This is a genomic window from Pseudoalteromonas sp. SG43-7, assembly GCF_014164295.1.
Lineage (GTDB): Bacteria > Pseudomonadota > Gammaproteobacteria > Enterobacterales > Alteromonadaceae > Pseudoalteromonas > Pseudoalteromonas rhizosphaerae.
In genome coordinates this window covers 57672-115342 of record NZ_JACJEY010000012.1, presented here as the reverse complement: position 1 = coordinate 115342, position 57671 = coordinate 57672, and the positions used below count along the sequence as shown (strand labels likewise).

Below are 57671 nucleotides of genomic sequence, written 5' to 3'. Positions count from 1 at the left end.
GACCAGGCGTCTGGCGCTGGTGATAAATCATCAGTATTTGTTTCGCCTGTTACTTTGAATACCGTAACTGAGATTTTTTCAGCAACCGCAGGTTTATTGGTAAACCATTCTGCAGCAGCCCAAGATTCAATAATTTGCTTAGCGTATTCATTACCCGCTTTTGCTTTTTCTTCAACGTCATAAAATGCATCAAACATTAATAACGTATTTGCAAGACCTTTAACAACGATTGGCGCAAGCGCTTCTTCGTCAAGTAGCTCAATCATGGGGGCGATGTTGTAACCGCCAAGCATTGTGCCTAATAGTTCAGCTGCTTTTTCTTTTGAAATTAGTGGTGAAGTTGCCTCACCTTTAGCAACTGCGGCTAAAAAGCCAGCTTTGATGTAAGCTGCGTCATCCACACCTGGCGGCACGCGATTTACTAATAAGTCTAAAATAAACTCTTCTTCACCTGCAGGTGGTGTTTTAACTAGCTCGATAAGATCAGCCGTTTGCTGAGCATCCAATGGCGCTGGTACGATACCTAACGCGGCACGTTCTTCTACGTGTTTACGATAATCTTCTAGCACAATATTGCCCTCTTGGTGACGTGAAAGTATTCAGTAATACACATTCTCGCGAAAAATTACTCAATACTTATAGTATTCTGACGATTAATTATAAAGCTTTTAAATATAGATGAAAATCCGTGCAATCAAGCAAAATTCTATACTCATTATAAATACTGTGAATAACCAATTAGGAAAAAACCATTCACATGAATGTTAATTAACTGCGAATCATTGCTATTTTTTAGGCATAAAAAAACCCAGCATCTTGCTGGGTTTTTAATAAATCAAATGCTATTAACGCTTAACTTTCACGCGCTCAATTGACTTAAGGTGTGCTTCTACACGACGGTTTTCCGCGTGTGCAGCAGGTGTGTTGTCTGTATTTTTAAGACGCTCTTCGCCTAGACCAACAGTAGTAATACGATCTTCAGCAATGCCATCAGCAATTAGCTTAGCAGCAACTGCATCAGCACGCTTTTTCGATAACCACTTGTTATACTCAGCTTTACCAACAGCTGAAGAATGACCTTCAAGTAATACTGTTGTGTCTGTATGCTCTTTTAAGAAGCTAGCAACTTGGTCAATACCGCTGTCATATTTACCAGCAACTTTTGAGGCGTTGTTAGGGAATGTTACTAACAAGCTCTTAGTTACTTCACGGTCTTCATATAAAGTACAACCTGTTCCATCAACAGCATCTGTCATTGGTGTGTTTGCACATTGGTCATCTGCATCAGGGATGTTATCACCATCGCTATCTACCGGGGCAACTGCTACAGGTACTACTGTAGCTGGAGCTGGAGCAGCTTTAACTGGCTCAGCAGCTGAACTTTGCTTGCCAAATAAATAGCTAAGACCAAGTTTAGCACCTACATCTGTGTAACCACGGTCAAGGCCTTGGTAAATAGATGTTTCAGCATTAAATGCAAAATTATCAGTGAAGTAATGTTGGTAACCAGCACCCACATTAGCAAAAGTTAGGTTTTCTGTAATATCGATTTTTTTAAGACCGAAAATACCATAGAAAGGGCCGCCGTTGATGTGATAAAGACCATCAATACCTAAACGGTCGCCGTCCATGCTTGTTGCGTTCATGGCAGGATTTGCATTTGAAATGTCAAAATCCATATCAGCATATTCTAGACGTGCACTCCAGTAATCGTTAAAACGATAACCAATTTCTGCACCCCAACCAGTTGAATCATCAACGTTGGTACCTGCGCTTCCACGGACATTTTCCCATGAAGCATCGTAATAATCGCCAAAAGCACCGATAAAGAAACCTTCTTTTTCAGCAGCGAAACTTGAAGCGCTAGTTGCAGCTAGTGCTAAAGCAATAGTAAGTGATTTTAATTTCATTGTTTCCTTCCCATTTTCACAATTAAAATTGTAGCTAAGAGACCCTAGCTCAATAAGTTTAACCATAGAGTACCGTATCTTTAGTTAATCATTACTTAACGAAAATATTTAAATGCATATTTTGCAATTTAACTATTTATTAAAATAAAGCGCCCTACATTATAGTTCAGATAAAAAACTTTACCTAACTTGCACATCTATCGATTGTCAGCATTGTAGTTGCTATCACTGCAATTTCAGCCACAACGTTTCTAATATCTTTGGCTTTAATAATTTAAATGCTTAAGCTAATGAGTGCATTATATTGGTTAATTTTAAATCAACAAGTAGTTAAGCATATTTATTTCTTATAATTATTAATAAATAACAGCTTTTAACTAAAGATCTGGATGTATAAACCACATTAATTCATTAATCGTCGCTCAATTTACGAACAATACGACTAACAATCAGCGCTCCGTTATTATGTACCACAAAATGTTTGGTAATTAGTATCCCCATCAACAGGCGGGGAGTACCAAAATGCAGGGCTTGCCAACAATTGGTAAGGCGACCTCAAGGCCGTTAAATATTCATCTAACATGCTGCTTTCACCAGTACTTTCATACTGCTGTATTATGCTTTCAACGATATGATTACGCGGGATCAAGCGTGGGTTGGCTTGGCGCATCAGCTGATAGCTGTGCGTATTTGTTCTGGCTAACCACTTAATAGACCAACCAGCCAAGTCACTCGGAATGGCAGTCTGACCTTGCAATGATTCTGTTAAGGAGTCAAAAGTATTGGTGTAATCAAGCTGATGACTTTTCAGTAAAGTTAATAACTCGGATACTAATTCAGCATCGCCATCTTGATGACCATCAAAGCCCAACTTTTTCGCCCACATCTGTGTAAAGGCTTGATGAAACTGCTCAGCAAAACCATTTATTAATGGGCTTAATAGCTCAACAGCCAGCTCTTCGTCATCGCTAATTAAAGGAATTAAACTTTCAGCTAAACGTGCACAATTCCAATTAGCAATATTAGGTTGATTGCCAAAAGCATAGCGACCTTGGCGATCAATAGAACTAAATACAGTATCAAAATCAAACTGATTCATCATTGCACAAGGGCCATAATCGATGGTCTCACCACTGACGAGCGTATTATCAGTATTCATTACTCCATGAATAAAACCAACGCGCATCCAGCTAACAATCAGGCTAACTTGCTTTTCAATTACCGCACTTAAAAATGCCAAATAACGCGCAGAGCCCGTAGACTTTATCTCAGGATAATGACGCTCAATAGCTAAATCAGCTAAGGCTTTTAAACCAGTAACGTCACCTTGCGCAGCTAAATACTGAAACGAACCGACACGTATATGACTACTAGCAACGCGGGTAACAATGGCTCCTTGTTGTGGTGGTTGACGGTAAACTGTTTCACCACTGGCAACAACTGCCAAACAACGTGTCGTCGGTATGCCAAGCCCATGCATTGCCTCACTCATTATATATTCACGTACCGCAGGACCGATTGCACAACGGCCATCACCTCCACGTGAAAATGGCGTAGCACCAGAACCTTTGAGTTGAATGTCCCAAAGCTGTTGCTGCTGATCAGTGACAGCCCCTAATAAATGTGCTCGCCCATCACCTAAACGCGGTGAAAAATGTCCAAATTGATGCCCTGAGTAACCTAATGCCACAGCAGCAACATCGCTGTTATTAAGATTACCAGAAAAAATTACCGCACGTTCTGATGTGACAACCTCAATATTAAGCTGCCTAGCTAACGTATCGTTCCACAGCAGTAAGTTTGGAGCAATAACAGCACTTGGCTGATCAGCCACAGCAAAATCATCAGCAATCTGGGTGTAACGAGCAACTAATTTCATAGTATTCCTTAAGCTTGGGTTGTTTGTATACCAACGCGATTATCGCCCACGCTGTATGCAACTAACAGACTGAGCTCTTGTAGGCTTAATCCGCTTTGTTGCTGCAATTCATTAAAAAAATGTTGAGCGTTGGCAAGTGACTTTTTAGTTTGTAAACCGCCATCAATTATTTTATGAGCACGGAGATAACTTTCTACATCACGCGATAATAAAAAAGTGTCTTTCCCTAAGGTTCGCAATGCATAAGGGCCGGTGTTACCACCTAAACGCGCCCCATGCTTTTTTAAATACCCCCACAAACCAATAATATCGTCGCTCGGCCAATCTGCAATAAACTGACTAAAACTGCCATGTTCACTTGCCACTTCATGGATCATATACGCATTTTCTGGGATCGTTTGCACTTTTTTAAAGTTACGAACGATTCGCTCATCGGTGGCTTTTTGCTCAAGCATATCTGGCGGCATCATTAATAATTTAGCCACACTAAAATCCCAAAATACTTCCCGAAAACCTGGCCATTTATTGTTGATCACTGACCAATAAAAACCACTTTGAAAAATTTTGCGGGTAAACTCTTCAAGCCATGCATCATCAGGTAAAGCAGTTAATTGCTTTGCATTTTGAGGGGCAACAAGTAAGTGCTGTAACATTACTTCGCTACCTTTTCGCTGTGCCGCTCGTTGATATATATCTTGAAATTTTTCCATTACTCACTACCACTACTTGTTATTACGCTTACTGTAACGCTATTTACGTTGTAAAAAAATGTCAGGAGCACATTGCAGCTAAAAATAAACTTAAAAATATCCAGCCTTGACACCTAGACGGCTAAAATGCTTTAATCTTTTGCATTACCCCTATTAAAGGTGTGAGTTTTAAACGATAAAACTTGCACCATGGGCTAGAAGAGGTGCGTTATTCAGGTAACGTATGTGAGGAGCACACACTCCAGTGATCATACGTGAGGGGAATTAACGCCGAGAAGTAACACTTTTTGTGAAGTTTTACTTCGGGCGACTGGGTTGAATCCCAGCGACTGTCACCAATAACAGCTTGGCTGTTAAAATATTTGGTGGAGAGCTTCTGGTCTTAGCGTAATAAGGCCATAGCGCCCTATTATATTAAGCCCATTCGCTCTTCGAATTATTAGTTCGAACGACGTTAATGTGGCTCCAATCATAAAAGCTTATTAACTCCTCGAATCACTTATAAGTTCGTGAGAGATGATCAATAACTTCAATTTAAATGACTACCCTTTGTGGACGGCACTCGTCACGCCATTTACTGACGCTGGTGAAGTCGACTATGCCACTCTTGATCAGTTAGTTGCACAGCAGCAAGTGGCTGACAATGGTATTTTATTACTTGGTAGCACCGGCGAAGGCCTCGCACTAACACTCAAAGAGCAACAAGCGATTGTTGAACACGTGTGCCAATTAACGCCAACAGTACCGCTGATGGTTGCAGTAGGCGGTATAAATCTAAAGCAACAACTTGCCTGGGTTGAATACTGTAATCAGTTACCCATTCATAGCTATTTACTGGGCACTCCCCTATACGCTAAGCCCGGCGTGGTAGGCCAAACACATTGGTTTGAAAGCTTACTTAATACCAGTAAACATCCTTGCATGCTTTATAACGTACCAGGGCGCAGTGCTGTTGATATTCCATCGGCCGTAATTAGCAACTTGAAAGACCATAAAAACTTGTGGGCACTCAAAGAAGCCAGTGGCGACATTGCTAAATTTGAAGGTTTTAGAAAAGTCGCACCTAATTTAGCTATTTTTAGCGGTGACGATGCACTGATGCCTTACTTTGCCCAGGCTGGCGCAAAAGGTTTAGTCTCTGTGGCTGCTAATGCATGGCCTGTGCAAACCCATGAGTTTGTAAAACGAAGTCTCAGCGGTCAACACCCCAATTTATTTGCCGACTGGTCACAAGCCATTCAAAGCTTGTTTGCTGTCGCAAACCCTATCCCCGTCAAAGTATTGATGCATTTACAAGGGCGAATTAACAGCCCGTACTTACGTCCACCTTTGACGCATCTTGAGTTAACGCAAACTGATTGTATTAACAACGCAAACAACACCATTTTATCTTGGCATTAAATACAGGTTTTTATAATGAGCTGGTTAGAACTACTAAATAATTTAGAATCGGGCGCTGTGCGCGCAGCAACACAAGACGACAACGGCCAATGGCATGCTAACGTTCTGGTAAAACAAGGTATTTTAGAAGCGTTTAAAAATGGCACTAATACCGAATTTCCAGGTGGCTTTGTTGATAAACACAATTTAGCACCACAAGGTTTTGCAGCCGATGCTGGAGTGCGTATGGTACCTGGTGGCTCAAGCGTTCGCCGTGGCGCACACGTTGCTAAGGGCACGATTATTATGCCACCAGCATATGTAAACATTGGTGCCTTTATCGACGAAGGCACTATGGTTGATAGCCACGCGTTAGTGGGGTCGTGTGCGCAAGTAGGTAAAAATGTACATTTAAGCGCTGCAGTACAACTAGGCGGTGTACTTGAACCTATTGGTGCAAGCCCGGTGGTGGTAGAAGACGATGCATTCATCGGTGCAGGTTGCGTGATTGTTGAAGGCGTAGTAGTGAAAAAAGGCGCGGTGCTCGCACCAGGTGTACGCTTATCAGCAACTATTCCAGTTTATGACTGTGTTAATGAGCGCCAGCTGGCTAAAGGCGAGCCTATTCCTGAATACGCGATTGTTATTCCAGGTTCTCGCCCAGCTTCTAATACTTGGGCCCGCGAGCAAGGATTAAGTATGTCGTGTGCATTAATTGTAAAATACCGTGATGAACAAAGTGATGCATCATTGCTGCTTGAAGAGGTTTTACGTTAATGAGCTTTTTGAGCACGCCAGTTAAAACCGCCATTGATGAGCTATCAACTACGCTTGATACACCCTTTTTTATTTACGACCTTGATACATTAAACGCACACTTAACGCGGTTAGTGACGCAAACTGAGGTAAAACTGTGGTATGCCGTAAAAGCTAACCCATTATCTAAAGTCATTCAAAGCTTAGATAACGCGGGTTTTAACTTTGATGTGGCAAGTAAGGGCGAACTTGAGCAAGTACTTGCTCAAGGTATTAACAGCGAGCGCGTGCTCAATACAGGGCCTGCCAAAAGCCCAAAACAAATTAAACACTTTATTGCGCGCGGCGTACGTACCTTTGTTGCCGAAAGCCTTAATCAAGTACGCTGGCTTAACGAGCAAGCAAGCTTACAAAACTGTCAGTTACAGGTATTACTGCGAGTGCAATTACGCTGGCCTGAAGGGGAAAAAAACCCACTTGGTGGCGATAGCCTTACTCCATTTGGTTTAGGTTGCGATGAATGGCAAGCGCTAAATACTAGCGACTACCCAGCGCTTAATTTTGACGGTCTGCATATTTTTCAGTGGGGCAACATGCTTAGCAGCGACAAACTCGCTGAACTTTGGTCACAAATGATTACGCCGTTAACAAAGCTTGCCAACGACTTAGGTATTCACTTAAAAGTACTCGACTTAGGCGGTGGTTTAGGTATTCCTTACACTCTTGATGCACCAACCTTAAGTTGGGATGCGCTCATTGATGCATTAGCTAACATTAAACATGCCGCAGGCGTACAAGAACTCTGGATGGAGCTTGGCCGTTATGCTGTGGGCGAATGCGGTCATTACGCAACGCCTGTCGTTGAGCGAAAACTTAACTATGCCCAACAACAAGTGATCTTAAGCGGCGGTATTAATCATTTATTGCGCCCTGCAGTCACCAGCCAAGATTTCCCAGCACGATTATTACGAGACTCAACTGCTGCATACCAAACTATGAGCTTATATGGGCCATTATGTACAGCACTTGATTGCTTAGGTGAACACCAATTACCTAGTGATTTAAATGAGCAAGACTGGTTGGTGTTTAGCCAATGTGGCGCGTACGGCTTTACCGAAAGTATGCCGTATTTTTTATGTCATGAGCTAGCAGCTGAATACACATTACAAAATGGCGAGCTTAACTGTATTCGCACAGCTGAAGATGCCAGCTACTACTTAAGGTAATTGAGATGAGTACGACTAAAGCTATAAGCCAAGAAAACATAGTAGTTGGTGAAGTTGCCAACGGCCTACCGCTCACAATTCCTGTCTATCGTTTAAAAGGCGATGGCACTGGGCCAAGTGTGTATGTACAAGCTAATATGCACGGTGCAGAAGTACAAGGCAATGCAGTTATTTACCAATTACTTGAGCAGCTTAAGCATCTTGAACTCAAAGGCGATATCACCCTGGTGCCTTACGCGAACCCAATTGGTTGCAATCAAAAATCGGGCGAATTCACCCTTGGTCGTTTTGATCCAATCACCGGCACCAACTGGAACCGCATGTATCACTGCAATAGTAAGCTCGCGAGCCAATTTGCTGAGCAATACAGTGATGCCGATGAGCAAACCTTAAAAAGTGCGTTTAAAGCCGCACTGATTGATGAAGTAGAGCAGCAACTAAGCGGTCCAGCTTATCGCCTAACTACAGGCAAACGCATTGCACTTAACTTGCAAAAATTGGCACACCAAGCTGATATCGTGCTCGACTTACACACAGGCCCCATTTCGAGTCAGCATTTATATTGCCCAGATTATGCCAAGGCCAGTGCCAACTACTTTAATATTCCTCATGTATTAATCATTCCTAATGATTTTGCAGGAGCAATGGATGAAGCAAGTTTTTGTCCATGGTGGCAACTAACCGAAGCATTAGCTCAACAAGGGCGTGAGTTTAAAGTGCAGGTTGAAGCTTTTACGGTCGAACTCGGCAGCCAAGAAAAAATCGATTTAACTGCGGCCCTTGATGATGCTAATAGTATTTTAAGTTACCTAAATCATAAGCAGGTATTCGTTGATGCCCCCTATCAGCCAAAAGTAATGAAGCGCTACGGCTGTGATTTAAATGATTATCTTGCTTACTATGCAGCTATGGGCGGCATGGTTGAGTATATAGCACCACTTGGCGGCCATATCAAAGCTGGCGAGCCGATTGCTAGAGTATTGCGAATGGAGCGCTACCTAGCAGATCAACCATTACAAACCCTAACACTTGATTGTGACGCCATCGCGATTTTGCATTTTGCTTCAGCAAGCGTAAACCAAGGCACCGAACTATATAAATTCTTTACTAACGTATTTGAGCTTTAATTTTTATATCAAGCTTAACCCTTCTCATTGCGTGAGAGCACGACTATCCAATTGGAAAAAGTGCATTGAACAAGCGGCTTCGGCCGCTTTTTCTTTGTATTTATGGGCAAAAAGCGCCACAATCAATTAAGTTCAGTAACAATTCACTGATATTCAGTTAAAGTAAATGCTGGATAAATGTATGGGATAGGTATCTTAGTCGTTTTATGATACTGAAATTAGCCTATTCTCATTTACGAAAAACACAATAGCTACTCTCTATTTGATTTTATCAAAGGAATAATAATGACTTGGCACTATGGGATCCTATTTACTGCACTATTATCAAGCTCTGCATTCGCACAATCAGAATCAACAGCAAAAACCAACGAGCAAGATGATGATGTCGAGCTAGTAAAGCAATGTATTTTAAATGAGGCAATTGGCGGGGCTGGCGAGATGACGCTAGCACAACTGCGTGAAAAATGCTCATCACTTGATGAAAGCAAACAACTTACCGCACTCGATAAGCGCCAAGCACGCGAAGAAGTAAGTAAAGAAAACCGTAATGTTATTACCCCACACAAACGTAACTACATTTTACCTGTTTCTTATGTATCCCACCCAAACAATAGCTCGTTTGAAGCGTATGACGAACTAACCGGTGAAAAACAAGATGAACCACTCGATAACTTAGAAGCAAAATATCAGCTTTCAATTAAGGTACCTCTTTTCGATGATTTTTCTGATGAAGACCAGGCTATATTTTTTGCCTTTACATTACAGTCATATTGGCAGCTTTATAACAAAGAAAGCTCCTCACCATTTCGTGAGACCAACTATGAGCCAGAAATTTTTTGGGTTAATTATTTAGATAAGAAGCACGTTCCATGGGGCGACGAAATGGCAGTAGTCCTTGGTATTTCGCATCAATCTAACGGTAATAGTCAGCCTCAGTCGCGCTCATGGAACCGTATTTATGCAAACTTTCTGTGGGAAAACGATGGCTATGTGTTTAGCTTTAAACCTTGGTACCGTATTTCAGAAAGCGAGAAGGAAACGCCATTAGATCCAAGAGGTGATGATAACCCTGATATTTACAAATACATGGGTTACTTTGAATTTAGCGGTGCATATCGACTTAATGATCATGAATTTAGTTTTATGACACGTAACAACTTAAATTCAGACAATCGTGGCGCAATTCAACTTGATTGGTCATTCCCGTTATGGGGCCGAGTTCGCGGTTACGCCCAATACTTCAACGGCTACGGTGAAAGTTTAATTGATTATAACGCTGACATAGAACGTATTGGCGTGGGTATATTATTAACTGATTTACTATAAAAAAAGGCCAAGCAATTGCTTGGCCTTATCTTTTGTTTGCTCTGAATTCTAACTACTTAATAATTTTAAATGTACCTTCAAACTCAGCAACCAGTAACTCACCATCGTAGATTTCCACTGGCACTACATAGCTCGCTTTGCCTTCTGACTCTAACTCGGCTAATTTACCTTTACAACCGCTTAAATCAACGCTGCCACGAGGGTCGTTATTAAGCGGTTTTAAATATTTAATATTAGCATCGGCTAACACTATATTACCTTCAAACCCGGCTTCTTTGAGTGCTAAATAAGTTGCGCCCCAGCCGGTTAACGTCGCTAAACTATAAATAGAGCCAGCAAACATAGTGTTATGCAAGTTTAAGTTCGCATTTAAATCTGCACTGGTGGTAAATTGCCAATCAGTGTAACTTTCAACTTTAATGCCCATAGCATCGCTGATCGGAATAGATTCGCGCCAGGTATTTTGCAGAACTTGGGTCCAATTGGGATGGCGGAACCAGCCTGGCTCAGACGGTTTTTGTTTCACCATTTTCCAGTGTTGTACATCATCGTAAGCTAAGTGAGCCTTTTCTTTTAATTCATAACCATGACGTTTGTAAAATTCTAATGCTCGTTCACGAGCGAATAAAACTAACTCATCGGCGTCTTGAGTCCAGGCTATTTTCTCGAGCTCATGCAATAAACGGCTACCAATGTGTTGATTACGGTTACCTTGTGCAACGGCCATATAACGGACTTGCGCTTGTTGTTGATTATTAAAATGCAGTCGTGCAACACCTAACACTGCCCCCTCTTTATTTTTAATAAAGCGATGCTCAGCATCTTGCTCTAAATCATCCTGCTCAGAACCACGCGGTTCATTCCAAGGCGCGCGCAATACTTGCCAACGTAATTGATAATACGCTTGCCAATCTTCGCTACTTTGTGGTGTTGTCACCTGAAACATAATCACTCCTGTTGCTACCAAGGCCGCAAACGCTTGCTAATTCAAGATGCGTTTATCTAACTAAAAATGCGGTCAGTTATTATTTGCAAACTACCATACTCCATCTGGTAAAAACTTGGAATACGACTTTGGTGAGCAACGCAAAATAACTGCTTTACCTGTAAAACTTGATAGACATATTGGCACTTTAGATTGACTCGTCTATGCTGATGTAACTATGGAACATTTTTTTGAAGACAACGGGGCAGTAAAACACAGCTTTATCGAAGATTGTCACCGTATCGGGCAACTACTCTATTGGCACAAATATGGCGCCGATTGCATTCAGGTACGCCAACATAAGCAGTTACGTTGGTTATTGATCAACGAAACACTACAGTCAGTGGTCGAGAAAAGCAGCCCAAGCCATTTGCTGTTTCCGCATTTACAATATTTAGCGCAATTATGGCAACCACTCCCGGCACCAAACGCCGTACTTGAACTGGGCTTAGGTGGCGGCGCTATCCGCAATTACTTACAACACACCTACCCTGATAGTCAGCTACTCTCTGTAGAGAAAAATCCGAATGTCATTCATTGCTATAAGCGTTTTTTTGGTGGTGAGCATGCATCGAATTTACGCTGTTTTGATGCTGAAGCTGTATTAGAGCATGGCCCACAATACGATTGGATCATTCTTGACCTATTTAGCCAATTAGATGCGCCGTTATTTTTATACAAACACCGCTTTTATGAAAAACTGCGCTGTGCTTTAACTAGAAATGGCTATTTATTTATTAATTTTTTATCTGGTCATGAATCACAATTAAAGCAGTTAGAACATTTGCTGATCACCACTTTTGGTAAAATACCTAGCATCGAAAAAATTCCAAGTTATGCCAACAACATCGTGGTGATCAGAAAATAACTGCTAGCCTTAACTACACTGTTAAATTAAATGTCACTGGCCCATCATTACATAAACTGACTTGCATATCCGCAGCAAATTGCCCTGTAGCTACGCTTAACCCCATAACTCTAGCTTGGCTAACAAAGTATTCGTATAGCTCATTAGCCTGTGCAGGTGTGGCTGCTGATGAAAAACTTGGCCGCATGCCTTTTTTAGTATCTGCCGCTAGAGTAAATTGCGATACCACCAATAACTCACCTTGAATATCTTGCAGGCTTAAATTCATTTTGTCGTTTTCATCGCTAAATACGCGGTAATTGCTAACTTTATGTAGCAGCTTATCAGTGCTTTGTTGATCATCATGCTTTTCAACTCCAAGCAACAATAAAAGCCCCTGCTCAATTTGCCCAACCACCTGACCATCCACTTCAACTTTTGCGTGTTTTACGCGCTGAATTAATCCTTGCATCTATTCCTCGATAATTTGATACACATAAGATCGGCTGCACGCCGCACTGCCGCTAAATATACATTACTATCAACACCATGCCCAACACCATCTAAAATAAGTAACTGTGCGTTAAGTTGCTCAGCTAAATGCTGTACGGCATTAAAACGACACACTAAATCATGCCTGCCATGAATAAACCAAGTAGGAATTTTACTAATTTTTTTATAGTGTTCACCAATGAAGTTATCAGTAATAAAACACTGAGCAGTAAAGTAATGGACCATTAAACGCGCCATATTAAGCCCCAACTGTGGTGAACTTAACCCCCATTGATGTTGCTGTTTACCATGGCTTAATACGTTTTCCCATTGGCACCATAATTTAGCAAAGTGATTTGCATTAATTTGATTATCATCATTTAATTGCCGCCGATAAAACGCAAAAATGCTGGCAACATCAGGTAAATCCTGAGAAAAACGCGCATATAATTCAGGATAAAAATGTGCAGCAGCACCATGACGACTATATAGCCACTGAAAATCGGCTGAAGTAGCCAAAAACGTGCCTCGTAAAATTAACCCATGTACATGTTGAGTGTGTTCAATGGCATACAGCAAACACAGAGTTGCTCCCCACGAACCACCGCTTAACACCCACTTTTCTAGTCCTAAGTAAGTGCGTAAATAATCAAGGTCAGCGACCAGTTCTGTGGTTGTATTAGCGCTAGTTAAATGAGGCGTTGATTGCCCGCAGCCGCGTTGGCTATATAAAATAATACGATAACGGGTAGGATCAAAGAAACGGCAATTATCAGCATGCAAACCCATGCCGGGACCGCCATGACAAATTACCACCGGCAGGCCAGCTGGAGCACCGAACTCTTGTACATGAATTTGGTGTCCACTCCCTACACTCAAATGAAAGTCATGGTATGGGGTAATATTTGGATATAACTGCATAATGCCGATTCTCCTATCAGCGATGCAGTGAATTACTTATTAGCATCGCCCTCATCAAGGATAATATCGGGTGTATCTTCGATATTTTTAGGGCCAATGCACACTGTAAACTCTGCACCGAGTAACACAACCACCCACGACAAATACACCCACACAAACAAAATTGGAATAGTTGCCACCGCACCATAAATCACTTCGTATGAAGGAAAGTGACTGATATAAAGTGCAAAACCTTTTTTAGTTAATTCAAACAACAAGGCTGCAAATAAAGCACCTGGTACTGCAGCTTTAAAAGATACGCGAGTATTAGGCACTAAAGTATAGAGCATAATAAAGCCAGCCATAGAAATTAAATAAGGCAGTAATTTTAATAAAAAGCCACTAAAGCCCGGAATACCCTGATCGGCAAATGATACTAACGACACAATATATGAAGTAACACCAATACTTGCGCCTAATAACAATGGCCCTAAACTCAACACCATCCAATATACCGCGAAAGAAATCATCATTGGTCGCTTGGTTTTAATCCGCCAAATTCGATTCAGTGTCGCATCAACATTACGGATCAGTAGCAATGCTATCGCTGCAAGAAAACCAATACCTACAGCAGTCATTTGATTCGCATTACCTGCAAAAGACGTTATATGCTCTTTAATTACATCTGATGAGGTGGGCACAAAGTTAGTAAATAAAAAGTTTTCAATAGCAATACGGGTATCTTCAAAGCCAGGAAAAGCCGAGAAAATAGCCACGCCAACTGCAATTAAAGGAACCAATGAAAGTAAGGTTACATAGGCTAAATAACCAGCATTTACAGTAATTTGGTCGTCAATACAGCGATTAATATACTGCATCCACCACGTTGGCTGCTGACGTATAAGTACCCTCAACTGCTGTTTATAATGTGCGACCTTTTCATTCATAAAGTTAACTTTCTGCTAAAATAGTTTTGATTATCATAGCAATCCACCACATAATTTACAGCACTAACGGATTTAAAAAGGGATCTCGATGAAAAAACTGACTTTACTCAGCGCACCAATATTGGCCTTATCACTGGCTTTATCTGGCTGCCAATCTGCATATTACTCGGCTATGGAATCAGTTGGTGTGCATAAGCGTGACATTTTAGTGGACCGCGTAGAAGCAACTAAAGAGTCTCAAGAAGAGTCTCAAGAGGAATTCCAATCTGCACTTGAGCGTTTAACAACATTGATTAACTTTGATGGTGGAGATGTACAAGCAGCCTATGACCAACTCAATGATGACTACGAATCTAGCCTTGCGGCTGCTAATGACGTTACAAATAACATCAACAAAGTTGAAGATGTAGCTGAAGCATTGTTTGAAGAATGGAGCGATGAATTAGAACAGTATTCTAACGCCTCACTTAAACGTGAAAGTAATAAAAAGCTCACCGCAACCAAACGTGACTTTGATAAACTATTACGCTCTATGCGTAATGCTGAAAGCAAGATGGAGCCGGTACTGTCATCACTGCATGACAATGTTTTATACTTGAAGCATAACCTTAATGCACAAGCTGTATCAGCCATTCAAGGTGAATTCACTAATCTTAAGCGCGACATCAAAGTGTTAATGGATGACATGAACAAGTCGATTGCTGATTCAAATAAATTTATTGAGCAAATGAGTAAAGCAGGCTAAATCAGCCTGTGAGTTTGCCTGTCACTTATCAAGAGCGCTAGTTTGCTAGTCGCGGAGTAATCAAAGCCTACATTTATGTAGGCTTTTTTGTTGTTATATCTTGTTACTTTTTAAGTGTTTTTTCATCGGCTATTTTTGCTACAATTCTACCTAATTAGAATTATAAAAAAATTAAACAATGAAAATACGTGCAGTTAGTTTAATTATCGCATCAAGTTTATTAGCTGCGTGTAGCACTGCCAATCATGTGCAAAGAATTGCAGACGCTGATACTGTTGTGCCACTTCATCAAGAGGGTGAGCAGGCTGGGCGCTACCACAACCTCTATCCAGGGAAAAAAACCTATCCGATTAGCTGCGAAAGTGATTGTTACCCAAGTAATGCTAACTTGATATGTGAAACTCCGGGTGAAAACTGCCTCTATCAAGGCGCGCAACTAGCACCACAACTAAATACCGGCTACACAGTTCGCTGGCTCGGTCACGCCGGGTTTATGATCAACACTCCTAACGGCCAGCAAGTTGTATTTGACCCAGTAAAAGAGCAATTTGACTCCCCTGTTGATTTAGCTTTTCGGCTTGCATCTGGGTTTTATCGTAAACCTGGGGACTGGCTTAGCGAAAGCGAACTTAACAATCTAGACGCAGTAATTTATTCTCATATTCATTACGATCACTTCAATAAAGCAGACATTGAAAGCATCGGTAATAAACCTCGCTACTTAACACCACTTGGTATGGCAGATAACTTTCCTACCGGTGGTTTTAATATTAGCGAAATGGCGTGGTACGCAAACACTAATATTGATGATTTAACCATTCATGCGCTACCTGCACATCATTTTAGCGCCCGCGTGCTGGTACCTTTTATTTATGAAGATCGCGATAAAGATTTATGGAATGGCTGGTTACTTGATCAAAATGGCAGCACTTTATTTTTTGCAGGCGATACTGGCTACTCCCAACATTTTAAGGATATCCAACAAAAATACGGTGATATTGATATCTGTTTAATGCCGGTTGCCTCTTATTACCACGAAGAGAATGGCAACTGGTATCGTTATGTACATACTACTCCTGAGGATGCCTTAACAGCTGCACAGCAGCTTAATTGTAAAGTTATGATACCTTGGGGCTATGGCAACTCAAGTTGGAAGATGGGCGATCACAGCAGCCATTCTGCATTGCTGCGCTTATTGCATATGTATGATGAGATGAAGTCACAAATCCCGCTGTATATTTTAAATGAAGGGCAAAGTGTCGCACTATAAAACGATACTTGGGTACTGATACGATTGCTCTTCCGCCTTACATTGATCATCACCGAGAGAGCGATTTATTGGCCCAAGTAACATACTAAAAAAACCATTAATTATATTCGCTGTTTGATGTGTATTTGAACTATCAAGCGAGTGGTTCTGCACTTGCCGTTGCTGACTTTGCGCACTACCAACAACAAAGTCACAACCCGAGCTCATTACTTGCGACGAAGTACAGCCAGATAACAACATAGCCACAATCAACAACAATACGTTAGCCACAATTATTCCTTTTATATTAATTCTAGTAGTGCCATTACTTTACCTGTTAATTACACTCAACAATGTAAAAAACTGTATTCACTTACGGTCCATTACTACCGCTAATTTTATACCTGAACATTCTGTCTGTTGTTTTCAATTTTTGTTTCAGTCACTATTGAGCCATAAACAAAATAAGAAACTTTGAGAATTAGATGAAAACAGTCGCGCTTACCTTAAGCCTATTAATGAGCAACGCCGCTATGGCTATCGATGTAGAGCATACAGCAACACCAATTACTATTGACGGTGTATCTGAAAGCGCATGGGACCAAGCAAAATGGCAGCCTATGCCTTTTCTTATGGATGGCACCTTGCCTGACTCAGATAAAGACTTTATAGGCCGCTACAAGTTACTTTGGGATGAAAACTACCTGTATTTACAAGCCGATATTGTGGATGATGTACTAATTGATACCCATCCAGATCCTACCGATAAGTACTGGGACGATGATGCCTTAGAAGTGTTTATTGATAGCGACGCATCTGGCGGTAACCATCAGTTCAATCATACTGCGTTTGCCTATCACATTGGTCTTGATAACCAAGCTGCCGATTTCGGAGCTGATAAAAAACCCCATTTATACACAGATCATTTAATCAGCCACTGGCAACGAAACAGTACCGCCCCATATAACATCACATGGGAAGTAGCCATTAAGCTCTACCCGAATGATTTCCAAGAAGGCGCGCCAAACACCCCGCTTAAGTTAACGGCAAAACAAGTAATCGGCTTTATGCTCGCCTACTGCGATAACGACGGCAGTAAAATTCGTGAGCACTTTATGGGTTCGCATGAAGTACAACCCGTAAATGGCAGCCGCAACCTAGGCTATATCGACGCCAGCGTATTTGGAAAGATTACGTTATTACCGAAAAAGTGATAGGAGTTGGCGAGTCAACTAGAGTAAAGTTATCAAGTTAAGCAAGGTTGGGTTGAGCGCAGCGAAACCCAACGAAAAAATACCCCGCTAACAAAAACAGGGGCTTTGCATTATCAGCTACTTTAAAAGCCCTTCCTCTTTTACTGCTCATTTTCTTCTCCTTGTGCAAAAAATCTTTAAGTCAGTTATTCACAAAGAGGATAAGAGGCGCTGCACTTTTAGAGGAAAGAGGTTATGTTGCATGGTTTATAAAATCTAGCGGTTTTTACCTAATAGCTATACAAACACCAATCTAGCCAACTACGCTGTTCTAATCTGACAGCTGACCGCTTATAGCTTACAGCTCTTCCCCTCACAAACTTTACTCTCGCTAACTAATAACCACAAAAAAGCCGCTGTATTTTGTAATACAGCGGCTTTTAAAATCATTGTTCTAAATTAATAGATTATGATTTAGGCGCACGACCCGCACGTTTACGCTCATTTTCAGTTAAATGACGTTTACGAATACGGATGTTTAATGGCGTTACTTCTACTAACTCATCATCAGCAATGAACTCAAGCGCTTGCTCAAGTGAATAGTTAAGTGCTGGTGTTAATGTTTGTGCTTCATCTGTACCAGATGCACGAACGTTAGTAAGTTGCTTACCTTTAAGCGCGTTAACTGTAAGGTCGTTATCACGGCTATGAATACCGATAACCATACCTTCGTAAACTTCAATACCGTGACCGATGAATAAACGGCCGCGCTCTTGTAAGTTAAACAATGCGTTAGTTAGTGCTTTACCTGTTGCATTTGCAATCATTACGCCGTTCTTACGAACACCTAGCTCGCCACCTTTGTGCGGACCGTAGTGATCGAAAGTATGGTACATAAGGCCTGAACCTGATGTAAGCGTCATGAAATCAGTTTGGAAACCGATTAAGCCACGGCTTGGGATCATAAAGTCCATACGCATACGACCTTTACCATCTGGTGCCATGTCAGTAAGCTCGCCTTTACGAAGACCGATTTGCTCCATGATAGAACCTTGGTGCTCTTCTTGACAGTCAATCGTTACTGTTTCATACGGTTCTTCAAGAACGCCATCAACAGTACGTAAGATTACTTCAGGACGAGAAACCGCTAGCTCGTAACCTTCACGACGCATGTTCTCGATTAAGATACCTAAGTGTAATTCACCACGGCCAGAAACACGGAAGCTATCTGGGTTTGCAGTATCTTCAACACGAAGTGCTACGTTGTGTACTAATTCTTTGTCTAAACGTTCACGAATATTACGTGATGTTACAAACTTACCTTCTTTACCACAGAAAGGAGAGTTATTAACAGAGAACGTCATTGTTACTGTTGGCTCATCAACACTTAGTGGTGGTAATGCTTCAACATTAGTAGGACAACAAACAGTGTCTGAAATCTTAAGTTCGCCGATACCAGTAACAGTTACGATGTTACCAGCATAACCACGTTCAGTTTCGATACGCTCAAGACCTAGGTAGCTTTGTACAGAACCGATTTTACCGTTACGTTTAGTGCCATCAGCACTGATGATAGTAACTTGTTGGTTTACTGCAACAGAACCACGCTTGATACGGCCAACACCGATTACACCAACATATGAGTTGTAATCAAGTTGCGAAATCTGCATTTGGAAGTCACCTTCAGGATCTGCATCCGGTGGTGATACTTCGTCAACGATCATCTTGAACATAGGTTCCATGTTCTCTGATGGCTCGTCTAAATCTAATGTTGCCCAGCCGTTGATTGCTGATGCATAGATAACTTTAAAGTCTAACTGTTCGTCAGTTGCGCCTAGGTTGTCGAATAAATCAAAGATTTGATCCATAACCCAATCAGGACGTGCACCTGGCTTATCAATTTTATTGATAACAACGATTGGCTTTAAGCCTTGCGCGAATGCTTTTTGCGTAACGAAACGCGTTTGTGGCATTGGACCTTCTTGAGCATCAACAAGTAGTAATACTGAGTCAGCCATCGAAAGTACGCGTTCAACTTCACCGCCAAAGTCGGCGTGTCCAGGGGTGTCTACGATATTGATATGGTAGTCATTCCATGAAATGGCTGTGTTTTTAGCCAAAATGGTAATACCACGTTCTTTCTCAATGTCGTTTGAGTCCATCACGCGCTCTTCGTTACCGCCGCGTGTTTCTAATGTACCTGATTGCTCAAGTAGTTTGTCAACCAATGTTGTTTTACCGTGGTCAACGTGCGCGATAATCGCTATATTTCTTAACTTTTCGATGCTCATATTTTTACTCAGAGAAATTAATTCTCAATGATCCTGCAAGATCTACGCACTCACCTGCGTTTTCACGAGATGTCCCAGCATAGGATTTAAAAGGGCGCATATTATCCCTCATTAATGACATGGATGAAAGTTTATCCAATATATATTTCACAACTTTCTTCATACTTCTAATAAGTATCTGTTTTATATATGACATTTTAATTAATTTAATTTTTCAATTTGTCACTATTTTGCTCATTCCTAGCTATTATTGTCATAATTTGGCAGTATTTGGTGAGTAAGTTAGCTTTATGTTGGTGTTTATAATCTATACAATTTAGCGCAAAGAGAAGTGACCACACTGACGCACCAAAATGATCACAAGCCGATCCAATATGGTGCAAAACATATAACAGCTGGATGTAGAACTTATTTTTTAACCTTAAAAAACAATGCACTATAAAAATGGCATAAAAGCCGCTTACTATAAAAGCAAAAGCAATTATGCAGCAAAATAAAACCCAACAGTTGGAGGACACATGTCACAATCGGTTTTAGATTTTATTAAAGAAAATGACGTTAAGTTCGTTGATTTACGCTTTACTGATACCAAAGGTAAAGAGCAACATGTTTCTATTCCTCATCACCAAGTAGATGAAGATTTCTTTGAAGACGGCAAAATGTTTGACGGTTCTTCAATTGCTGGTTGGAAAGGCATTAACGAATCAGACATGGTATTACTACCTGTTGCTGAGTCTGCTAAATTAGACCCTTTCACAGAAGAAGCTACTTTAATTTTACGTTGTGATGTTGTTGAACCTGGCACATTACAAGGTTATGAGCGTGATCCTCGTTCAGTTGCTAAGCGCGCTGAAGAGTACATGCGTTCTACTGGTATTGCTGATACCGTGCTATTTGGTCCTGAGCCAGAGTTCTTCGTATTTGATGACATCAAATACAAAACTGATATGTCAGGTTCAATGTACAAGATTGATTCTAAGCAAGCAGCTTGGAACTCAGATAAAAGCTACGAAGGCGGCAACACTGGCCATCGTCCAGGCGTGAAAGGTGGTTATTTCCCTGTTGCTCCAGTTGATGATTTCCAAGATTGGCGTTCAGCGACGTGTTTAGTTCTTGAAGAGCTAGGTCAAGTCGTAGAAGCGCATCACCACGAAGTGGCTACAGCTGGTCAAAACGAAATCGCAACTCGCTTTAACACTATGGTATTAAAAGCGGATGAAATCCAAGAAATGAAATATGTTATCCATAACATGGCTCATTTATATGGCAAAACAGCTACCTTCATGCCTAAGCCAATAGTTGGTGACAATGGTTCTGGTATGCACTGTCACCAGTCTTTAGCTAAAGACGGTGTTAACTTATTCGCAGGCGACAAGTACGGCGGTCTTTCTGAAGAAGCGCTTTACTACATCGGTGGTATTATCAAGCATGCTAAAGCAATCAATGCTTTTGCAAATGCGTCTACTAACTCGTACAAACGTTTAGTACCAGGGTTTGAAGCGCCAGTAATGCTTGCATATTCTGCACGTAACCGTTCTGCATCAATCCGTATCCCAGTGGTTCCATCAGAAAAAGGTCGTCGTATCGAAGTACGCTTCCCAGATCCAACAGCTAACCCATACCTTGCTTTCGCTGCAATGCTTATGGCTGGCCTTGATGGTATCAAAAACAAGATCCACCCTGGCGATGCAATGGATAAAGATTTATACGACTTACCAGCAGAAGAAGCAGCAGAAATCCCAACAGTTGCAACTTCACTACAAGAAGCGCTTGCGTCTCTAGATGCTGACCGTGAGTTCTTAAATCAAGGTGGTGTATTCACTAACGATTTAATCGATGCTTACATTGCGCTTAAGTCTAAAGAAGTTGAAAAGCTTAACATGACGACTCACCCTGTTGAGTTCGAAATGTACTACAGCTGTTAATTAGGCTGTAGAAAAATTATCTTATAGATAATATATGTGTGTTCTCAAGGCCCGTTCTGCGGGCTTTTTTTATGGCTAATTTTCCCATTCTCCACTAAAGTTTAATTAGTGCAAAAAATGCAAGGTGACAAGGTGAAAAAGACGCTTTTATTACTAGTAACTCTGATTTTAATCAGCTTTTATGGCTATTCTGGCGATAAGAAAATTTATTCTTGGAAAGATAAAAATGGCGTATCAGTATTTTCAGATACTCCTAAACCAGGTGCGCAAGAAATCAAGCTCACCAATCAAAGTTTGTCGATGCCGACTGTTGATACAAGCATTTTAGATGAACAGCAACCAGCGGCTGTGAAAAGCTATAAAGCGGTTATTTCTTCCCCTGCCGATCAAGGCACTGTTCGTGAAAATACCGGTTCAGTGTATGTAACTAGCCGTATAACACCACGCTTTGAGAATGGTTTTAAAATTCAACTACTAGTTGATGGCGCACCGTACGCAGAACCTAGCAATATCAGTACTTTTGCCCTGCGCGAGGTAAACCGTGGCGAACACACATTGCAACTGAAGCTATTTGACCCACAAGGCTCTGTTGTCTCTGTTAGTCCAGTGAGCACATTTTATATGCATAGAGCATCGTCTTTATAAAAACCATGTATTTCTATCAAAGACCATAATTTACTTAAAATATTTGTGCTAAGCTGCTAATAATCATCAACGCACTAAAATGGTGCAACCATGCCCGATAATAAAAATTTTAACCCTGAGTTACTAACTAGCATTTGGCAAAACCTGTCAACGGCAGTGATCTTACTTGATCAACAATTCACCCTTATTTACGCTAATAATAGCGCCAGTGAACTGTTAGGATTAGGCCCTAAACGTATCCTCAATCAACCGTTTGACAGTCTTTTTAATTACCATTCCATTGACCTTAAACGCATTGCACAATACTCTTTGGTAGATGGTGTAGATTGCCACCAGCACAGAGCTGACGTGGTTTTTGTTGATTCTCGTCATGCCAAACTGGCAATTAGTTCGCGTCGCGTGAAGTTACAAAATGAGTATTTTATTTTATTCGAGTGTCGCCAAACTGATGATGAAATTCGCCACGATCAAGCTTCTAATCAAATGCATCAATATCAAGCAGCACGTAACCTAATTAGAGGGCTTGCTCATGAAATCAAAAATCCTTTAGGCGGAATTCGCGGAGCGGCGCAATTATTGCAGTATGAGGTTGATCAGCAAGAACGGGATGAATGTGCAGAATTAATTATTGAACAAGCCGATCGCTTACGAGAGCTTGTTGACAGGCTACTGGGCCCGAATCAATTACCACAAAAGTCATACGGTAATATTCATCAAACCTTAGAGTCTGTAATTAAACTAAGTACATTAGATAATTGCGCCAATATTAGCTTGGAGAAAGATTACGACCCAAGTATACCTGATGTCTATATTGACCAAGGTAAAATTCAGCAAGTAGTACTTAACATCGTTCGAAATGCACAACAAGCGTTAGTCGGTGGTGGCGTGATAAAAATTAAAACACGTATTAATCACCAGCAACGTCGCCCCGGAAAAGCCCCTAAAAAGGCACTGCTGATCCAAATTTCAGATGACGGACCAGGTATCGATTCCAGCATCAAAGAGACATTATTTTACCCGATGATCACCAACAAAGAAGGTGGTTCTGGCTTAGGTCTCTCGATTGCACAAACCTTGATCGATCAACACAACGGCTATATAGAATGCGATAGCTGGCCAGGTCATACAGAGTTTAATATATATCTGCCTTTTGCGGATTAATCGGTTTTTGGAGTTTGCATGAAAACAGTTTGGCTGGTTGATGATGATGCATCTATTCGCTTTGTACTTGAAAAAGCACTAACTCGCGCAGGATTTAATGCTGAAAGTTTTTCTAATGCACAAGACGTGCTGTCAGCATTAAAGTTTAGCCAACCTACGGTACTGGTGTCTGATGTACGTATGCCAGGTATGGATGGTATGGCATTATTAGAACTGATCGCTGAACAAAACCCAGGCTTGCCAGTGATCATCATGACTGCGCATTCAGATTTAGATTCAGCGGTAAATGCGTTTCAAAAAGGTGCTTTTGAATACCTAGCCAAACCATTTGATTTAAATGAAGCCGTTGCGTTAGTAGAAAGCGCGTGTCGCGCTAACTCAACTAAAAAAGTAAAACGTAAACCCGCACCACCTAAAAGTGCCCATATCATTGGCGAAGCGCCAGCCATGCAGGAAGTATTTCGGGCAATAGGTAAGCTGTCAGCATCAAGTATGAGCGTACTTATCAATGGTGAATCTGGCACCGGTAAAGAATTAGTAGCCAGTGCTTTACATAACCACAGCCCACGCAAAGAAAACCAGTTTATTGCCTTAAACATGGCAGCTATTCCAAAAGAGTTGGTTGAATCAGAGCTATTTGGCCATGAAAAAGGCGCTTTTACTGGTGCTGATAGCGTACGTAAAGGTCGCTTTGAGCAAGCCAATGGCGGTACGCTATTCTTAGATGAGATTGGTGATATGCCGCTGGATGTACAAACCCGTTTGCTGCGTGTTTTAGCTGATGGTGAGTTTTATCGTGTTGGTGGCCATCAAAGTATTAAAGTTGATGTCCGGATCATTGCCGCGACTCACCAAAACCTTGAAGACTTAGTAAAACAAGGCAAATTCAGAGACGATTTATTTCATCGCTTAAATGTTGTGCGCCTGCGCCTACCTGCACTGCGTGAACGTACCGAAGACATTGAACGCTTAGCACAGCATTTTTTACATAAAAGCGCCAAAGACTTACAAGTCGAAAGCAAAATTCTCAGCTCAAAAGCCACCGACTTACTACGCTTGTTCAACTGGCCTGGCAATGTTCGTCAACTAGAGAACACCTGCCGCTGGCTTACTGTTATGGCTCCCGGCGAGCTTGTGAGTGAGCAAGACTTACCTCCAGAGATCTTAGCAATTGACGAGACTCAACAAGAGGGTGATTGGCTTGATGCCTTTCAACAATGGCTTAACCTAGAGCTTAAGCAAGGCAAAGAAAACATCTGGCCTAATGTACAAGCGCAATTAGAAACCCGCCTAATTAAAACCGCATTGGCAAACTGTGCAGGACATAAACAAGAAGCCGCAGTAAAAATAGGCTGGGGCCGCAATACATTGACCCGTAAATTAAAAGAGCGCAATATCAACTAACTTCCCTGCTCAAACGAAGGAAAATAAGTTGAAGTTAATCGAGCATATTCCATTAATAAAGCAGATGGAGATACTTAATAGGCTGAGTTTTTTTAGAGAGTTCAGCCTCAATGAGCGCCAAGTATTACTGGAGTCATTCAGTCACTTATACTTAATCAATAAAGATCGCTTTGTGTTTAAACAGTTTGATAACGACAAACAACTGTATATCGTGCTCAGCGGCGCTATTGTGGTATTTAAACATAGTCATTTGATGGATTTAGGCACCATTGAACCCGGCGAATTTATTGGTGAAGGTGCGTTTATAAATAACCGCGAGCACAGCACCAGTGCTCGTGCTAAAAGCGATACCATAGTACTGGCGATTACCAGCGAAGCACTAATACGTTTACCAAATGTGATCCGCGAAAAAATTAAAGACCGCATTATCGAAGGGATGAGTGGACGTATTGCTAAATTAAGCGATTACCTCGAGTCACGCGGCTAATCCATATACACAACCTGTAGCGAACAGTTTAACCATTGCGGTCCTGCAATGTGTGCGTTATAGCGAAATGTATCTGAGGGTTTTTCACCAAAAGGCGTTGCAACCAAAGGGGTTGAATGCGTGTATGACTGCGCAGTATCTCTATAATTGATGACTAAATAATTTTCATAACGCTGCCAAACTAACTGAGCGCGGGCACCGTTTAGTAAAGTAAATTCAACCAAGTTATCAAAAAATCTGACTTTAAGGTTATTGTAGCGGTCTTCAACGCAACCAGTAGTATGCAGCTGTTGCGGCATCTCAAAACCTTGCTCTATTTGCTCACCACGTAAGTAAAAGCCAATATTGCCATCGCTATAGTGATGATTTGCCACCGACACATAATTAAGCTGCGGCTGATAACCCATTGCTTGCATAATATTTGCAAGCTGCTCTGTTTCAGCAGTAAGTATTTTATCTTCTGAGGTTAATAATGTCGCAGCGCTAAACTCTTTGGGTACTGCCAGTTCAGTAAATTGAAAAGGCAAGGTCTGCTGTTGTAGTTGCTCTGTCAGTTGTTGTTTTTGCAAAGCAGTTAACCCCTCCGTATAAACATACACTGTAGGGTGCTGACAGGCTGTTAAAAGCAACAACAGTATGCCAATTAAAATGCCATATTTCATAGTCACCTCAAATAGATTACATCTGTAGTCTATTCGGGGTGACTATTTATAGCAAGTTAATTTACCTGGCTTTTGAGCCAAGCATCCACACTTTTACGGGTATATAGAATATCCTTGAACAAGCGGTGACGTTGAAACTCAAGTAGTTTTTCTTTACTATTTTCACCACAACTTAATTGGCTGTGATTGTCGTTAAAACGTGAAATTAAAGAAAAACCACGATCTGACCTATCAGGCGCTTTTTTTACAATCTTGCTAAGTTCAGACCTTACATCATCAGCGGTCATAAACCCTGAACCCTCCAAGCCCATTAACTCTTTTTTCATGGCTGATCTAACACCCATTTTAAATCTCCAGTACTGCGGCATTTGTAATAAAATGACCAACTAAATATCGAATACGACACGAATAGCAAATTACAGGCCAGCTACTGACGCGGATACTACGCTTGAATTACTACCGTTTTTTTAAAGACGGTAGAAAATTCAAAAAAGTTTCAGATTAATTCTATTTAATGCCCTGTATACTTTTGGCAGCTTGATGCAAAAGTCGCGCACAGCCTTTATACTACAGGCTGTGCCCTACCTTAATGAGATCAAACATGAACGACGAATATATTGAAATTGAATTAGAAGAAGAGCCAATTGAGCTATGCAAACTCTTAAAAGTTCTTGATTTAGTCGAAGGTGGCGGCCAAGCCAAAAACCTTATCACTGAAGGCTATGTTGGCGTTAACCATGAAATTTGTACAATCAAGCGGAAAAAATTATACAGTGGCGACATTCTTGAATTTGATGGTGAGCAATTTCAACTGACATTAAGCGAAAGTGCTATTCCAGCAGAACGCGCTGTTACATCAACGCAACCTGAACCACAACAAAGTGCAGAGCCTGCTACTAACGCGCCTGCTAAAGCTAAGCGTAAACGTACCAAAAAACCAAAAGTGGATGAAAAAACAGGCCGTCGCCCTATTTCATTCGGCTAATCCAATTTAGACTACGTGCAACTTGTAAAAGTAGCCGTAGTCGCCTTTAATAACTTTTTAAATAATAGTTTAAAAGGTAATGTATGACTCCTCCGCACTGGTTAAAATCTGTCGCTTGGGCAGCCCTTATTTGGAACTTGCTAGGGGTAATTGCATTCATTATGCAAATGCTCATGACTCCAGACATGATAAGTAAACTCCCTATAGAACAACAAGCTGCATATTCAAACACACCAATTTGGTCAACTATTGCATTCGCTACCGCGGTTTTTGGTGGGGTATTAGGCTGTATTTTATTATTACTTAAAAAAGCCCTTGCTCGAGTGCTTTTTGCGCTCTCACTCGCTGGGATTTTTATCCAGCAATTTTATAATTTCATTGTTATTAATAGTATTGAATTACTCGGTGCCAGCGCGGTGTTTATGCCAATATTCGTAGTCGTAATTGCAATTATCCTGCTACTGCTAAGCCACAAAGGCAAACAGCAAGGTTGGCTACTGTAAAACACGCTATTGAGTTGCTATTGTTTTACTGCTGACGCTTGAAATATAAATTTTCAGCATCATATATACCCTATTACTTGTATAAAAATCGTGCAAAGACACACTGGTATGTACTTTGCATTTTAATTATTCAAAGAGAGGTTACATTTACCACTTAAGTACCATTTAAGGATATTCATCTAACTTAGGGGCACATAATGAACAATAGTTTTGACACCCAAAAACAACTCACTATCAACGGTGAGCAGTTTCATATCCATTCACTGCAAGGTTTAGGCGATAAAGCCAAGCGACTGCCGTTCTCGCTCAAGATCCTACTCGAAAACTTACTGCGCAATGAAGACGGCGTAAATATTAAAAAACAAGATATTGAAGCGTTGCTAAACTGGGATTCACAAGCCAAGCCCAGTGCTGAGGTAGCATTTACACCCGCCCGCGTGGTGATGCAAGATTTTACTGGCGTACCAGCAATCGTCGATTTGGCCGCAATGCGTGATGCTATGGAAAGACTTGGCGGCGATCCTGCGAAAATAAACCCATTATCCCCTGCGGAATTAGTTATCGACCACTCAGTACAAGTAGACGGTTATGGTGAAGATGGCTCATTTGATTTAAATGCCAAGCTTGAGTACGAACGCAATAAAGAACGTTATGAGTTTTTACGCTGGGGTCAAACAGCCTTTGATAACTTAAAAGTTGTGCCACCAGCAACGGGGATTGTTCACCAAGTGAATTTAGAATACCTTGCTCGCGTTGTCTTTAATGAAGAGCGCAATGGGCAAAGATTTGCTTACCCTGACACCTTAGTCGGTACTGATTCACATACCACTATGATCAACGGCTTAGGCGTACTTGGTTGGGGTGTAGGCGGCATTGAAGCAGAAGCTGCAATGCTAGGCCAGCCAATTAGCTTACTGATCCCGCAAGTGGTGGGTATGAAGCTCAACGGCCGTTTACCGGAAGGCACCACAGCGACCGATTTAGTGCTGACCGTTACTGAAATATTGCGTAAGCATGGCGTTGTCGGTAAATTTGTAGAATTTTATGGCGATGGCCTTGCTGATTTACCACTGGCCGACCGCGCAACCATAGCCAACATGGCACCGGAATACGGCGCTACCTGTGGTATTTTCCCTATTGATGATGAAACAATTAATTATCTTCGTTTAACCAACCGTGATGAAACACAGCTAAAACTGATAGAAGACTACGCAAAACACCAAGGCCTATGGCGTAACGATGGCGATGAAGCAAATTACACCGACAAGCTCGAATTAAATCTAAACGATGTAGTGCCAAGCCTTGCCGGTCCGAAACGCCCACAAGACAGAATTGCCCTTGATCAAGCTGGCGAAGTTATTGCCAATCATTTAAAAACCTTTCAAGATGAACGTCTTGCTAAACGCGACAATAGTGATGAACAGCAATCACGTATCGAAAGTGAAGGCCCTGTCACTAATCCTGATGAGCCAACCAACGAAGCGCAATTTATGGGCGCAGCAAAGGTTAACTTTAAAGGCCAAGAATTTGAGTTAAAAGATGGCGCTTGTGTAATTGCTGCCATTACTAGCTGTACCAACACTTCAAACCCAAGCGTTATTTTAGCTGCGGGTTTAGTCGCGCAAAAAGCTCGCCAATTAGGAATTAACGTAAAACCTTGGGTAAAAACATCACTGGCACCTGGCTCGCAAGTGGTCACTGACTACTTAGAAAAAGCAGGCTTGATGGACGATTTAGATGCCCTTGGCTTTAATTTAGTGGGTTATGGCTGCACTACCTGTATTGGTAACTCAGGTCCGCTTGCCGATGAGATCAGTGAGGCAATTCAACAGCACAAATTAGTAGTAAGCTCTATTTTATCGGGTAACCGTAACTTTGAAGGACGTATTCACCAAGATGTGAAAATGAACTTTTTAGCCTCACCACCTTTAGTTGTCGCCTATGCGATTGCAGGTCGTACAGATATCGATGTTTATAACGAACCACTTGCGCAAGATGCTAATGGTAACGATATTTACCTGAAAAACATTTGGCCTAGTGTCAGCGAAGTGAATGAACTGGTGAAAAAAACCGTCACTAAAGAAATGTTCGCTACCAGTTACGGTAATGTTTATAAGGGTGATGATCGCTGGCAACAAATCAAAATTCCTGATGGTAAACTTTATGACTGGGATGATGCCTCAACGTATATTAAAAAAGCGCCGTTTTTTGATGGCATGACGACAGAACCACCAGGCATCCCTACTATTACGGGTGCTCGCTGTTTAGCAAAACTTGGCGATTCCGTCACTACTGATCATATATCCCCTGCTGGTGCAATTAAAGCAAGCGCGCCTGCTGGCGAATACTTACAAGAAAATGGCGTAGATAAATCGCAATTTAACTCATACGGTTCTCGCCGTGGTAATCATGAAGTAATGATGCGCGGTACATTTGCCAATGTACGCTTAAAAAACTTGCTTGCACCAGGCACCGAAGGCGGTGTAACGCGCACTCAACCTGATGATGAGCTTGCCAGTATTTACGATGCTGCAATGGCGTATCAACAGCAAGGCGTGCCACTCGTTGTGCTTGCCGGTGCTGAGTATGGTACGGGTTCATCACGAGACTGGGCAGCGAAAGGTTCGCTATTATTAGGTATTAAAGCGGTCATTGCGCAAAGTTATGAACGTATTCATCGCTCGAACCTAATTGGCATGGGCGTGCTACCACTGCAATTTAAAGCAGGTGAGAGCCATGAATCACTGGGGTTAACAGGTCAAGAGCAGTTCGATATCGAAGGTCTCTACGATAAAACCAAGGAAGTTAGTGTCGTTGCCACCAATAGCGAAGGCAAAAAACTAAGCTTTAGTGCCGATGTCCGTATTGATACCCCCAAAGAGTGGGATTACTACAAACATGGCGGCATTTTACAGTATGTATTGCGTAATATGTTAACTAGCTAATTAATCTATAATATTAGGGCTTTGCAAAATTAATTTGCTTAGCCCTTAATTTTTTGATGTAAAACAAGTCAGCTTACTCATTATTAACTACACTTAATTCATCTTATCATTAACGCCTGCATACTATGACCGAGCAAAAGATCATCAAAGTACTAAAAGTATTTATTGTCCTTGGCATATGCCTTATTGTGACTGGACATTATTTATTAGTGTCTGATCTGTTTGGTGAACAAAATAGTATTCATGGCATTATTATCAGCGCCGCTTTTATTGCTATTGGGGTGCTATTTTCTCTGCCTACAAAAATTTACCTCACTATTGTTTTAATGAACATAGAGGCTGTACATGACCAACATGTATAGCAGCAAGGTCTTGCAATTAATCAAACCATTTAACACCTCTAAAACTTTATTAATAGCGGCACTTTTAGTGCTTTGCTTACCCACTCAATTACGTGCAAATGAAAAACTGATTATTGCATCCGGTAATTTTGCACCTTATTTCATGCAAGATAACGTAACCGGTAATGGTTACTTCGATCAGCTTGTGGTTCAAGTGTTACGGATACAAGGCTATCAAAACCCGCAGTTGGTGCCGTTAAATAATGATGCTATTCAACGCTACTTCAACAATAAAGTCGCTGATATCGCGATCAACTATACGGCACAACCAGCTGCACACGCCTTTACTTCTCGTTATCGTGTGCGATTTATGAACCGCGTGACCATGCTCCGTTCTGCATGGACCGAGAAAGTAACTACGCTGAACGATTTGAAAAATTTAAGAGTCGGTAGTTTTATAGGGGCGAGCGATATCTTTGGTGCTGAGTATAAAAACATGGCGACACAGGTATTCACTCACTATAGTGAAGTAGGAAATCAACAAGCCCTAAATAAACAGTTACTTACCAATAAGATCGATGTCCGTATCGGTGATTATTTAATGCTCTACTGGCATACATCAACAAACACCCAACTTGACCCTACAAGTTTTATATATCGCGATATTTTAAACTATCAAGGCTCTTACATTGTTTTTCAAGATAAGTCTGTCAGAGATAATTTTGATGAAGGCCTGACAAGGTTAGTTGCTTCAGGAGAACTAATGATAGCTACTGAGCGTTGGTTAAAAGCTTATAACCTGCCAATCATTAAGCAACAATTTTTTGTAACACAGCCCGAAAAAACACAGCAAAACAACGCTATTGAAGCAAATTAATGCGTCTCATCTAACGATTTAGTGCGATGCTCTAACTGTTCTTTCACTTGCTCTGCATCTTCAAACAGCTTTTTCATCACCACGGGATCATAAACACTGCTTGAGTTTGGCATTAAAGACATATTAGTTGTTTTTGAGGTACCTTTTAAAATAGACGTATCTTCTGCGGCAGTTACCGTAATATCACGCGGATCTAGAATTACTTTTTCACTTGTACCGTTAGGATTAGGCTGATCGGAGTAATGCCATTGCCCTTGCTGATCTTGCCATTTATAAATAACGGTCGTTGCTACTGAGCTTTCATCGGTAATTGATTCAACAACTTTTTGACTAGTCTCACTGACCAATTTGGCAGCTATAGCAAAGGTGTCACTTGATAACTCAACCATTTGCTCTGTTAGCTGATTTGATTTACTACTAATACCATCACTGGTTAACCACGTTTGGCCATCGGGTCGTTGCAAGTAAAATAATGCCGCGACACTGATCAGCAATACCATAATCGCTAGGTACGCAAAATACTTCATCTTCAATCCTTTGAGTTAAATTTTTTTCTTTCTATTTTCTTACTATCATTGATAGCGAGCTATGATTTTAGCTAGGTCACCATTATCTTTCAAGCTTTGTAAAAAATCATTAAATTCTTTTGCCCGCTTCTTGCCACGCTCAGTATGTGCAAATTGTAGCTGCAAAGGCGCCTCACCGACATTAAAAGCACTTACACCAAGAGCTGAGAATTTAGGGTATTTATTGACGTACCAATCAAAAACCGCGCGCGACATAATAGTAAAACGTCTACTAATGTGGTTATCATTATAAAGACTCTGTAATACATCTAGATCCGAATAAAAGTTCTCACGATGTAGGATTTGATCACGCACCAATGGCTCATATTCAGGATATACATAACCAAAGCGCCCTAGCAGTACACCATTATGCAGCACTTTTTCATCTTGAAAATCACTGGGGTTTGCACCATGGGTCACCACCATGACATCTTCAACCATCACAATTTCTTGACTCCAATAATACTTATGGGCTGTCAAGAGCCAACTTTCAGATTCCATACGCGCATCAACCTCACCATTACAAACCATTTTCTCCGAGCGCATTTCAGGGACATATGTATACTCAATAGTAAGGGAGTGCTGCTCAGCAAACTGGGTTATTAACTCATTCAACAGTCCTTTTTTAGCGCCTCCAATAATGTGATATGGGGGATAATTCTCATCAGGTAACGCAACACGAAAGGTGTCAGCAAAAGAGTGGTTTGGAAAAAATAAAAACAAGATAGCAAAGTATCTATTCATCAATGATGCACACAAAGCTAATGGCTACTTACTTTATACTGTAGTCAAAAAAATAAAGCACAGCTAGTAGGCTGCGCTTTAGGAATTTAATGATAACCGTAAGATTAGATCCCATCACCATCAATGTGTAGGCCACATTCGCGGTTTAGACCAAAAAAACGGGTCTCTTCTTCGGTCATACCTGGCTCTAGTTTACGCGTAGTATGCACATCGCCCATTGACACATAACCTTGCTCCCATAATGGGTGGTATGGTAAGTCATGTTTAGTCAGGTACTGATAAACATCGCGATTTGACCATTCAATGATTGGATAAACCTTTACCGTGCCACGGCTAATTTCAACAACTTGCTTGTCAGCACGTGTCGATGATTGGTCACGACGCAAGCCGCTAAACCAAGTACCTGCATTTATATCTTTTAATGCGCGAGTCATTGGCTCAACTTTATTAAGCTGGTTATATTGTTTAATACCCGCTTCGCCTAGCTCCCATAACTTACCAAACTTGGCTTCTTGCCAAGCTGGGCTTAACTGCGACTTATACACTTTCAAATTTAGTGATAAGCGTTCGGTCATTTGCTCAATAAACTGATAAGTCTCTGGAAATAAATAACCTGTATCAGTTAGCACCACTGGAATATCGGCTTTTTGTGACGTTACTAAATGCAACATTACCGCGGCTTGAATACCAAAGCTTGATGATAAAAACTGCGTATCTGGCAAGTTTTCCAGTGCCCATGCTACACGCTGTTCAGCGCTCATATCTTTTAATATGCCGTTAGCATCAGCAAGCAGTGTTACTTGGCTTTCTTTATCAAGCTGTAAAATGTTTTTAAATTCACTCATAGTAAATTCCAAACCTTAGCAAGCGCGAACGCTTGCTTTAAATTATGCGTAGAAATCGGTGACTGAGACTTTAACTTCAGCAACAATGCCTTTGCGGATCACAAAATCACCAAAACATTCGCCGTCGTTACGCTCACTTGCCCATTGACCTATTAATTTATCAAAGGCCTCTAAATACACGTCTTCACCGACATTCTCTAAATACAACTTAGGAATACGAGTACCTTCAAGATTGCCACCTAAGTAAACGTTATATTTGCCAGGTCCTTTACCCACCAACCCTGCTTCAGCCAACATTGCGCGGCCACAGCCATTCGGGCAACCAACAACACGCATGATAATACTATCATCAGGAATACCGTGTTTAGCAAGCAGCGCTTCAGTTTTTTCAATTAAGCTTGGTAAATAACGCTCGGCTTCCGCCATCGCTAAAGGGCAAGTCGGCAGTGAAACACAGGCCATTGAGTTTTTTCGCTGCTCTGAATCTTTGTCATCAATCAAACCGTGTTCACGCGCTATTTTTTCAATTATTGCTTTTTGATCAGCAGGCACACCGGCAATGATCAAGTTTTGATTTGCCGTCATACGAAAATCACCTTGGTGAATTTCAGCAATTTTACGACAACCTGTTTTCAGTGGTTTACCCGGAAAATCTAAAATACGACCACTTTGGATAAATAAGGTTAAGTGATGCTTACCATCAATACCTTCAACCCAACCAATGCGATCGCCACGATGAGTAAACTCATAAGGGCGGCTTGGTGCAAATTTAACCCCTGCACGTTGCTCTACTTCCGCTTTAAATACATCAGTACCTACACGATCTAAGGTGTATTTAGTTTTTGCATTTTTACGGTTTGAGCGATTACCCCAGTCGCGCTGTACAGACACCACATGCTCAGCAATTTTTAGCGTATCTTCGAGTGCGATAAAACCAAAATCATCGGCTTTACGTGGATACGTTGCAGTATCACCGTGGGTCATAGCAAGACCACCACCTACTAGCACGTTAAAACCAACTAATTTACCGTTATCAGCAATCGCGACAAAGTTTAAGTCATTCGCATGCACATCCACTTCGTTGTTCGGTGGAATAGTCACTGTGGTTTTAAACTTACGTGGTAAGTAAGTTGAACCTAAAATTGGCTCTTCTGTGGTTTCGCTTTTTTCGCCGTTTAGCCAAATTTCAGCATACGCTTTAGTTTTTGGTAACAAGTGCTCAGAAATTTTCGCTGCCCACTCATACGCTTCTTGATGCAGCTCAGATTCAACCGGATTAGTAGTGCATAGTACGTTACGGTTTACATCACCCGCTGTTGCGATAGAGTCAATGCCCACGCTATCCAACATTTGGTGCATGCCTTTTATATTTGGCTTTAACACACCATGAAACTGAAACGTTTGGCGAGTTGTTAAACGAATACTACCGTAGCTGGTTTTTTCATCAGCGAACTTATCAATTGCTAACCATTGCTCTGGCTTGATGATACCGCCAGGCATACGTGCACGTAACATGACGTTGTGTAATGGCTCAAGCTTTTGCTTAGCACGCTCACCACGAATATCACGGTCATCTTGCTGATACATACCGTGGAAACGAATTAACTGAAAGTTATCCGCAGTGAAACCACCGGTGATCTCATTTTTTAAGTCTTGTTCAATTGTGCCACGTAAAAAGTTACTTTCTCTTTTCAAGCGCTCGTTATCAGAAAGCTTTACGTTTTTATCTTGTTCGCTCATGTTTAATCCTAAATTTGTTACAGTGACGGCTGTTAGCTTTTAATAAAATAAACAACGTGCGCTTAGTACACGTCTTTCTGATAGCGGTTAGCGCTGCGCAAATCTTTCAAGTATTGATCTGCATCTTCATAGCTCTTACCTGTGTTCTCGCTAATAATATCAACCAACGCATTGTGCACGTCTTTTGCCATTCGATTAGCGTCACCACAAATATATAAATGCGCGCCCGCTTCTAGCCATGCAAATACGTCTTTGCTGTTTTGGCGTAGCTTGTCTTGCACGTAGACCTTCTCTGCTTGGTCACGGCTAAACGCCACATCAACTTTACTTAGTAGCCCTGATTTTAAGTAACCTTGAATTTCTACTTGATATAAGAAATCTTGGGTAAAGTGTGGGTTACCAAAGAATAACCAGTTTTTACCGGATGCTTCGCGGGCATCACGTTCTTGTAAGAAAGCACGGAACGGCGCAATACCAGTACCAGGGCCGACCATGATCACTGGCGTTTCGTCGTTAGCAGGTAAACGGAAGTTATCGTTATGCTCGCTATATACTTTTACTCTACAGCCTTCTTCGGCACGACGTGCTAAATAACCCGAACAACCACCTAAGTGCTCACTACCGAATGCCTCAAATTCAACTAGACCAATGGTTAAATGCACTTCATCTTCAACCTCAGCTTGGCTTGAAGCGATAGAATATAAACGCGCTTGTAGTTTGCGTAGGCAATCAACTAAAGTTTGTGCTTCAAGCTTGGCTGGATTTTGGCGGATCACATCATAGATTTGACGAGGCTCGATGTATTCACGCATTGCCACTTTATCTTCAACCAGCTTTAATAACTCAGGTGTGCCTGTCGCTATCGCGTACTTTTCCACAAAACCTGGGTATGATTGAGTCAGCTCTAACTTTTCAATTAAGGCATCACGAATGCTTAGCTCTTCATCAGCGATTTTAACTTGGCTTGCAGCATCAATTTGCGTCAGTGTCAGTACTTCATCAACCAGTGCTTCATCATTTAAGAAGTACACACCCAGCGAGTCACCCGGTGTGTAAGTAATATCAGACCCTTCCAGTGAAATCTCAACATGGCGCACATCTTTGGTTGAATCTCGACCGGTGATCTTTTGCACTAGGCTAAGCTCTGCTGGAAATGAGTTTTGCTTGGTATATTGGCTGGCAGCTGTTGCTGGTGTACCAAATGACACCACTTGCCCACCTGTTGCGCCTTGCTGTGCTTTTAAATCAGGTTCAAATGCATCAAGTGCTCCGCTGATCCAGCTGGCGGCTTCATCATCGTAATCAACGTCTAAATCAGCACGCTGGTAAATGGTTTCTGCACCGAGCTTATTTAAGCGCTGTTCAAAGTCTTTTGCTGTTTGACAGAAGAACTCATAGCTTGAATCACCTAAACCTATAACCGCAATTTTAACGCCATCAAGCTTAGGTGCTTTTTTGGTTGCTAAAAACTCATGTAATGTTTCGGCATCTTCCGGCGGCTCACCTTCACCGTAAGTAGAAACAACGACAGTTAAGAATTTTTCTTTTTTCAGGGCCGTTGGTTTGTAATCAGCCATGCTAACTAACTTAACAGCTAAACCACGAGACTCCGCTTGCTCTTTGAGCTTAGTCGCTACACCTTTTGAATTACCGGTTTGTGAGCCATATAAAATGGTCAATGCAGCTGCATCTCCAGCACTTGGCGCAGCACCTACAACACCACCTAAGGCCGCCGTATTGGCATTCGCAGCAAGATAGCCACTTACCCAAGCTTGCTGAATTGGATTAAGCTCAGCCACTAAACCTTGCAGCTTTTGTACTTGCTCTTGCGATAGCGGACTTGCCGCGGCATTGAGTTGACCTAACAACATGAATTAATTCCCCGTAACCCTGAAAGTTATCTGCAAAATGATCACTGATTACAGTAATCACTTTGCCTAAAATTTGTGTCGCCTTTAAGGCAAATAACTCAGGCCCTAAAGATTTCTCTGAGTGTGAAGAATAACGGGGTACGCGCCAATAAAAAAAGAATAGAATCTGCTTTGTTATTCCATTTAGTTATTAATTTATAAATTAACCAGTAAAAACAGATTAAAAGGTAAAAATAACTGCTGATGATTTCAGCACCACGCTTAGCCGATCAGAAATATCATACAAAAATTTATTCACTTCATTTTTTTCAAAATGCAAATTAACTTTTTTGCAACAAACCTCGAGTAGGCTATAGTGGATTTGGCCACATTCTGTGCGCCGACTATAAATACAATAAGGAAACACTATGTCACACGGGGCATATAGAAAACTCATACTCAGCAGTGCTATGTTAGCTACAGCACTTCCCTGCATGGCCAGCATTAATAATGGTGACTTTGAAAACTGGTCAAGTAATAGCCCAAACGGCTGGAGTACGATTGACTCAGGCATTACACTATCAGCTTCAAATACCATAGTGAATTCAGGATCTCTTGCTGCAAAAGTAGTGGTTAATACCGCTAGTCAAAGCAATACTGATTTACTGCAAGAAGTTACTGTTGAGGCCGGCAAAAGCTACTTATTCTCAAGCTGGGTTTATCACACCGAAGGCGGCATTAAAGCGCGCTTAATTGCCGACGGCTATCAAGGCTATTCAAATCCAGCGTTATTAAATCAGTGGCAACAAATAAGCTATACATATACAGCAACCAGCAATGCTACGATTACCGTGGGCCTGCGTTTTTACGATGTCAGCGGCTTTGATGGCAGTGAAACTATTTATGTGGATAGTTTTACACCAGGTTCTAGTGATACCACCCCACCGCCACCAGTCGGTTGTGCTGATAACACCGTTAACTTAGCACTGACAACTGATAACTATGGCGAAGAGACTAGCTGGCAAATCACTAACGCCCAAGGCATAGCAGTTGCGTCAGGTGGCAGTTATAGTGGCAACAACAGCTATACAGAGCAAGCTTGCTTAGTTGATGGCGATTACACATTTAGTATTTTTGATAGTTACGGCGACGGTATTTGCTGTTCATTTGGTAATGGTAGCTACGCGCTAACATCTGCCCAAACAACATTGGCTAGCGGCAGTAGTTTTCAAAGCAGTGAAGCAACTCCCTTTATACTTGGTGATAATACCAACCCAGAAACGCCGCCCAGCGAGCCAACTGGCTACTATGTTACAGTACAAGGTTTAACGGGCTATGCACTTAAAACCGCGCTTTATAACATTATTAAAGGTCACAACTCACAAGGTTATTCAGCTATTTGGAGTTTTTACGATCTTGCTTCACGGGATAAGTACTTTGAAAATGACAATTCAATACTCGATCGCTATTCAGAAAATCCCACCGGTCAAGACAGCTATAACTATGCCGCTGTAAGTGATCAATGCGGCACTTACAATAGTGAAGCTGATTGTTATAACCGCGAACATTCATTTCCGAAAAGTTGGTTTGGCGGCACAAATGAGCCTATGAACTCAGACGTACATCATATTTTTGCAACCGATGGTTATGTTAATTCAAAACGTAGCAATTACCCATTTGGCGAAGTAGGCAGCGCCAGTTTCACCTCAAGCAATGGCAGTAAACTTGGCAGCGCAGCAAGCTCGATTAATTACTCAGGCACAGTATTTGAGCCAATCGATGAGTTTAAAGGTGACTTTGCTCGCGCCTACTTCTATATGGCAACCCGCTACGAAAACGTCATTGGTACTTGGCAAAACAACACCACGGCTAGTAATGCCGTGCTTAACGGCTCTAGTAACCAAGTGTTTGAGAATTGGGTAGTGACTATGTTGGTTAATTGGCATAACGACGATCCAGTCAGTCAACTTGAACTAGATAGAAACCAAGCCGCTTATGAGCATCAAGGCAACCGCAATCCATATATCGATCATCCAGAATTTGTTGAGATGATTTGGTAAAGGTCAGCGGTCAGCGGTCAGCGGTCAGCGCAGAAAAACATCAGCCTTTGCACTTGCAAAGGCTTTTTTGCTCTCTAATTTTATAACCCAATTTATGCAGTAAGAATATAATTAATGCTCTTTTGTTTGTCATTGTTGGGCATCTTTTTTGTTGCTCAACCCATGCTAACGCAGCAGTTGCAAATTCACTGTTATTTGCAATTGAGTGATCCACCGCTTCTGCAAGCTTCACAATTTGCAAAATAGATTGTCTATATTCGGTAAGGCCTAGGCTTAGAAGGTAATTTTGAATCGGACACATAGCATTTAATCAGAGTGAAAAAATACAGCATAAAAGCTGGAGCTAGGTTAAGGTCAAGTAGTTTTTTATGAGGGAAATTTATCGACGTGCTTTTTCTATGGTATGAATTTTTATACCTGCATATTCTTATACCAATCGTGTTAAGTTACAGACCATTTATAGCGACAGATAAATACAGTGATAACAAGGCGTAAATTTTGACATGTAGTTGTTCTAATTGAAAAAAATTATAACGCAGTTAGCGCTTTATTTAGCTCGCTAGAATGGTTAAATATTTAAGTCGATTGGTATTACTGTTCTCTTCTTCCCGGCCCTCAATAGACTCAACCCAAGCTCCGGTGGGAAAATTTACTCCGCGCTGACGGCTGAAAGCTTACCACTACAAGCTGCTCCAAACGCAAAAAGCCCCAGCTAATGCCGGGGCTTTTTATAAAACAGACTTAATTAAAAATTAAGCTTGTTTTGGACTAGAAATAACGTCTACTAATGTCCAAGACTTAGTCTTAGAGATTGGAGCGCATTCACGGATAGTAACAACGTCACCCGCTTTTGCTGTGTTATTTTCGTCATGTACGTGTAATTTAGTCGTACGTTTGATGAATTTCCCATAGATTGGGTGCTTCACGTAACGTGCGATAGCGATAGTGAAAGATTTTTCCATCTTGTCGCTGATTACAGTGCCTTGAAGAGTACGAATTTTATCACTCATTATTGACCTGCCTTCTGGTTAATAACTGTTTTTACACGCGCGATATCGCGACGTACTGTTCTTAGCGTGTGAGTTTGAGCTAACTGACCAGTGCTTGCTTGCATGCGCAGGTTAAACTGCTCACGAAGAAGACCTAGAAGTTCAGCATTAAGCTCTTCTACGCTTTTATCTTTTAGTTCGCTTGCTTTCATCACATTACCGTCCGAGTTACGAAAGTTGTTTTGAATGGCAGTTTACGAGCAGCAAGGTCGAATGCTTCACGAGCAAGCTCTTCAGAAACACCTTCCATTTCGTAAAGTACTTTACCAGGCTGAATTTCAGCAACCCAATATTCAACAGAACCTTTACCTTTACCCATACGAACTTCAAGAGGCTTTTCTGTGATCGGTTTGTCAGGGAAGACACGGATCCAGATTTTACCTTGACGTTTCACGTGACGTGTCATGGCACGACGAGCTGCTTCGATTTGACGAGCAGTCATGCGGCCACGGCCAGTAGCTTTCAAACCGAAAGTACCGAAGCTTACTTTGTTACCGTTTTGCGCTAAACCACGGTTGCGGCCTTTGTGCATTTTACGGAATTTTGTACGTTTTGGCTGTAACATTACTCGCTACCTCTACTTAGCACTTTTTTTGGCTTTCTTTGGTGCGCGTTTAGCTGGCTTCTCTTGCTCTTGTACTAGTGGTAAACCACCAATAACTTCGCCTTTGAAGATCCAAACTTTAACACCAATGATACCATAAGTGGTTAAGGCTTCAGAAGTTGCGTAGTCGATATCAGCACGAAGAGTATGTAGAGGTACACGACCTTCACGATACCATTCTGAACGTGCGATTTCTGCGCCGCCAAGACGACCGCTAACTTCAACTTTGATCCCTTTAGAACCGATGCGCATTGCATTTTGTACCGAACGCTTCATAGCGCGACGGAACATAACACGACGCTCTAGTTGAGAGGCAATGCCGTCTGCTACTAGTTGTGCATCTAGTTCTGGTTTACGTACTTCAGAAATATTGATCTGAGCAGGTACACCAGCAATCTTAGTTACCGCTTGACGTAATTTTTCTACGTCTTCGCCTTTTTTACCGATAACAACACCCGGACGAGCCGTGTGAATTGTTACGCGGATTGATTTTGCTGGACGCTCAATAACGATTTTAGACACAGAAGCCGCTTTCAATTCCTTAGTAAGGAATGTACGTACTTTGTGATCGCCAAAAAGCTGTGCAGAGAAATCTTTTGAACTCGCGTACCAGGTAGAAACCCAAGGTTTAGATATACCTAGGCGAATACCAGTAGGATGAACTTTTTGTCCCATTACTTATACTCCTAGCTATCTGAAACCACAACAGTGATGTGGCTTGTACGCTTAAGGATGCGGTCTGCGCGTCCTTTAGCACGTGGCATAATACGTTTCATTGTTGGACCATCGTCCACAAAGATCGTTGTTACACGTAGCTCATCAATGTCAGCACCTTCGTTATGCTCTGCGTTAGCAATAGCAGACTCAAGTACTTTCTTAACTAATACAGCCGCTTTCTTAGGGCTGTACGCCAGGATTTCTAGTGCGCGATCGACAGGTAACCCGCGGATCTGATCTGCAACTAGACGTGCTTTTTGCGCCGAACCAGAGGCGAATTTATGTTTAGCTAATGCTTGCATTTATCATTCCCCTCTTAACGTTTCTTCGCTTTCTTATCCGCAGCGTGGCCACGGTAAGTGCGAGTTGGTGCAAATTCACCTAGTTTGTGACCGATCATTTCGTCAGAAACGAAAACTGGTACATGCTGGCGACCATTATGGACAGCAATGGTCAATCCGATCATGTTAGGTATGATCATTGAACGACGGCTCCAAGTTTTAATTGGCTTCTTGTCACCGCTTTCCAAAGCTTTCTCTACCTTCTTCAGCAAGTGTAGGTCTATAAAAGGACCCTTCTTGAGAGAGCGTGGCATGGCTATTCCTCAATATTACTTAGTACGACGACGTACTATAAATTTATCCGTACGCTTGTTCTTACGCGTCTTAGCACCTTTAGTCGGCTTACCCCATGGAGACACAGGATGACGACCACCAGATGTACGACCTTCACCACCACCGTGTGGGTGATCAACCGGGTTCATGGCAACACCACGAACTGTCGGACGAATACCACGCCAGCGATTTGCACCTGCTTTACCAAGTGAACGAAGCATATGCTCAGCATTGCCTACTTCACCTAGCGTCGCACGACAATCTGATTCAACTTTACGAACTTCGCCTGAACGAAGACGTAATGTTACATACTGACCATCACGAGCAAGGATTTGAACGTATGCACCAGCAGAACGTGCGATTTGAGCACCTTTACCTGGTTTTAATTCTACGTTGTGAACAGTCGAACCTACAGGCATATTGCGCATAGGTAATGCATTACCAGGCTTGATTGGTGCATCAACACCAGACTGGATTGCATCACCAGCTTTTAAGCCTTTTGGTGCGATAATGTAACGACGCTCACCGTCTGCATATAATACAAGTGCGATGTTTGCGCTACGATTTGGATCATATTCTAAACGCTCAACAGTGGCTGGAATGCCATCTTTAGTACGTTTAAAATCGATTAAACGGTAATGCTGCTTATGACCACCACCGATATGACGAACCGTAATACGACCATTGTTATTACGACCACCTGATTTAGAGTTTTTCTCTAATAGTGGTGCGTATGGCTTGCCCTTATGTAGATCTGGGTTTACCACTTTAACTAGGTGACGACGACCCGCAGAAGTTGGCTTACACTTTTGAAGTGCCATAATTCTAACTCCCCTTATTACTCGGCGCCGCCGACAAAGTCTAGTTCGCTGCCTTCTTTAAGAGTAACGTAAGCTTTTTTCCAGTCGCTACGACGACCGAAACGTGCGCCAGTACGTTTTGTTTTACCCTTAACATTAAGTGTGCGAACACCAGTTACTTCCACTTCAAAAAGCTTCTCTACAGCTGCTTTAACTTCAGCTTTAGTTGCGTCATTTACTACTTTGAAAACAATCGTGTTGTTTTCTTCAGCAGCAATAGTGCTTTTTTCAGAGATATGTGGAGCAAGGATCACTTTTAAAAGACGTTCTTCACGAATCATGCTAGCGTCTCCTCAAGTTGCTTAACAGCAGCTGCTGTAATAAGTACCTTATCGAAAGCGATTAAGCTTACAGGGTCGATACCAGCTACATCACGCGTGTCAACCTTGTACAGGTTACGTGCCGATAAAAATAGATTCTCATCTACTTCTTCAGTTACGATTAGAACATCTTTAAGCTCAAGTTCTTTAAGCTTAGCAACTAGTTCTTTAGTTTTTGGTGCTGCTAGAGCAAAACTTTCAACAACGATTAAACGCTCTTGACGAACTAATTCAGATAAAATGCTTTTGATCGCACCGCGGTACATTTTACGGTTTACTTTTTGGCTGTGGTCTTGTGGTTTAGCTGCGAAGCTAACGCCACCTGAACGCCAAATTGGACTACGGATTGTACCAGCACGTGCACGGCCAGTACCTTTTTGAGCCCATGGTTTTTTACCACCACCGCTTACTTCAGAACGTGTCTTCTGAGCACGAGTACCTTGACGAGCACCTGCTGCGTATGCAACAACTACTTGATGTACTAATGCTTCGTTAAACTCACGTCCAAAAGTAGCTTCAGAAACTTCAAGACCGCCAGAAGCGTCTTTAATTGCTAATTCCATCACTAAATCTCCAGGACTTATGCTTTAACAGCAGGTTTAACGATAACGTCACCGCCGATAGCGCCAGGTACTGCACCTTTAACTAAAAGCAAGTTACGCTCAGCGTCAACGCGTACTAGTTCTAAGTTTTGAGTCGTTACACGCTCAGCACCCATATGACCGGCCATTTTCTTACCTTTAAACACCTTACCAGGTGATTGGTTTTGACCGATTGAACCAGGAGCACGGTGAGATAGAGAGTTACCATGTGTAGCGTCTTGCATGCTGAAATTCCAGCGCTTAACACCACCTTGGAAACCTTTACCTTTAGAAGTACCGGTTACGTCAACTTTGTTGATTTCGTTGAATAATTCAACAGTAAGCTCAGCGCCTACTTCAAAATCGCCTTCACCACCATTTAGGCGGAATTCCCACAGACCGCGACCCGCTTCAACACCAGCTTTAGCGAAGTGACCCGCTGTTGCTTTGTTTACACGGCTTGCTTTTTTAGTGCCTGCGGTTACTTGAAGCGCGTTATAACCGTCTGTTGCGTCAGATTTGATCTGAGCAATGCGGTTAGGTGTCGCTTCAATAACTGTCACAGGGATAGATACACCATCTTCAGTGAAGATACGTGTCATACCCACTTTACGACCGACTAGACCTAATGCCATTTTCCTAAAACCTCTCTAATCTTTCGATTAACCCAGGCTGATTTGAACATCAACACCAGCAGCAAGATCTAAACGCATAAGTGCGTCAACAGTCTTGTCAGTTGGTTCTACGATGTCGATCAGACGTTTATGGGTGCGGATCTCGTACTGATCACGCGCATCTTTATTAACGTGCGGTGATGTAAGTACAGTAAAACGTTCAAAGCGTGTAGGTAGTGGAATTGGACCACGTACTTGTGCGCCAGTGCGTTTCGCAGTTTCCACGATTTCCGCCGTTGATTGGTCAATCAAACGGTGGTCAAAAGCTTTTAGGCGAATACGAATGCGTTGATTTGACATTCTTAAACCTCAATATAAAGAGCATTTAAAAGAGCATAAAAAAACGACCGAAACAATCTTAAAAACATAAGATGCCGGTTGTTGATTTATATCTACGTTGAGTTCCAAATCGGAACTCCTGTTTTATTAGCTTGAAATCCAAGCTTAATGTTCCTTCCAAGTTCCCGGGGGAATTTTGAAAGCCTGCGTATTATAGTGATATTGGTGATAAATGCAACAACTATTTCAAACTACCAGAATGAGGATTATTTATACTGTAAAAAAGGGTTGTCACTATGTCGTCATTACTGGGAATTTACTATAGTTAGGAAGCCATGCAATCGTACTTGGCACTAATGATAATGGTCAGTCCAGTTTTTAATTGTTATTATTCATCCTTATTTTGCTTTTATCTCTTAATCCTTAACCTTGGTGAGTTGATGCGTATTTTTAATTATTGCTTGAATTTTGTGTCTATGGTGATGAATCGCCTATTTGTGAAAAGCAAAGTACTGCCCGAGAACCCAATTGAACAATACGGTCTTAATCCCGCCTACCCTACTTTTTATATAGTTAAACTTAATGCTCGCTCAGATTTAGCGGCTCTTGACCGAGTTTGTAAAAAGTACAACCTGCCCAGACCAACTGAACAACAGCTGTTGGGTAATGCAGAGTTAGACCGCTTTATTGGCCTACAAAATCCACCACCACTGTTTGGCAGCCAAGCGAAGCCAACTGACGCGCTAAACCAGGGTAAACAAATAATTGCTCAACTATTTACCAGTGGCGAAAAAAACGTGCAAGTCATTCCGGTCACTATTTTATGGGGTCGTAATCCAGGTAAAGAAAAACCAGGTTTAGGTACGCTGGTTTCGCACTCACTTACACCTAGCTGGTTTCGTAAGTTTTTTGTATTACTGTTTTCAGGGCGTGATAACTTTATACGCTTTAGTCAACCGTTGGATTTATCGTTATTAGTAAATGAAAAAGCCGATGTTGATGAGTTACCTCATAAATTACTTCGCGTCGCTAGGGTGCATTTTCGTCGTCAAAAATTGGCGGCAACGGGCCCTAAAATGCCCTCACGCGAGCAACTATTTAATTCATTGTTAGCATCACCGACTATAAAAAAAGCAATTAACGATGAAGCAAAAAGCAAAAAAATCAGCCATGAGCAAGCACGGCAAAATGCGTTAAAGCTATTAGATGAGATTGCTGCTAACTACAGTGATGCCACCATACGTGTTGCAGATCGTGTATTAACCTGGCTATGGAATAAGCTCTACAACGGCATTGATATAAAATACACCGAACAAATCCATGATCTAACCAATAAAGGTCATGAAATTATTTATATGCCGTGTCATCGCAGCCACATGGATTACTTATTACTTACCTACTCGATTTATCATCTTGGTTTAGTACCGCCACATATTGCTGCTGGTATTAACTTAAACTTCTTCCCAGCAGGCGGCATATTCCGCCGCAGTGGCGCATTTTTTATCCGCCGCTCATTTGCTGGCAACAAGCTTTACTCTGCTGTATTTAAAGAGTATTTAAGTCAGTTGTTTATCAAAGGTTACTCAGTTAAGTTTTATACTGAGGGCGGACGTAGCCGTACCGGGCGTTTACTACCACCAAAAACAGGTATGTTGGCGATGACACTACAAGCTATGTTACGTGGTATTGATCGCCCTATTTCGATTGTGCCGGTGTACATTGGTTATGAACACGTCATGGAAATAAATACTTATCTGAAAGAACTCGCAGGTGATGATAAAAAAGGCGAGTCGATTTTCGGTATTTTCAAAGCCATTAAAAATCTCAAAAACTATGGCCGCGGCTATTTGAATTTTGGCGATCCGATTTCGGTTAATCAATATTTAAATGAGCATCAACCTGATTGGCGTGAATCTATTCACCCAACTGATGTACAAAAACCACAATGGCTTGGTCCGCAAGTGGCGACTTTAGCGGATAAAGTGATGGTTAATATTAATAGTGCCGCCGCGCTTAACGCAGTTAATTTACTGGCAATGATCTTACTGGTAAATGATAAGCAAGCATTGAGCAAACCTAAATTGTTAGCACAACTAGACTTTTACTTACATTTACAACGTAGCGCTAGTTACAGTGAAAAAATCACCACCCCAGATGAAACTTCATCACAGTTACTCGAACATGCTTTAAAGTTGAATAAATTTGACGTTATAAGCGATGAGTTTGGCGAGATTATCGCGATTAACGATAAAGAGAAAATCCTCTTTAACTACTACCGTAATAATATTCTTCATGTGTTTGCCGTACCAAGCTTACTGGCACTGCATATATTTAAAAGCCATAAAACGACAGTATCGCAGTGCCAAAAATTGGTTAACTGTTTTTACCCGATGTTTGCTAAAGAATGGTTTTTACACGAACTTGATGAAAATTATATCACCCGCATACTGGCCAGCTTTGTAGATCAAGATTTAATAGAAATTGATGGTGATAACATAAAAATCACCAACAGTAATGATTGCTTAGCCAAGCTGGAAATTCTAGGTCGTGCGCTTAGCTTAACCCTGCAACGCTACGCCATTGTGATTGGCTTTATTCAAACCAGTAAAGAAATTGAACGCGCAGAACTTGAACGCGAAAGCCAAGTATTAGCGCAGCGCTTAGGTACCTTGCATGGTATTAAGACTCCTGAGTTTTTTGACAAAAAAGTATTGGTAGGCTTTATTAGCAACTTGCGCGAACAAAATTTAATTAGCGAAACCGAGAATGGCTTACAGGGCAGTACTGAACTTTGTGAAGTGTATATTCATCTTAAAGCCTTGCTGCCAGCGCGAGTCTGGCAGTCAATTAGTGATATTGTGCAAGGACAATGTAAGCAAAAATAACTGCAAGCGGCATATTAACGCTGACGCATTACACCTTCTTGGATCGTTGAGGCAACTAAATTGCCTTGACGGTCAAAGAACTGACCACGCACCAACCCCCGCCCTGAGCTCGCACTTGGGCTATCAATGGTATATAAGATCCAATCATCCATTCGAAACGGACGATGAAACCACATCGCATGGTCAATTGTTGCTACTTGCATGTTTGGCTGCATAAACGAGACACCATGGGGCTGTAGAGCCGTTGGTAAAAACTCAAAGTCAGACGCATACGCCAATAAATAGTTATGAATACGTTGATCATCTGGCATCTCGCCATTGGCTTTGAACCAAATATGTTTAACCGGCTCCATTACCTCTGGCTTAAATGGGTTATGAAAGGTGACCGGACGCATTTCAATCGGCATTTCGCGAATAAACTTATTGCGGATCACCTCAGGTATATGAGATGCGTGCTCTTGATAAAACTCCAGTGATGAGCGCAGCTCCTCAGGAGCAGGTACATCCGGCATAGTAGCTTGATGCGACAAGCCATCTTCAGCACCTTGAAATGATGCCGTCATATAAAAAATAGGTTTTCCATATTGAATAGCACTAACTCGGCGAGTACTAAAGCTCTTACCATCACGGATCGTTTCAACATCGTACACAATTGGCTTTGCAGCATCACCAGGGCGTAAAAAATAAGAATGCAGTGAATGAACAATACGGCCTTCCGGTAAGGTTTCTTTAGCTGCAGACAGTGCTTGGCCCATGACTTGACCACCAAATACCGCACGAAAACCCAAATCTTGGCTTTGCCCTCGATACAAGCCCTGCTCTATTTCTTCTAACGTTAATAACGACAATAAATCATCTAAAACTTGGCTCATAGTTGCTCCTCAATCCCATTTAGATTTTAATGATACTATAGACAAGTATGATGTAAATATTTCAAGGATCCTAGTTATGGCGTATTGGTTATTTAAAACTGAACCCGATGCATTTTCAATCGACGATTTAAAAAGCGCCCCTGCACAAACCACTGCATGGGAAGGTGTGCGCAACTACCAAGCCCGTAATTTTATGCGCGAGGGCGTAAAGCTCGGCGATTTAGTAATGATTTACCATTCTAGCTGTAAACACGTCGGCGTTGCAGGTATCGCAATAGTGACTGCTGAAGCCTACCCAGATCCTTGCCAGTTTGATTTAAGCAGTGATTATTACGATCCTAAATCAACCTGTGATAAACCGAGATGGGTTGTGGTTGATGTAACCTATCAGCAGCATTTAAATAAATTAGTCAGCTTAAAAGCGATTAAAGAAAACGACGCCATCACCGAAATAGCTCTAAAAAAAGGTGGTCGATTATCGGTAATGCCAGTGACTAAAGCGGATTGGCAAGCAGTTATAAAAATGGCAGAGTAACAACAATAATTTGCTGCTAATACATCACGTTTTCCTTCTTTTTCCAAATTTGCTAAAATAGTTGGCTTGTTTTAGTTAGGGGGTTAGATGAAATTACTGTATTGGTTAGATGAGTGGTTAACTCTACCTCAAGATGAACAGCAAACCAGATTACCTATCTCTGGAGGCGATTTACTTGGCGATGTTTTTGTTAAGTATCACTTTATTGATATAAATAAGCCTTTATTGTTCACCTTTTCTCCTGCAGGTACTAATTACCAAGAGCATGATCTCAATGATGATTTTAGCCCTTGGGGATTTCAACTAGCGCAAAAACAACATGTGAATGTTATTTCTTTTCAGCACTTAGGAATAAGTAATTGGTTTAGACACCGTAATTTACTGTTTTTCCTCGAGCAACTCGCTCCCTTGCTAACACCCTTTACCCAGAGATTAGGCTACGGCTTAAGCCGAGGTGGCTTTGCTGTGGGTGCATTTGCTAATTTACTAAAGCTAGATAAGGTACTGTTATTTCACCCTGTTAGCACCAAAAATAAAGCACTAGCTCCTTGGGATGACCGCTCAAGTACCGATATAGCACAACAATTCGATTGGGAGCAAGATTACCACGATCTCGATTTAGGCAATGCTAAAGGCTATATAATTTACGACCCGACCAATCGTATTGACCGTGGCCATGCTAAGCGCTATTCGCAACTAACCCACTTACGCGTGTTTGGTATGGGTCACAGTACCCATGCCACCTACCTAAATAAATTTGGCTTCTATAAACAAGTGGCCGTCGACTTTATTAGCCATCAACAAGTCGATATTGCGCAATTTCGCCTACAAACCAAAACCCTGCGCTTTAAAGAAGACTATTATAGAAGGCTCAACAAGGCGAATGCTAAATCGGCACACCGCCAAGTATTATTAAGCAAAGCGCACAACATACTAATTGATGAAAAAGCAGCGCATGTGCAAGAGCATCAAGCAAAAATTGATATTCAACCATTGATTGATGTCGCGCTAAAGCACCAAGATGAACACCCTAAGGATGCCATTCAGCTGCTGGAAGTTGCTCAGCAACTTGCCCCTGATGATCCTTTAGTGGAGCACAAACTAAAACAGTTAAAATAAAAAACCGTGTTTGTTTAATCAAGCACGGTTGGCAAATTTATATGTAAACTGACAACTCAATTTTAACCTTTCTTTTTCTTGGTAGTTTTCTTTTTGTGCCCGTGCTTGGGCACTATCGCAAAGTACATTATCAGTGCGAGCCAGGAGAAAAGGATAATGCCTATTAACCAGCCATTTTTTTCATGACCTTGCGTGCGCTTACTGTTAAGCACAATTACCACTGGTAAAATATAAGCACTCAAAAGTAGAATTAAAAACGCCACTTCATTCATTACTTAGCAAGCCCCTGCCAATCGACTTCGCTGCTTAAAACACGATCAACCGCAATGTAATGTAAAATATCACCACTGTTAACCGGATAATCCAGTGGTGGATTTAAATCCATATTTTGCGCACTCAGGTTGTGAGCAACACCAAGTAAAATAGCATCATGGTCGTGTTTAAAATGATGAAATAATTTACCAAATTCCATTACCGCTAAATCAGCAGGAATAGCTAAACTAAACTGGGTATCACCATGCAAAGTAGATAATAATTCCTCTTGTACACGACTTGAGCCGGGGTCTTGCATTGAACGTACTAGAATTTCGGCTGACTTAGCCGTTGAACATTCCACGTTGTAACAATGTTCTAGTAGCATTTCGACTTTACTCTCATCGTTAAAGTGCGCACTAATATGGCAGTCATCTTTCACTAATTTACTAATGCGCAGGGCGGTGGTAAAAGTTTCGTCGTCGTCTTGCCCGTCAATAATAATTTTATCTGCCAGTTTAATTGCGACCCTTTCCAGCTCGCTTAAATCTGTAAAACTAGTTAAGCGTACAAAATCAACATGGGCATTAGCTAAAAATGGATGCTCCATTGACTCTGTGACCGCAAGCAAAATTCGTCGATCCAAACGCTTTTGGTCAGCGAGAATATAATCAATCATTTTTTTAGTACGAATTTGATGCCAGCCAAAAATAATAATGTGATTGTGAAAATGTGCAAAACTTTTATCACCCGTCATAGCGCGCCTAATTAAATAAGTAACTGTTTGCCCTGTTTTACCTAACAGAACACCAAATAAAGCTAAACCAAATGGAATTTGCAGTATCGCCACAATCCATCTACCCAGATCTGTAGTTGCACTAAAATCACCATATCCTACCGTTGAGGTAGTAACGATATAGTAATAAACAAAGGTGCTAACGGGCCTTAGTGCGGCTTCTCCTGCGAAGATTAACAACAACCAGATCAAGACCATATGTAATAATGTAGCAATAGCGACAGCTTGCCAACTAACCTGATCAATATGATTTCTGACTAGTAAAAATAATCGTTTAAATATAAAAGGCATGCCCACACTTGGTTATTCAGCTATCAATTATCCGATAAGTTACTGTAATGCTGAAATGAAGGCAATGCTTGAAATACCTTTGAGGATCAAGATTATTATCTAGACTGCTTTTTTAAAGTAGAACAGTGTAAGCTATACTTGAATTATTAATTATAAAGTCGAGCGTGTTATGTCAGGTGTATTAGCTTCTGTTGATCAACGAACTCAACTCGTTGGTGAAAATCGCTTAGAGTTATTATTGTTTTATTTGCACAGTCGTCACTTGTTTGCTCTTAATGTCTTTAAAGTTAAAGAAGTAGTGAAACTGCCGCATCTTAGTATCATTCCACATGCCCATCCTAAAATATCAGGCGTGGCCAATATTCGTGGTGAATCAATCCCTGTTATTGATTTACGCCAAGCGATTTGCATGTCTGCGGCTAAGAATACTGAAGATAGTAACTTAGTGATCACTGAATACAATCGTACAGTACAAGGGTTTTTAATTGGTAAGGTTGATCAAATCGTTAATATGACATGGTCAGATATAATGCCACCGCCTTCCTCTATCGGTAAAAATCATTATCTAACTGCGCTCACTAAAATTCAACGTGATGGCCAAGAGCAGTTAGTAGAGATCATTGATGTAGAAAAAGTACTAGCAGAGATTATTGAGTACGAAGTGCAAATCTCTGATGAGGTACTTGACCAAAGTATCGTAAACGAATTTGTTGGCCGAAAAATACTCCATGCTGACGACTCACCTACAGCACGAAAACAAGTGAGCGATACATTAACGCAGTTGGGTATTGAGATTATCCCAGCCAGTAATGGTCTTGAAGCACTCAATATGCTTAAAGCCTGGGCTGATAAAGGCATGGACGTAGAAAAAGAATTACTGATGGTGATCACCGATGCAGAAATGCCAGCAATGGATGGTTATCGCTTAACGCACGAGATCCGTAACGATAACCGCTTAAAAAATCTGCATGTGGTACTTAACACATCCCTCAGTGGCAGCTTTAACCAAGCCATGGTCGAGAAAGTGGGTTGCAATGCGTTTTTATCTAAATTTCAACCAGACTTACTCGTAGAAGAAGTACAAACACGTTTAAAAGCGGTCCTCGCACCACAGAAATAGCACTGTATCTAAGCGTGGCTTATGCCACGCTAGTGCTTGAATTAACGTTTGTTATAATGACGAACAAATACGCGATTTAATACCACGACTACAACTCTATTTGCCAATTAAACGCTTTCGTGATTAATTGGCAATATGTAGCAATAATCAAAACACACAATCATTATGCTAAATCATGTTGCCAAACCGTTCACTAAATTAGTGGAACGTTACCTACCCGATCCATTTATTTTTGTTATTTTACTCACACTACTTACCTTTATAATTGCGTGTGTAGTGACACCTTCAAACCCACAACAAGTGCTGAGCGCGTGGGGCAGTGGTTTTTGGAACTTACTAAGTTTTGCCATGCAGATGCTGTTGGTATTACTCACCGGATATATGCTGGCAAGTACACCGATGATGAGCCGACTGCTCACGCAATTAGCAAAACTTGCCAATACTGCGCCAAAAGCTATTTTATTAGTGACTTTCGTATCATTACTCGCCAGTTGGATTAACTGGGGATTTGGCTTAGTTATTGGCGCTTTATTTGCCAAAGCAATTGCCCGCCACACACTCGTTGATTATCGCTTACTGGTTGCCAGTGCGTATTCTGGCTTTATTGTTTGGCATGGTGGCTTGGCAGGCTCAATTCCTTTAACTATCGCAACGTCAGGGCATTTTGCACAGCAAAGCATTGGTGTGATAAACACCAGCGAAACACTGTTTTCAGGATTTAATATAGCTATAGTTATTGGCTTATTTATCATTATGCCACTGGTTAATCGTTATATGTTACCCAGCGCAAAAGACAGCATTTATGTTGATAAAACGCTATTAGCAGAACCGATACCTAAGCCCTACAATGTTAGTCGCCCTGCCGATAAAATTGAACACAGTAAGTTATTAGGACTAGGCATTGGAGTACTTGGGCTAGTTTATTTAGCTAATTATTTTGTGTTTAGTGGCGGCTCACTTAATTTAAACAGTGTGATTGCACTGTTTTTATTTTCTGCGATTTTACTGCATCAAACGCCGTATAATTTACTTAATAGCCTGCAGCAAGCAGTCCCCAGCGGCGCAGGGATTATTATCCAGTTTCCATTTTATGCAGGGATCATGGCAATCATGGTACAAACGGGTTTGGCGCAGCAGATATCACAAGGATTTATCGCCATCGCCAGTGCACAATCATTGCCATTTTGGAGCTTTTTAAGTGCTGGCTTAGTAAATATATTTGTGCCCTCAGGTGGCGGCCAATGGGCTGTACAAGCGCCTATAGTGATACCCGCAGCACAAGCTCTGGGTGCAGATATGCCGCGCGTCGCGATGGCAGTAGCGTGGGGGGATGCGTGGACTAATCTTATTCAGCCATTCTGGGCTTTACCGGTATTGGCAATTGCCGGCCTAAAAGCCAAAGACATTATGGGCTTTTGTTTAGTGCAGCTAATTATAACCGGCGTGTTTATATCATTGATGTTGAGTTTTTATCCGTAACGCTTGCTGCAAAAATACAGCGTGAGTAACACCTCACGCTATTTAAATTTGTTAACTCGATAGAATTTTCATTGGCAGGCTTAAAATTGCGTTTTCAGAATCAGCAAAATGCATCATCACAGCCACATGGCCTGCAACTACCAAAGCGTACATCACAGCCGAAAAACCTTGCCCGTATTTATCTAGTGGCAGTAAATGCGAATAGTGGCGGCCGCGCCATTCAAAGGCGATTTCCAGTGCACCGATAAATAAGAAAAACACTAATAGCATTAAACCAAAGGTGTAGCTTAGCCATAAGCCAAATAACACGCCTAAAATACAAATACTTAAACCAACCCATGAACGCATTGAGAAGCTAATACTTTTTAATACATGCCCGCCATCAAGCGGTAAAATAGGCAGCAAGTTAAATAAATTCAATAATGCGCTGAGTACTGCGACCCCGGCAAATATTTCCATCTCGGTGGCATAATAAAGCACCACACCAAGTACGGAGGTGATCAAACCAAATGCAGGCCCCATTAAAGAAATCACCACATCTTGCCAGCGGGTGGTAATTTTATCGTCGCTTACGGCAAGCCCGCCAACAAATGGGATTAAATAGATACCCTTGGTTTTAATACCAAAATATTGCATTGCTCTGACATGGCCGTACTCGTGGATCACCAAACAAGCAATTAGCATAAGCGCAAACTCAAACGTAAATAACCAAGCATAACCAGCCACTGAGGCGCCCGCTAATACTACCTTGACGACTTTCGCACTTTTAAAAATCTTAAAACCGAGCGCAAATAATCCAAGCAGCCCCTGCTTAGGTTTAGTTTTTTCAATAGGCGGTAATGTCAGTTGTTTTACAAATTCATTATCAATATGTAGCGCTATACTATGCTCAATGACCGTACTGGTGTCTAAACCAATCACTTGATTATTTAGCTTAAATTCAAAATAGTTAACACGTGGATTATCAAATCCGATTGCCTGTTGTTGCTGAAAAATTTTTACAATTTGTTGCCCCGCGAGCACTAAACTAAATTGTTGATCAGCAAGGGTCAGCTGTATTTGCATGATGTCACTTCAAATCTTAAAAATTATATCGTTAGTATACCCATTTTTTTAGCTAGATTATGGAATATATTTGCAACTATAAAGCTGACACCTTCGCTATTCTCGACTACTTTTAGTTAACGAGTAAATTTTATTTCAGGGAAGAAAATGACAAAGCTAGCACGCAGCATTTTGGTCGTTGATGATTCAAAAGCTATTTTAGTAGTGATGCAGGCTATCTTAAATGAGCTTGATGTGCCCAATGTAACAACCTGTTTAGATGCGCAAGATGCCCTCAATAAAGTAAAAGCGCATCCATATGCTTTTGATGCCGTATTTACTGATCTGAATATGCCGAACATGGATGGCATGGAGCTTATTCGTCACCTTGGCGAGTTACATTACCCTGGGGCAATTGTCATTATTTCTGAAATGAATTCAAAAATCATTGATTTAGCGGCTGATTTAGCGCGTAAAAACAACGTACATTTAATTGGTAATATCGCCAAACCAGTACAACTCAACCAAGTTTATACACTGCTACAAAAACTAGAGTATTTAGCTTGTCATACTGAAAAGCCCACAGAACCAATTTCTGAAACGCAATTACTGCATGCGATAAGCCATAATGAGATAACGCCGTTTTATCAACCAAAAATAAACCGTACTAATAATAAAGTTGAAAGCGTAGAAGTATTAGCCAGAATTGTGACCGCAGCACAAGGTGCTATATTTTTACCTGAACGGTTTATTTGTGTTGCTGAAGATTTAGATTTAATTAATCTGATCACGTTTCAGTTGTTTGAAAAGGCAACAGGCGATTTCTCAGAAATAAAAACTCGTTTAGGCTACAAACTTAAACTGGCTTTTAATTTGTCCCCCTGCCAGCTAGAAGATTTAAGCTGCCCGGATAAGCTGGCTTTAATTTTACATCTTAATCAACTGACCCCAAGTGAGATTATTTTAGAGATCACAGAACAGCATGCTTTATCCAGTTCTGCACAGCTAGAAACTCTAAACCGTTTACGAATGCGCGGTTTTGGCATTTCTCTTGATGATTTTGGCACCGGCTTTACCAATGTACAGCAATTAAAAACATTGCCTTTTACTGAGGTGAAAATAGATCGTACCTTGATCAGTAATATTGAAAGTGATTTATTTTCTCAAGTCATTGTTAGTAGCTTAGTAAATATAGCCATTCAAGATGACTTAACAATTGTCGCTGAAGGCATTGAGCGCGTTGAAGAGCTTGAATACTTAGATCGTTTTAAAGAGCACATCTTAATGCAGGGCTTTTTGATCAGTCGCCCAAAAGGCAAAACTGAATTTATTCGTTGGGCGCAATCATGGCTACATATGGTTTCATTAAATAGTCATAGCCGACGTTAATTTTTTCGTTTCGCCATGGTATTCTCAGCACTTAACAATTTATTGCTACTTTCCAAGCGCTGACGCCAGCGTTGCTTAGCAACTGCCTGCATATTAGCTGATTGATCATGCTCATCGACTATTTCAAAGCCCATTAACGCTTCGATCATATCTTCGAGTGTCACAATCCCCTGCACATCACCATATTCATCTATCACTAAACAAATATGAGTACGCTCAGCTAGCAAAGTATGCAATAAAGTAGGTACGTATAAAGTCTCTGGCACAGTATAAATAGGTTTTATCAACTTACTGATTTTATAGTTTTCACCCAACCTATGATACGCCAGCATAATATCGTTTTTATGCACAAAACCGATAATATCATCACCATTTTTATCATATACCAACACCCGAGAAAACGACGCTGAACCATGCTCAGCCAAATATTGATTTACGGTTAAATCTTTATGTACTTTAAACAAAACGGTACGCGGGGTAATTAACGC

The 57671-nt window shown here is 41.3% G+C and carries 59 protein-coding genes and 1 riboswitch (2 of these 60 cut by a window edge); of the genes, 26 read left to right on the top strand and 33 right to left on the bottom strand.

Annotation, left to right across the window (positions count from 1 at the left end):
- The 4 genes from acnB to H5200_RS07830 all read right to left on the bottom strand — a co-directional run.
- On the bottom strand, positions 1 to 569 hold the 5' portion of the coding sequence (gene acnB / locus H5200_RS07845) for a bifunctional aconitate hydratase 2/2-methylisocitrate dehydratase (RefSeq protein ID WP_182761269.1). Its footprint begins 2029 nt before the window's first position; only the first 569 of its 2598 coding nucleotides appear in the window; it begins with the start codon at positions 567 to 569; its stop codon lies off the left edge, out of view.
- Between the two features lie 276 nt (positions 570 to 845).
- Complete coding sequence (locus H5200_RS07840) at positions 846 to 1910, bottom strand: OmpA family protein (protein ID WP_182740387.1); 1065 nt, start codon at positions 1908 to 1910, stop codon at positions 846 to 848.
- A gap of 463 nt (positions 1911 to 2373) precedes the next feature.
- The gene (locus H5200_RS07835) at positions 2374 to 3789 is read right to left on the bottom strand and encodes a YdiU family protein (RefSeq protein ID WP_182761268.1); all 1416 of its coding nucleotides are present in this window, start codon (positions 3787 to 3789) and stop codon (positions 2374 to 2376) included.
- A gap of 8 nt (positions 3790 to 3797) precedes the next feature.
- On the bottom strand, positions 3798 to 4499 hold the full coding sequence (locus tag H5200_RS07830; protein ID WP_182761267.1) for a DNA-3-methyladenine glycosylase I: 702 nt from the start codon (positions 4497 to 4499) through the stop codon (positions 3798 to 3800).
- Positions 4500 to 4689: 190 nt separating this feature from the next.
- Positions 4690 to 4883, top strand: a riboswitch (Lysine riboswitch).
- A gap of 132 nt (positions 4884 to 5015) precedes the next feature.
- Here H5200_RS07830 and dapA point away from each other — a divergent pair.
- The 5 genes from dapA to H5200_RS07805 all read left to right on the top strand — a co-directional run bounded on the left by dapA (position 5016) and on the right by H5200_RS07805 (position 10314).
- A complete protein-coding gene (gene dapA / locus H5200_RS07825; protein ID WP_182718988.1) occupies positions 5016 to 5900 on the top strand; it encodes a 4-hydroxy-tetrahydrodipicolinate synthase in 885 nt (294 codons plus the stop codon).
- Positions 5901 to 5915: 15 nt separating this feature from the next.
- Positions 5916 to 6656 carry a 2,3,4,5-tetrahydropyridine-2,6-dicarboxylate N-succinyltransferase gene (locus tag H5200_RS07820; RefSeq protein ID WP_145237985.1) on the top strand — a complete coding sequence of 247 codons (741 nt, stop codon included), beginning with the start codon at positions 5916 to 5918 and terminating at the stop codon, positions 6654 to 6656.
- The gene (locus H5200_RS07815) at positions 6656 to 7861 is read left to right on the top strand and encodes a PLP-dependent decarboxylase (protein WP_182761266.1); all 1206 of its coding nucleotides are present in this window, start codon (positions 6656 to 6658) and stop codon (positions 7859 to 7861) included. The genes H5200_RS07820 and H5200_RS07815 overlap by 1 nt, the downstream gene beginning before the upstream one ends.
- A gap of 5 nt (positions 7862 to 7866) precedes the next feature.
- The gene (locus H5200_RS07810; RefSeq protein WP_182761265.1) at positions 7867 to 8988 is read left to right on the top strand and encodes a succinylglutamate desuccinylase/aspartoacylase family protein; all 1122 of its coding nucleotides are present in this window, start codon (positions 7867 to 7869) and stop codon (positions 8986 to 8988) included.
- 285 nt (positions 8989 to 9273) lie between these two features.
- Positions 9274 to 10314, top strand: a complete 1041-nt coding sequence (locus H5200_RS07805; protein ID WP_182761264.1) for a phospholipase A — start codon at positions 9274 to 9276, stop codon at positions 10312 to 10314.
- Between the two features lie 52 nt (positions 10315 to 10366).
- On the opposite strand, the gene H5200_RS07800 is transcribed toward H5200_RS07805, so the two are convergent.
- Complete coding sequence (locus H5200_RS07800; protein WP_182761263.1) at positions 10367 to 11260, bottom strand: bifunctional GNAT family N-acetyltransferase/hotdog fold thioesterase; 894 nt, start codon at positions 11258 to 11260, stop codon at positions 10367 to 10369.
- A 217-nt stretch (positions 11261 to 11477) separates the two neighbouring features.
- Between H5200_RS07800 and H5200_RS07795 the strand changes: the two genes are divergently transcribed.
- A complete protein-coding gene (locus H5200_RS07795; RefSeq protein WP_182761262.1) occupies positions 11478 to 12167 on the top strand; it encodes a spermidine synthase in 690 nt (229 codons plus the stop codon).
- Between the two features lie 13 nt (positions 12168 to 12180).
- Here H5200_RS07795 and dtd read toward each other — a convergent pair whose 3' ends face one another.
- The 3 genes from dtd to H5200_RS07780 are packed head-to-tail and all read right to left on the bottom strand — an operon-like array spanning position 12181 to position 14485.
- A complete protein-coding gene (gene dtd, locus H5200_RS07790) occupies positions 12181 to 12618 on the bottom strand; it encodes a D-aminoacyl-tRNA deacylase (RefSeq protein ID WP_149980463.1) in 438 nt (145 codons plus the stop codon).
- Positions 12606 to 13559 carry an alpha/beta fold hydrolase gene (locus tag H5200_RS07785; protein WP_182761261.1) on the bottom strand — a complete coding sequence of 318 codons (954 nt, stop codon included), beginning with the start codon at positions 13557 to 13559 and terminating at the stop codon, positions 12606 to 12608. Before H5200_RS07785 ends, dtd begins: the two co-directional genes overlap by 13 nt.
- Positions 13560 to 13591: 32 nt before the next feature.
- Positions 13592 to 14485: a virulence factor BrkB family protein gene (locus H5200_RS07780; RefSeq protein ID WP_145237963.1), complete on the bottom strand. Its 894-nt coding sequence runs from the start codon at positions 14483 to 14485 to the stop codon at positions 13592 to 13594.
- 88 nt (positions 14486 to 14573) lie between these two features.
- Between H5200_RS07780 and H5200_RS07775 the strand changes: the two genes are divergently transcribed.
- Positions 14574 to 15230: a DUF2959 domain-containing protein gene (locus H5200_RS07775; protein WP_145237960.1), complete on the top strand. Its 657-nt coding sequence runs from the start codon at positions 14574 to 14576 to the stop codon at positions 15228 to 15230.
- A 178-nt stretch (positions 15231 to 15408) separates the two neighbouring features.
- Complete coding sequence (locus H5200_RS07770) at positions 15409 to 16500, top strand: MBL fold metallo-hydrolase (RefSeq protein ID WP_182761260.1); 1092 nt, start codon at positions 15409 to 15411, stop codon at positions 16498 to 16500.
- Here H5200_RS07770 and H5200_RS07765 read toward each other — a convergent pair.
- Entirely contained in the window at positions 16495 to 16770 is a 276-nt protein-coding gene (locus H5200_RS07765; protein WP_182761259.1) for a hypothetical protein, read from the bottom strand. The two genes, H5200_RS07770 and H5200_RS07765, sit on opposite strands and share 6 nt — an antisense overlap.
- Before the next feature lie 194 nt (positions 16771 to 16964).
- On the opposite strand from H5200_RS07765, the gene H5200_RS07760 reads away from it, so the two are divergent.
- Positions 16965 to 17693 carry a CBM9 family sugar-binding protein gene (locus H5200_RS07760; RefSeq protein ID WP_182761258.1) on the top strand — a complete coding sequence of 243 codons (729 nt, stop codon included), beginning with the start codon at positions 16965 to 16967 and terminating at the stop codon, positions 17691 to 17693.
- Between the two features lie 446 nt (positions 17694 to 18139).
- Here H5200_RS07760 and typA read toward each other — a convergent pair whose 3' ends face one another.
- Positions 18140 to 19963 (bottom strand): translational GTPase TypA, encoded by a 1824-nt coding sequence (gene typA / locus H5200_RS07755; RefSeq protein ID WP_182740376.1) that lies wholly within the window; start codon positions 19961 to 19963, stop codon positions 18140 to 18142.
- A gap of 518 nt (positions 19964 to 20481) precedes the next feature.
- Here typA and glnA point away from each other — a divergent pair.
- The 5 genes from glnA to H5200_RS07730 all read left to right on the top strand — a co-directional run bounded on the left by glnA (position 20482) and on the right by H5200_RS07730 (position 25585).
- The gene (gene glnA / locus H5200_RS07750) at positions 20482 to 21888 is read left to right on the top strand and encodes a glutamate--ammonia ligase (protein WP_182718979.1); all 1407 of its coding nucleotides are present in this window, start codon (positions 20482 to 20484) and stop codon (positions 21886 to 21888) included.
- A gap of 132 nt (positions 21889 to 22020) precedes the next feature.
- Positions 22021 to 22533: a DUF4124 domain-containing protein gene (locus H5200_RS07745; protein ID WP_246175485.1), complete on the top strand. Its 513-nt coding sequence runs from the start codon at positions 22021 to 22023 to the stop codon at positions 22531 to 22533.
- Between the two features lie 90 nt (positions 22534 to 22623).
- Entirely contained in the window at positions 22624 to 23694 is a 1071-nt protein-coding gene (glnL, locus tag H5200_RS07740; RefSeq protein ID WP_145237942.1) for a nitrogen regulation protein NR(II), read from the top strand.
- An 18-nt stretch (positions 23695 to 23712) separates the two neighbouring features.
- Positions 23713 to 25098, top strand: a complete 1386-nt coding sequence (gene ntrC / locus H5200_RS07735; protein ID WP_145237940.1) for a nitrogen regulation protein NR(I) — start codon at positions 23713 to 23715, stop codon at positions 25096 to 25098.
- 28 nt (positions 25099 to 25126) lie between these two features.
- A complete protein-coding gene (locus H5200_RS07730) occupies positions 25127 to 25585 on the top strand; it encodes a cyclic nucleotide-binding domain-containing protein (RefSeq protein WP_182718978.1) in 459 nt (152 codons plus the stop codon).
- On the opposite strand, the gene H5200_RS07725 is transcribed toward H5200_RS07730, so the two are convergent.
- Both H5200_RS07725 and H5200_RS07720 read right to left on the bottom strand, forming a co-directional pair.
- On the bottom strand, positions 25582 to 26247 hold the full coding sequence (locus H5200_RS07725) for a hypothetical protein (RefSeq protein WP_182740375.1): 666 nt from the start codon (positions 26245 to 26247) through the stop codon (positions 25582 to 25584). The genes H5200_RS07730 and H5200_RS07725 overlap by 4 nt on opposite strands.
- 56 nt (positions 26248 to 26303) lie before the next feature.
- Entirely contained in the window at positions 26304 to 26591 is a 288-nt protein-coding gene (locus H5200_RS07720; RefSeq protein WP_182718976.1) for a hypothetical protein, read from the bottom strand.
- A gap of 257 nt (positions 26592 to 26848) precedes the next feature.
- On the opposite strand from H5200_RS07720, the gene H5200_RS07715 reads away from it, so the two are divergent.
- The 5 genes from H5200_RS07715 (at position 26849) to H5200_RS07695 (ending at position 31898) form a co-directional block, all read left to right on the top strand.
- The gene (locus tag H5200_RS07715) at positions 26849 to 27232 is read left to right on the top strand and encodes an RNA-binding S4 domain-containing protein (RefSeq protein ID WP_182740374.1); all 384 of its coding nucleotides are present in this window, start codon (positions 26849 to 26851) and stop codon (positions 27230 to 27232) included.
- 83 nt (positions 27233 to 27315) lie between these two features.
- Positions 27316 to 27735: a hypothetical protein gene (locus H5200_RS07710; protein WP_149980456.1), complete on the top strand. Its 420-nt coding sequence runs from the start codon at positions 27316 to 27318 to the stop codon at positions 27733 to 27735.
- Between the two features lie 197 nt (positions 27736 to 27932).
- Positions 27933 to 30680, top strand: a complete 2748-nt coding sequence (gene acnA, locus H5200_RS07705; RefSeq protein ID WP_182761257.1) for an aconitate hydratase AcnA — start codon at positions 27933 to 27935, stop codon at positions 30678 to 30680.
- A gap of 125 nt (positions 30681 to 30805) precedes the next feature.
- On the top strand, positions 30806 to 31042 hold the full coding sequence (locus H5200_RS07700) for a hypothetical protein (RefSeq protein ID WP_149980454.1): 237 nt from the start codon (positions 30806 to 30808) through the stop codon (positions 31040 to 31042).
- Positions 31026 to 31898: an ABC transporter substrate-binding protein gene (locus H5200_RS07695; RefSeq protein ID WP_182718974.1), complete on the top strand. Its 873-nt coding sequence runs from the start codon at positions 31026 to 31028 to the stop codon at positions 31896 to 31898. The genes H5200_RS07700 and H5200_RS07695 overlap by 17 nt, the downstream gene beginning before the upstream one ends.
- Here the strand turns inward: H5200_RS07695 and H5200_RS07690 are convergent.
- From H5200_RS07690 to H5200_RS07670, 5 genes are all read right to left on the bottom strand, one after another.
- Positions 31895 to 32425, bottom strand: a complete 531-nt coding sequence (locus H5200_RS07690) for a DUF4124 domain-containing protein (RefSeq protein WP_182740372.1) — start codon at positions 32423 to 32425, stop codon at positions 31895 to 31897. The genes H5200_RS07695 and H5200_RS07690 overlap by 4 nt on opposite strands.
- A gap of 45 nt (positions 32426 to 32470) precedes the next feature.
- The gene (locus tag H5200_RS07685; RefSeq protein WP_182718972.1) at positions 32471 to 33208 is read right to left on the bottom strand and encodes a transporter substrate-binding domain-containing protein; all 738 of its coding nucleotides are present in this window, start codon (positions 33206 to 33208) and stop codon (positions 32471 to 32473) included.
- 104 nt (positions 33209 to 33312) lie between these two features.
- Positions 33313 to 34053: a phosphoadenylyl-sulfate reductase gene (locus tag H5200_RS07680; protein WP_182740371.1), complete on the bottom strand. Its 741-nt coding sequence runs from the start codon at positions 34051 to 34053 to the stop codon at positions 33313 to 33315.
- A 42-nt stretch (positions 34054 to 34095) separates the two neighbouring features.
- Complete coding sequence (cysI, locus tag H5200_RS07675; protein ID WP_149980449.1) at positions 34096 to 35793, bottom strand: assimilatory sulfite reductase (NADPH) hemoprotein subunit; 1698 nt, start codon at positions 35791 to 35793, stop codon at positions 34096 to 34098.
- Between the two features lie 62 nt (positions 35794 to 35855).
- Positions 35856 to 37664: an assimilatory sulfite reductase (NADPH) flavoprotein subunit gene (locus tag H5200_RS07670; RefSeq protein WP_182761256.1), complete on the bottom strand. Its 1809-nt coding sequence runs from the start codon at positions 37662 to 37664 to the stop codon at positions 35856 to 35858.
- A 407-nt stretch (positions 37665 to 38071) separates the two neighbouring features.
- Between H5200_RS07670 and H5200_RS07665 the strand changes: the two genes are divergently transcribed.
- Entirely contained in the window at positions 38072 to 39703 is a 1632-nt protein-coding gene (locus H5200_RS07665) for an endonuclease (RefSeq protein ID WP_182761255.1), read from the top strand.
- A 752-nt stretch (positions 39704 to 40455) separates the two neighbouring features.
- Here the strand turns inward: H5200_RS07665 and rpsQ are convergent.
- The 11 genes from rpsQ to rpsJ are packed head-to-tail and all read right to left on the bottom strand — an operon-like array spanning position 40456 to position 45422.
- Positions 40456 to 40713, bottom strand: a complete 258-nt coding sequence (gene rpsQ / locus H5200_RS07660) for a 30S ribosomal protein S17 (RefSeq protein ID WP_016709053.1) — start codon at positions 40711 to 40713, stop codon at positions 40456 to 40458.
- Positions 40713 to 40904, bottom strand: coding sequence for a 50S ribosomal protein L29 (gene rpmC / locus H5200_RS07655; RefSeq protein WP_054552371.1), 192 nt, complete (start codon positions 40902 to 40904; stop codon positions 40713 to 40715). Before rpmC ends, rpsQ begins: the two co-directional genes overlap by 1 nt.
- Complete coding sequence (gene rplP / locus H5200_RS07650) at positions 40904 to 41317, bottom strand: 50S ribosomal protein L16 (RefSeq protein WP_002957890.1); 414 nt, start codon at positions 41315 to 41317, stop codon at positions 40904 to 40906. The genes rpmC and rplP overlap by 1 nt, the downstream gene beginning before the upstream one ends.
- A gap of 12 nt (positions 41318 to 41329) precedes the next feature.
- On the bottom strand, positions 41330 to 42031 hold the full coding sequence (rpsC, locus tag H5200_RS07645) for a 30S ribosomal protein S3 (protein WP_054206128.1): 702 nt from the start codon (positions 42029 to 42031) through the stop codon (positions 41330 to 41332).
- Positions 42032 to 42042: 11 nt separating this feature from the next.
- Positions 42043 to 42375, bottom strand: coding sequence for a 50S ribosomal protein L22 (gene rplV, locus H5200_RS07640; protein ID WP_004588690.1), 333 nt, complete (start codon positions 42373 to 42375; stop codon positions 42043 to 42045).
- Positions 42376 to 42389: 14 nt separating this feature from the next.
- Positions 42390 to 42668: a 30S ribosomal protein S19 gene (rpsS, locus tag H5200_RS07635; protein WP_010561269.1), complete on the bottom strand. Its 279-nt coding sequence runs from the start codon at positions 42666 to 42668 to the stop codon at positions 42390 to 42392.
- Between the two features lie 15 nt (positions 42669 to 42683).
- Positions 42684 to 43508, bottom strand: coding sequence for a 50S ribosomal protein L2 (gene rplB, locus H5200_RS07630; RefSeq protein WP_007376192.1), 825 nt, complete (start codon positions 43506 to 43508; stop codon positions 42684 to 42686).
- A gap of 17 nt (positions 43509 to 43525) precedes the next feature.
- A complete protein-coding gene (gene rplW, locus H5200_RS07625; RefSeq protein ID WP_054206127.1) occupies positions 43526 to 43828 on the bottom strand; it encodes a 50S ribosomal protein L23 in 303 nt (100 codons plus the stop codon).
- Positions 43825 to 44430 carry a 50S ribosomal protein L4 gene (rplD, locus tag H5200_RS07620; RefSeq protein ID WP_054206126.1) on the bottom strand — a complete coding sequence of 202 codons (606 nt, stop codon included), beginning with the start codon at positions 44428 to 44430 and terminating at the stop codon, positions 43825 to 43827. Before rplD ends, rplW begins: the two co-directional genes overlap by 4 nt.
- Before the next feature lie 17 nt (positions 44431 to 44447).
- The gene (gene rplC, locus H5200_RS07615) at positions 44448 to 45083 is read right to left on the bottom strand and encodes a 50S ribosomal protein L3 (protein ID WP_054206125.1); all 636 of its coding nucleotides are present in this window, start codon (positions 45081 to 45083) and stop codon (positions 44448 to 44450) included.
- A gap of 27 nt (positions 45084 to 45110) precedes the next feature.
- Positions 45111 to 45422 (bottom strand): 30S ribosomal protein S10, encoded by a 312-nt coding sequence (rpsJ, locus tag H5200_RS07610; RefSeq protein ID WP_002957900.1) that lies wholly within the window; start codon positions 45420 to 45422, stop codon positions 45111 to 45113.
- A gap of 419 nt (positions 45423 to 45841) precedes the next feature.
- Between rpsJ and plsB the strand changes: the two genes are divergently transcribed.
- Positions 45842 to 48286 (top strand): glycerol-3-phosphate 1-O-acyltransferase PlsB, encoded by a 2445-nt coding sequence (gene plsB / locus H5200_RS07605; protein ID WP_149980446.1) that lies wholly within the window; start codon positions 45842 to 45844, stop codon positions 48284 to 48286.
- Positions 48287 to 48300: 14 nt separating this feature from the next.
- Here the strand turns inward: plsB and tesB are convergent, their stop codons facing one another.
- Complete coding sequence (gene tesB, locus H5200_RS07600; RefSeq protein WP_145237887.1) at positions 48301 to 49158, bottom strand: acyl-CoA thioesterase II; 858 nt, start codon at positions 49156 to 49158, stop codon at positions 48301 to 48303.
- A gap of 76 nt (positions 49159 to 49234) precedes the next feature.
- On the opposite strand from tesB, the gene H5200_RS07595 reads away from it, so the two are divergent.
- On the top strand, positions 49235 to 49693 hold the full coding sequence (locus H5200_RS07595) for an EVE domain-containing protein (protein ID WP_182761254.1): 459 nt from the start codon (positions 49235 to 49237) through the stop codon (positions 49691 to 49693).
- An 87-nt stretch (positions 49694 to 49780) separates the two neighbouring features.
- The gene (locus H5200_RS07590; RefSeq protein ID WP_149980444.1) at positions 49781 to 50812 is read left to right on the top strand and encodes a cytosolic protein; all 1032 of its coding nucleotides are present in this window, start codon (positions 49781 to 49783) and stop codon (positions 50810 to 50812) included.
- A 62-nt stretch (positions 50813 to 50874) separates the two neighbouring features.
- Here the strand turns inward: H5200_RS07590 and H5200_RS23960 are convergent, their stop codons facing one another.
- Both H5200_RS23960 and H5200_RS07585 read right to left on the bottom strand, forming a co-directional pair.
- Entirely contained in the window at positions 50875 to 51084 is a 210-nt protein-coding gene (locus tag H5200_RS23960; protein ID WP_149980443.1) for a hypothetical protein, read from the bottom strand.
- The gene (locus H5200_RS07585) at positions 51084 to 52151 is read right to left on the bottom strand and encodes a potassium channel family protein (protein WP_182718559.1); all 1068 of its coding nucleotides are present in this window, start codon (positions 52149 to 52151) and stop codon (positions 51084 to 51086) included. Before H5200_RS07585 ends, H5200_RS23960 begins: the two co-directional genes overlap by 1 nt.
- 169 nt (positions 52152 to 52320) lie before the next feature.
- Between H5200_RS07585 and H5200_RS07580 the strand changes: the two genes are divergently transcribed.
- Together H5200_RS07580 and H5200_RS07575 are read left to right on the top strand one after the other, a co-directional pair.
- Positions 52321 to 53271: a chemotaxis protein CheV gene (locus H5200_RS07580; protein WP_149980441.1), complete on the top strand. Its 951-nt coding sequence runs from the start codon at positions 52321 to 52323 to the stop codon at positions 53269 to 53271.
- A gap of 165 nt (positions 53272 to 53436) precedes the next feature.
- Positions 53437 to 54750, top strand: a complete 1314-nt coding sequence (locus H5200_RS07575) for a short-chain fatty acid transporter (protein ID WP_182718558.1) — start codon at positions 53437 to 53439, stop codon at positions 54748 to 54750.
- Between the two features lie 51 nt (positions 54751 to 54801).
- Here the strand turns inward: H5200_RS07575 and H5200_RS07570 are convergent, their stop codons facing one another.
- Positions 54802 to 55818 (bottom strand): metalloprotease, encoded by a 1017-nt coding sequence (locus H5200_RS07570; RefSeq protein WP_182718563.1) that lies wholly within the window; start codon positions 55816 to 55818, stop codon positions 54802 to 54804.
- 144 nt (positions 55819 to 55962) lie between these two features.
- On the opposite strand from H5200_RS07570, the gene H5200_RS07565 reads away from it, so the two are divergent.
- Positions 55963 to 57183: an EAL domain-containing protein gene (locus H5200_RS07565; RefSeq protein WP_149980438.1), complete on the top strand. Its 1221-nt coding sequence runs from the start codon at positions 55963 to 55965 to the stop codon at positions 57181 to 57183.
- On the opposite strand, the gene H5200_RS07560 is transcribed toward H5200_RS07565, so the two are convergent.
- Positions 57180 to 57671, bottom strand: the end of a protein-coding gene (locus H5200_RS07560; protein WP_182718562.1) for a CNNM domain-containing protein. 585 nt of this gene lie beyond the right edge of the window; 492 of the gene's 1077 nt are visible here — the last part of the coding sequence; its start codon lies off the right edge, out of view; its stop codon occupies positions 57180 to 57182. The two genes, H5200_RS07565 and H5200_RS07560, sit on opposite strands and share 4 nt — an antisense overlap.

Excerpts from the sequence above, each read along its gene's own strand:
- H5200_RS07840 (WP_182740387.1), bottom strand. The coding sequence starts at position 1,910 with ATGAAATTAAAATCACTTACTATTGCTTTAGCACTAGCTGCAACTAGC.
- H5200_RS07835 (WP_182761268.1), bottom strand. The coding sequence starts at position 3,789 with ATGAAATTAGTTGCTCGTTACACCCAGATTGCTGATGATTTTGCTGTG.
- H5200_RS07830 (WP_182761267.1), bottom strand. The coding sequence starts at position 4,499 with ATGGAAAAATTTCAAGATATATATCAACGAGCGGCACAGCGAAAAGGT.
- dapA (WP_182718988.1), top strand. The coding sequence starts at position 5,016 with ATGATCAATAACTTCAATTTAAATGACTACCCTTTGTGGACGGCACTC.
- H5200_RS07820 (WP_145237985.1), top strand. The coding sequence starts at position 5,916 with ATGAGCTGGTTAGAACTACTAAATAATTTAGAATCGGGCGCTGTGCGC.
- H5200_RS07815 (WP_182761266.1), top strand. The coding sequence starts at position 6,656 with ATGAGCTTTTTGAGCACGCCAGTTAAAACCGCCATTGATGAGCTATCA.
- H5200_RS07810 (WP_182761265.1), top strand. The coding sequence starts at position 7,867 with ATGAGTACGACTAAAGCTATAAGCCAAGAAAACATAGTAGTTGGTGAA.
- H5200_RS07805 (WP_182761264.1), top strand. The coding sequence starts at position 9,274 with ATGACTTGGCACTATGGGATCCTATTTACTGCACTATTATCAAGCTCT.
- H5200_RS07800 (WP_182761263.1), bottom strand. The coding sequence starts at position 11,260 with ATGTTTCAGGTGACAACACCACAAAGTAGCGAAGATTGGCAAGCGTAT.
- H5200_RS07795 (WP_182761262.1), top strand. The coding sequence starts at position 11,478 with ATGGAACATTTTTTTGAAGACAACGGGGCAGTAAAACACAGCTTTATC.
- dtd (WP_149980463.1), bottom strand. The coding sequence starts at position 12,618 with ATGCAAGGATTAATTCAGCGCGTAAAACACGCAAAAGTTGAAGTGGAT.
- H5200_RS07785 (WP_182761261.1), bottom strand. The coding sequence starts at position 13,559 with ATGCAGTTATATCCAAATATTACCCCATACCATGACTTTCATTTGAGT.
- H5200_RS07780 (WP_145237963.1), bottom strand. The coding sequence starts at position 14,485 with ATGAATGAAAAGGTCGCACATTATAAACAGCAGTTGAGGGTACTTATA.
- H5200_RS07775 (WP_145237960.1), top strand. The coding sequence starts at position 14,574 with ATGAAAAAACTGACTTTACTCAGCGCACCAATATTGGCCTTATCACTG.
- H5200_RS07770 (WP_182761260.1), top strand. The coding sequence starts at position 15,409 with ATGAAAATACGTGCAGTTAGTTTAATTATCGCATCAAGTTTATTAGCT.
- H5200_RS07760 (WP_182761258.1), top strand. The coding sequence starts at position 16,965 with ATGAAAACAGTCGCGCTTACCTTAAGCCTATTAATGAGCAACGCCGCT.
- typA (WP_182740376.1), bottom strand. The coding sequence starts at position 19,963 with ATGAGCATCGAAAAGTTAAGAAATATAGCGATTATCGCGCACGTTGAC.
- glnA (WP_182718979.1), top strand. The coding sequence starts at position 20,482 with ATGTCACAATCGGTTTTAGATTTTATTAAAGAAAATGACGTTAAGTTC.
- glnL (WP_145237942.1), top strand. The coding sequence starts at position 22,624 with ATGCCCGATAATAAAAATTTTAACCCTGAGTTACTAACTAGCATTTGG.
- ntrC (WP_145237940.1), top strand. The coding sequence starts at position 23,713 with ATGAAAACAGTTTGGCTGGTTGATGATGATGCATCTATTCGCTTTGTA.
- H5200_RS07725 (WP_182740375.1), bottom strand. The coding sequence starts at position 26,247 with ATGAAATATGGCATTTTAATTGGCATACTGTTGTTGCTTTTAACAGCC.
- H5200_RS07720 (WP_182718976.1), bottom strand. The coding sequence starts at position 26,591 with ATGGGTGTTAGATCAGCCATGAAAAAAGAGTTAATGGGCTTGGAGGGT.
- H5200_RS07715 (WP_182740374.1), top strand. The coding sequence starts at position 26,849 with ATGAACGACGAATATATTGAAATTGAATTAGAAGAAGAGCCAATTGAG.
- H5200_RS07710 (WP_149980456.1), top strand. The coding sequence starts at position 27,316 with ATGACTCCTCCGCACTGGTTAAAATCTGTCGCTTGGGCAGCCCTTATT.
- acnA (WP_182761257.1), top strand. The coding sequence starts at position 27,933 with ATGAACAATAGTTTTGACACCCAAAAACAACTCACTATCAACGGTGAG.
- H5200_RS07700 (WP_149980454.1), top strand. The coding sequence starts at position 30,806 with ATGACCGAGCAAAAGATCATCAAAGTACTAAAAGTATTTATTGTCCTT.
- H5200_RS07695 (WP_182718974.1), top strand. The coding sequence starts at position 31,026 with ATGACCAACATGTATAGCAGCAAGGTCTTGCAATTAATCAAACCATTT.
- H5200_RS07690 (WP_182740372.1), bottom strand. The coding sequence starts at position 32,425 with ATGAAGTATTTTGCGTACCTAGCGATTATGGTATTGCTGATCAGTGTC.
- H5200_RS07685 (WP_182718972.1), bottom strand. The coding sequence starts at position 33,208 with ATGAATAGATACTTTGCTATCTTGTTTTTATTTTTTCCAAACCACTCT.
- H5200_RS07680 (WP_182740371.1), bottom strand. The coding sequence starts at position 34,053 with ATGAGTGAATTTAAAAACATTTTACAGCTTGATAAAGAAAGCCAAGTA.
- cysI (WP_149980449.1), bottom strand. The coding sequence starts at position 35,793 with ATGAGCGAACAAGATAAAAACGTAAAGCTTTCTGATAACGAGCGCTTG.
- H5200_RS07670 (WP_182761256.1), bottom strand. The coding sequence starts at position 37,664 with ATGTTGTTAGGTCAACTCAATGCCGCGGCAAGTCCGCTATCGCAAGAG.
- H5200_RS07665 (WP_182761255.1), top strand. The coding sequence starts at position 38,072 with ATGTCACACGGGGCATATAGAAAACTCATACTCAGCAGTGCTATGTTA.
- rpsQ (WP_016709053.1), bottom strand. The coding sequence starts at position 40,713 with ATGAGTGATAAAATTCGTACTCTTCAAGGCACTGTAATCAGCGACAAG.
- rpmC (WP_054552371.1), bottom strand. The coding sequence starts at position 40,904 with ATGAAAGCAAGCGAACTAAAAGATAAAAGCGTAGAAGAGCTTAATGCT.
- rplP (WP_002957890.1), bottom strand. The coding sequence starts at position 41,317 with ATGTTACAGCCAAAACGTACAAAATTCCGTAAAATGCACAAAGGCCGC.
- rpsC (WP_054206128.1), bottom strand. The coding sequence starts at position 42,031 with ATGGGACAAAAAGTTCATCCTACTGGTATTCGCCTAGGTATATCTAAA.
- rplV (WP_004588690.1), bottom strand. The coding sequence starts at position 42,375 with ATGCAAGCATTAGCTAAACATAAATTCGCCTCTGGTTCGGCGCAAAAA.
- rpsS (WP_010561269.1), bottom strand. The coding sequence starts at position 42,668 with ATGCCACGCTCTCTCAAGAAGGGTCCTTTTATAGACCTACACTTGCTG.
- rplB (WP_007376192.1), bottom strand. The coding sequence starts at position 43,508 with ATGGCACTTCAAAAGTGTAAGCCAACTTCTGCGGGTCGTCGTCACCTA.
- rplW (WP_054206127.1), bottom strand. The coding sequence starts at position 43,828 with ATGATTCGTGAAGAACGTCTTTTAAAAGTGATCCTTGCTCCACATATC.
- rplD (WP_054206126.1), bottom strand. The coding sequence starts at position 44,430 with ATGGAATTAGCAATTAAAGACGCTTCTGGCGGTCTTGAAGTTTCTGAA.
- rplC (WP_054206125.1), bottom strand. The coding sequence starts at position 45,083 with ATGGCATTAGGTCTAGTCGGTCGTAAAGTGGGTATGACACGTATCTTC.
- rpsJ (WP_002957900.1), bottom strand. The coding sequence starts at position 45,422 with ATGTCAAATCAACGCATTCGTATTCGCCTAAAAGCTTTTGACCACCGT.
- plsB (WP_149980446.1), top strand. The coding sequence starts at position 45,842 with ATGCGTATTTTTAATTATTGCTTGAATTTTGTGTCTATGGTGATGAAT.
- tesB (WP_145237887.1), bottom strand. The coding sequence starts at position 49,158 with ATGAGCCAAGTTTTAGATGATTTATTGTCGTTATTAACGTTAGAAGAA.
- H5200_RS07595 (WP_182761254.1), top strand. The coding sequence starts at position 49,235 with ATGGCGTATTGGTTATTTAAAACTGAACCCGATGCATTTTCAATCGAC.
- H5200_RS07590 (WP_149980444.1), top strand. The coding sequence starts at position 49,781 with ATGAAATTACTGTATTGGTTAGATGAGTGGTTAACTCTACCTCAAGAT.
- H5200_RS23960 (WP_149980443.1), bottom strand. The coding sequence starts at position 51,084 with ATGAATGAAGTGGCGTTTTTAATTCTACTTTTGAGTGCTTATATTTTA.
- H5200_RS07585 (WP_182718559.1), bottom strand. The coding sequence starts at position 52,151 with ATGCCTTTTATATTTAAACGATTATTTTTACTAGTCAGAAATCATATT.
- H5200_RS07580 (WP_149980441.1), top strand. The coding sequence starts at position 52,321 with ATGTCAGGTGTATTAGCTTCTGTTGATCAACGAACTCAACTCGTTGGT.
- H5200_RS07575 (WP_182718558.1), top strand. The coding sequence starts at position 53,437 with ATGCTAAATCATGTTGCCAAACCGTTCACTAAATTAGTGGAACGTTAC.
- H5200_RS07565 (WP_149980438.1), top strand. The coding sequence starts at position 55,963 with ATGACAAAGCTAGCACGCAGCATTTTGGTCGTTGATGATTCAAAAGCT.